Below are 56,213 nucleotides of genomic sequence, written 5' to 3'. Positions count from 1 at the left end.
AAAGACGGCGTTTTATCGAAGATTGTCCTCGGATAGTGTGAAGCGCGTGATAGACGCCTCCTGTCGAACGACGGTGAAAGCCGCACGATCCGAGAATGATTGTGGTCAAGCTCCCAGGCGGCATCGGCGCCGCAAGCTTGGTAAAACTACAGCTATAAGGGGAGTGCGCCTGCACGACTTTCCCATCATGATTGAAACGTTGTCGTATTTTGGTCATGCTTCATCTCGAAATCCTACCGCAATGCAAAAAATCTTCACCTTCCGGCAAAAAAATCGAGTCCGCGCAAAGGGCGTGTCGCGCGTCGCGGCCAAAATATTTAAATTTGCTTTAATACCCTTGGTTCCATAGGTTTTCCGGCATCTAAATCGTTTGTTTCGATCTTTTGCGTGGTTTGGAACCTTGGCGTAGCGACCCAGTCAAACGTCGCTTGACCCTCATTTTTGCTGCAGTGCCATATTCCCTTTCCCAAGAGCGCCCTAGGTTATCGTCTGCGGGCTCTGCTCGACTCTGATTGAAATGGCTGCGAGGGGGGAAGCGGCCCGAAAAAAAGGGTGACAGACATCGTGAACGTGACTGCCAACGTGTCTTCGCGGATAAACCTCATGCGGATTGTGCTCATCTCGGGCATCATATTTGTTCATATTCCATTCGATGCGGATAGTAGCCCGTTCAGCGACGCCTACGGTTTGTTTGACTGGGTTCGGGTTTTTTTGCGCGAGAGTCTGTTTCGTGTCGGCGTTCCCTGCCTCAGCGTTATCTCAGGCTATCTGTTGTTCCGTCATGGAGCAGCGTCATTGGACTACGGCAAGACCATCCGGCGCAAGGCGAAGACGATCCTCCTGCCATTCGCCTTGTGGAACTGCGCTTTCTTTCTGTTCGTCCTAGTCTTGCAGAGTTACGGCATCGGCGACGGCTATCTGCCTGATCTGTCGGGCGCCAACCTGCACACGCTTTCCACGCTTCTGTTCGCGATCGACGGCACGCCGATCAATCTGCCGCTCTATTTCCTGCGTGATCTGTTCGTCTGCATCCTGCTGTCGCCGCTGCTGGCTTTCCTCATCCGCCGCGCGCCGCTGGCAACGCTGGCGTTCCTGTTGCTGCTCGCGGTATTGCCGGTGCCGATCGGTATCGTACTCCGGAATTCCGTTCTCTTCAGCTTCGCCTTCGGCATCTATCTCAGCCTGTATCGCGTCGACGTCACGGTCACGGACCGCTATGCCGGCCTGATCGGTCCCGCCTTCATTGCGCTTGCAGCCCTCCTGGCAACCGCCGCCTACATGACAGGTCCCGGGTTGCCGCTATGGCTCGAGGTCAGTCGCAATCTGATGGTGCTCGTCGGCATTCCGGGCTTCTGGGCACTGTCGGCGATCTTGATACGCAGCCGGATCGGACGAGGATTGGCAGAAACCGGCGGATTGAGCTTCTGGATCTTCTGCGCCCATTACCCGCTGCTGTTCTGTCTCTGGGTCCTGTGGAACCGCGGCGGCAGCGAACTCTATCCGATTTTCTACCTCATGGCAGCGCTTCTTGCTTTGCTGCTGCTGCCCCTGACCAACGGTATGGCGCGTCACGCCCTGCCGTCCTTCTACAATCTGCTGACCGGCAGCCGGACAAGGCCGCAGGCCGAACTCCGTATGGCCGGAAACCGTGCCGCCGAAGACCGGCGGGTGCGTTGCGAGCAAAGGTGATGCTATGATGACATCGACAAACCATGCACGAAAACTGGGCCTCGTTTCCCTCGCTCTCCTGGGTGCCTGCTTCATTCCACAGGCTGCGTCCGCACAGGACGATCAGCCGACGGGCGGCTCTTTCGTCGATAATTTCGAGCGCCTCGACACCAGCCGCTGGTATGTCTCCGACGGCTGGAACAACGGACCGCACCAGAACTGTACCTGGTCGCGAAAGCAGGTTGGTATCAAGGATGGAGTGCTGCAATTGCAGTTCATCCAGTCGAAGACAGGCGAGCGCAATTACGCCTGCGGCGAAATCCAGACGACCAAGCGCTATGGCTACGGCACCTATGAGGCGCGCTACCGCACCGCGACCGGCTCTGGCCTGAACTCGGCCTTCTTCACCTATATCGGCCCGACCGACAAGAAGCCGCATGACGAGATCGATTTCGAAGTGCTCGGCAAGAATGCCGGGCAGGTGCAGGTCAACCAATATATCTCCGCCAAGGGTGGCAATGAGAAATTGGTCCCGGTCGTCGGTGGTGCTGACCAGGGTTTCAACGACTACGCGTTCGTCTGGGAGAAGGACCGCCTGCGTTACTATGTGAACGGCAAGCTCGTTCAGGAGGTGACCGATCCTTCGAAGATACCGACGAACGCGCAGAAAATCTTCTTCAGCCTTTGGGGCACGGACACGCTGAGCGGCTGGATGGGCAAGTTCGCCTATAGCGGCCAGCCGGCAACCATGCAGGTCAAGCGCGTTGCCTTCACCGCGTCAGGAGAAAAATGCCTGTTTCCGGAATCGATCACCTGCAAGCTCGACTGAACCATGCCGTCCGCCAAGCGCATTCTGCGGCCGGTGAAGATGCCATGATGCAACACCAACCATACCAGGCGCCCGGTTTCGACCGGGCGCGAAAGCGGAAATCTTGATGCTGCATATTCTTTATTTCGTCCACGATCTTGCCGATCCTGCCGTGCGCAGGCGGGTCCTGATGCTGCAGGCTGGCGGGGCTCTGGTGACGCTCGCGGGCTTCCGGCGCGACGATAATGCGCTCGCCGCCATCGATGGCATCGAGCCGATCGAGCTCGGTCGCACGCGTGACGCACAGTTTGCGCAACGTATCGCGGCCGTCGCCAAATCGGCATTCAAGCTGCGCCACGCGTTGCGTTCGGTTCCAAGGCCGGATGTCATCATCGGCCGCAACCTTGAAATGCTGGCTCTGGCCAATCGCGCCAAGTCCGTTTTCGGAGGCGACATGCCTGTTGTCTACGAATCCCTGGATATTCACCGGCTCTTGCTTCGAGATGATGTGCTGGGTGGTACGCTCCGTGGTGCCGAGCGTCGTCTCGGCGCGCAAGCAGCGCTGCTCATCACAAGTTCGCCGGCCTTCGTCGAGCGCTATTTCAAGCCGCGTTCCGGCTTGCATCTGCCAATCATGCTGCTCGAAAACAAGGTGTTGGCGCTCGAGGTTGCCGCGGCGAGCAATGTTGCGCCGGCCGCGCGGGTGCCTGCCCGCGGCGAGCCCTGGAAGATCGGTTGGTTCGGTGCGCTTCGTTGCCGCAAGTCGCTGACATTGCTGGATCAATTCTCGCGCCGGATGGAAGGGCGTTTCCAGATCGTGCTGCGCGGCCGGCCGGCCTATTCGGAGTTCGACGATTTCGACGGCATCGTGCACGACGCGCCCTTCATGCATTTCGGCGGCGCCTACAAGAACCCTGAGGATCTTTCCGCGATCTATCACGACGTCCAGTTCTCCTGGGCCATCGATTTCTTCGAAGAGGGTCTGAACTCAAGCTGGCTCCTGCCCAACCGCCTCTATGAGGGTGGTCTCTACGGCGCCGTCCCGATCGCCATGGATGGCACCGAGACGGCAAGGTTCCTGGCCGGCCGGAAGATCGGGCTCACGCTCGACAAAGCCGACGCCGCCCATCTTGCCACCCTTCTGGGCGACTTGGATGAACAACGCTATCTCGCCGCTTTCGACGCCGTGGCAGCCCAGGATCGCAAGCAATGGATGATCGATCGCGCCGACTGTCAGGGGCTGGTGCTCCGACTGGCATCCCTGACGCGTGCCAATGAACAGATCACCGAACTACAGGCCCTCCCGCAACTGAATCGCAATAGAGGTGGATTGCAATGACGACCGTAAGTCCCATGGATATGCGTTGCCTGATCGTTATTCCTTGCCTCAACGAGGAGAAGCATATCGAGCCGCTGATCGGCAAGCTCGGCCGTGCTCTCGATGAGCTCGACGCCAGGATCGTCGTCGCCGATGGCGGCAGCACGGATCGCACGCGTGACATTGTCAGGGAGATCGCCGCCAACGATCCGCGCGTCCTCCTGCTCGACAACCCTAAGCGGCTGCAGAGCGCCGCCATCAATCTCGCCATCGAGACCTTGGGCGACGGCTATGAGTTCTTCATTCGCATCGATGCCCATGGCGATTATCCGGCCGATTATTGCCAGACGCTGGTGCGGGAAGCCGTCGCGACCGGCGCGGATTCCGTCGTCGTCGCCATGCGCACCATGGGCTTCAGCGCGTTTCAGAAGGCAACGGCGGTGGCGCAGAATTCCAAACTCGGCAATGGCGGTTCGAAACATCGCGAAGGAGCCAAGGGGCACTGGGCAGAGCACGGGCACCATGCGCTGATGCGCGTCGCAGCCTTCCGCGCCACCGGCGGCTATGACGAGACCTTCAGCCACAATGAGGATGCCGAGCTCGACTACAGGCTGCACAAGGCCGGTTTCCGCATCTGGCTCACCGACAAGACCGCCATGACCTATTATCCGCGCTCCAGTATCCCGACGCTTTTCCGGCAGTATCTCGGTTATGGGCGCGGCCGTGCCCGTAATATCCTCAAGCATCGCAGCGTGCCGAGCTTGCGCCAGATGCTGCCGCTTGCCGTGGTGCCGATTTTCATCGGTGCTTTCCTGGCGATCATCAACTGGATCGCGGTCATTCCGATCAGTCTTTGGGCTGTCGCCTGCATCGCCTACGGCTTCTGGATCGCGCTCGGCGAGAGGAACCCCTATGGACCGCTTGCCGCCATCTCGGCCATGGTCATGCATTTCGCCTGGTCGATGGGCTTTTGGATGGAAGTCTTCAGCTTTCGCAATCGCAGGGTTGCGGCATGACGCAAACCCACCGTCGCACTACAAAGATTGACGTTGCCGTCTGCACCTACCGCCGTGCCGAGTTGGATCAGACGCTGCTATCGCTTGCTGTGCTTACCATTCCTGCCGGCGTGCAGGTCCGCGTCATCGTTGCCGACAACGATGTGACGCCAAGCGCCCGCGACCGTGTCGATGCCATGCGTTCAGCCATTTCCTTTGAAATCGCCTATGTGCATTGCCCGGCCTCGAACATTTCCATCGCCCGCAATGCCTGCCTCGACCATGCGACCGGCGATTTCGTCGCCTTCATCGATGACGACGAGACGGCCTCGCAGGACTGGCTGGCGGAATTGCTCGCCATAGCCGACACGACCGGCGCCGATGCCGTTCTCGGTCCCGTCAAGGCTGTCTATGCGAATGTCGCGCCTGCCTGGATGCAGCGCGGCGATTTTCATTCGACCTTGCCGGTCTGGGTCGCGGATGAGATCCGCACCGGTTATACCTGCAACGTCCTGTTGCGCCGCAGCGCGCCTTCGCTTGCCGGCCGCCGGTTCAATATCGCGCTCGGCCGCAGCGGCGGCGAGGACACCGAATTCTTTGCCCATATGCACGACGCGGGCGGCCAGATCGCCTTTGCCGAGGATGCCCTGGTCTACGAACCCGTCCCCAGTGGACGCGCAACGGTTTCCTGGCTTGCCAAGCGCCGGTTCCGCATGGGCCAGACGCATGGGCGCATGCTGCTGGAAGCCGCAACCGGCCTGGGCCGCTGGCGCGCGATTGCGCTTGCCGGGACCAAATCCGCCTATTGCTTTGTTGCCGCCGCGCTGCTCGCCGCCTCTCCCGTCAAGCGGCACCGCTATGGCCTGCGCGGCATCATGCACGCCGGCGTCGTCAGCGGCCTCTTAGGAGTTCGTGAAATCGAGCAATACGGAAACCTGGAGAAAGCACCGCAATGACGGATTTCATCCCCGATGTCAGCTTCGTCATCGCTGCCTATAATGCGGAGGACACCCTTGCGCGTGCCATCGACAGCGCCTTGGCCCAAGGTGCTGTCAGCATGGAGGTCATCGTCGTCGATGATTGCTCGACCGACGGCACACGCGAGATTGCCGGCAATCATGCCGATCCGCGCGTTCGCCTCGTTGCCATGGCCCGCAACGGTGGTCCGGCCGCGGCCCGCAATGCCGGCCTCGACGCCGCTCGTGGTCGCTGGGTGGCCGTGCTCGATTCAGACGACGCGTTGCGCCCGGACCGCATGGCGCGCCTGATTGCGCGAGCCGAAAAGGCGGAGGCGCAGATCGTTGTCGACAATCTCGACGTCGTCCGCGAGGATGTCGGCACGATCACTCCCATGTTTCCAGAAGCGGCGCTGGCGCGTCTGCCGGTGCTGACGCTGGCGAAGTTCATTGCCTCGAACATGATTTTCCGGTCCGAACATAATTTCGGCTATATGAAGCCGGTCTTCGAACGCGCCTTTCTCGAGAAGCATCGCCTGCGCTTCGACGAGACGCTTAGGATCGGCGAGGATTACATCTTCCTTGCCTCCGCACTTGCCAGAGGCGGTGTCTGCGCGGTCGAGCCGACGGTCGGCTATCTCTATTACATTCGAGACGGATCGATCTCACGGGTTCTGAAGAGAGAACATGTCGAGGCCATGCTGGCCGCAGATACCAAGTTCTTCGCCGAGCATTCTTTCGGCTCCGCCGCTCTTGCCGCCCAACGGCAGCGGACGCGCAACCTGAAGGATATTCTAGCCTTCCTGATGCTGGTCGACAGCATCAAGGAGCGCGAACTGCCGAGTGTGCTGAAAATCGCGTGCCGCAATCCACGCGCGGTCCGTCACCTGAGCATGCCGATTGCAGTCCGCTTCCGCCGTCTGGCCGCCTTCCTGCGCGGCGGCCGCCAGTCTGCGCCCACCTCTCAACTCTCCTCGCCCCTGCCCAATATGGGCGCAGGCCCTCACTCTAACAAAGGATGATAGAGCCATGGACCCCAAGCATCGTGTGAGAAAAGCAGTCATTCCGGTTGCCGGCAACGGAACCCGGTTCCTGCCTGCCACCAAGGCAATGCCGAAGGAAATGCTGACGATCGTCGATCGTCCGGTCGTGCAATATGCCGTCGATGAGGCTATCGAAGCCGGCATCGAGCACATCGTCTTCGTCACAAGCCGTAACAAATCGGCGATCGAAGATCATTTCGACGACACACCGGAGCTGATTTCCTCGCTGCGGCTGGCCGGCAAGAGCCATCAGGTGAGTGAACTCGAGCGCCTCTTGCCGCGGCCGGGCTCGGTCAGCTTCACCCGCCAGCAGGCTCCGCTCGGCCTTGGTCACGCCGTCTGGTGTGCTCGCGACCTGATCGGCAACGAGCCATTCGCGCTGCTTTTGCCCGATATGCTCTGCTACGGCATGCGCGGCTGCATGGCCGGCCTGATGGATCTCTACAACGAGGTCGGCGGCAATATCGTCGCTGTCGAGGAATGCGCGCCGGAGGAGACCTCGAAATACGGTATCATCGGCAAGGGAGTGGCCGTCCGGCACGGCTTCGCCGTGACCAAGATGGTCGAAAAGCCGCATCCTTCGGAAGCGCCTTCAAACTTTTACCTTAATGGTCGTTATATTCTTCAGCCTGAAATCTTCGATATTCTGGCCCGTCAGGAACGCGGCGCCGGCAATGAAATCCAGCTGACTGACGGCATGCTGCGCCTCTCCGAGACGCAATCCTTCCATGCCCAGGTCTATAACGGACGCACATTCGACTGTGGATCCAAGCATGGCTTCATCGAAGCGAACGTCGCATTTGCGCTCGCTCGCGCCGATATCGGCAGCCTGGTCTATGATTCAATCCGCAACCTGGTCGTCTCGCACGAAGCGCAGATGACCGCCGCTTAAGCCTGTTCACGTTCTGGCCCGTGGTCGACACGACTGCGGGCCAAAGCCATATTCATTCAGGCCTCTCCGACAAGGTGGTCGCCATGTATCAGAAGAACTTCACTTTCCAAAGCGCTCTTCCCCAGGGTGAAGCGCAGGACAGTTTCATTGATCTCGATCGGCTGATGGCGATCGTGACACGTCGCATCCGCACCATCATCTTCGCCATGGCTGCTTTTGTCATTCTGGCCGTTGCCTATCTGCTGATCGCCACGCCCAGCTACACGTCGATGACACAGATATTGCTCGACGAAAGCATGACGAAATATGCGGAGGATCAGCCGCCGGCTGCCAGCAGCCAGCAGGCGGACATGGAGATTGCCAGCGCGGTCGAAATCCTGAAATCGAACGAGATGGCTTTGCGCGTCGTCGACACGGCCGATCTTGCCAATAATAACACCCTGCTCAATCCGCCGCAGTCGCCGGCTGCCCTGCTCAAATCGGGTGTGGGGCTGATTGTCGGCATATTCACGCCGGGGCGTCCGCCGATGACGCCGGAAGAGATGCGGGAGGCGCAGCGCCAAAAGGTCGCCGCCGTATTGCAGGATGGCCTCAAGGTGGAGCGCGTCACGCGAAGTTCGGTCGTCGCCGTGTCCTTCAACTCGACTGACAAGCTGTTGGCCGCAAAGGTCACGCGCGCCTATGCCGACGCCTATCTGACCGACCAGTTGAACGCCAATTTCGACGCGACCGAACGCGCCTCCGTCTGGCTGCAGGAACGCTTGAACGATCTGCGCCAGCGCGCGCAGGAGGCTTCGCTCGAAGTCGAGAAATATAAGGCAGACAACGGCCTGACCTCGACCGGCGGCGAGCTGATGTCGGAACAGCAGATTTCCGATCTCAACAAGCAGCTGATCATTGCCCAGGCCGATACGGCCAGCGCATCGGCGCGCTACAATCAATATAAGTCGATTATCGACCAGGGGCCGGACAATGCGGTCAAGAACGCCACCATCTCGTCCAGCCAGACCGACAACTCGGTCCTGCAGGACCTGAAGACGCGTTACCTCGCTGTCGAAAAGCGAGAGCAGGATGTCACGCAGAATTACGGTGCCGAACATCCTCAGGCCGTTGCGCTGAGGGCTGAGCGACAGGACATCACCCGGCAGATCTATCAGGAGCTTCAGCAGCTCACGGCCAGCTACAAGAACGAGCTCGATGTCGCGCAGTCGCGTTCGGCGTCGCTCCGCGAAAGCATCGAGGGTGTGGTCGGCAAGAATTCGGAAGCCAATAGATCGCTGGTGCATCTCAACGAGCTAAACCAGAAGGCGACGGCGCTGAAGACGCTCTATGAATCCTATCTCGGCCGTTTCGAGGCGGCGTCGCAGCAGCGATCCTTCCCGATCGCCAAGGCGCGCGTCATCTCGCTCGCCGGCGTCCCGACTGCACCGTCGAGCCCGAAGAAGACGCTGGTGATAGCGCTTTCGGTGATCCTCGGCCTGATGGCCGGCGCCGGTCTCGCCGCCTTCCAGGAATTCCGCGATCGCTTTTTCCGCGTCGAAGCCGATGTGCGCTCCGCTCTCGGCTTGAAATTCCTCGGCTACCTGCCGCTGCTCGGCCAGCAGAGCACCGGTAAGAAGAGACGGCGCAAGGGCATTATCGGGTCTGACCCGGCAACCGCTGAAGATGTCGAGCCTGGTGTCGCCTTTGAACGGATCATGCGTGTTTCGGTCGAAGCACCGCGGTCGATCTTCGCCGAGACCCTGCGAAACGCCAAGCTCGCCAGCGACGTCATGCTGCAGGGCCGCCCCGACCGCGTCATCGGCGTCGTATCGGCACTGCCGGGCGAGGGCAAGTCGACGACGGCAGCCAATTTCGCCGCCCTCTTGGCCAGCAGCGGCAAACGTACGCTGCTGATCGATGCCGACTTGCGCAATCCCGGCTTGAGCCGGACGCTGAAATCGCCGCCGCAAGCCGGGCTGATCGAGGCCGTGCTCGGTGAGGTGCCCTGGACGAATGTCGTCAAGGTCGATCCGCGCACCAAGCTTGCCATCCTGCCGGTCGTCGTGCGCGATCACCTGTTGCACACCAGCGAGCTTCTATCGTCGCAGGGCATGCAGCATCTCATGGAACATGCGCGCAAGATGTTCGATTATATCGTCGTCGATCTTGCGCCGCTTGGACCCGTCATCGACGCCAAGGCTTTTGCGCCGCAGGTCGATGCCTTCATACTCGTGACGGAATGGGGTGCGACGCCAACCAACCTGGTGCGCGATGTTCTGGAGCAGGAGCCCCAGATTAACTCTCGCATTCTCGGCGTTATCCTGAATAAGACCGACATGTCGGAACTGCCGCGCTATAGCGATTTCGGCGGAACGGAACGCTACCGACAGAAATATGTAAGCTACTACACCGAAGCACAGCCACCCGCTCAGGTGGACGCGTAACCTTTATGTCCTCTCCATCTTGAGGCGAGTTCTGGCCAGGGCATGTTCACGCCAGATCGTGAAGATGCCTGCCGCCACCACGATGACTGCGCCTGCGATCATCGTGGCACTCAGCCTTTCGCCGAATATGGCGACGCCGATGATGGCGGAGAAGACGAGCTGTAGATAGGTGAGCGGCTGGATCACCACCGCGTCGAGCAGATCATAGGCGCGAATGAGGAAATAGTGGCTCGACACGCCGGTCAGGCAAAGGATGCCCATGAAGACCCAGTCATGTGGTGCAATGGTCGTCCAGAAGAATGGACCGATACAGCTCATCGCAACCGCGCCGACGACGCCAGTATAGAAAAAGCTGGTCATGGCGCTATCCTCGCGGCTGACATAGCGGGTGAGGACGACATAGAACGAGAATAGCAGTGCGCCGCCAAGCGGCACGAGGAAGCGTGTGTCGAAGAGGCCGCTTTCCGGCTTCAGGATCAGCAGAACGCCGACGAAGCCGATGCAGATCGCCAGCCAACGCCGCCAGCCGACCTTTTCGCCGAGGATCGGTATGGACAGCATCGCCACCATCAAGGGTCCTGATGAGAAGATCGCCTGCGAATGGGCAAGGCCGACGATGACGAAGGACGAGATGGCCACGACGATCTGCGCGGCAAGCAACAGGCCGCGGGCAAGCTGCAGCGTTGGCCGCTTGGTTCTGACGGCGGAGCGCAGGCCGCCCGGCGAGCGCGAGGCCATCGCGACGGCAAAGAGCATGAAGGCCCAATAGCGGATCATCGCCACCAGAAGCGGCGGATAGGCGCTGACCAGATGTTTGGAGATGCCGTCCTGTATCGCGAATATGCTGATCGCCAACAGCGTGAAGACATAACCTGCGGTATTGGATTTCATTTCGGTTCGAAGAAGATGTGCGGACCCCGGAGGCGCCGGTCGCCCGACGCAACGGTCACACTAGGCTATCCGCTTTCGCAATCATAGGCATTGCTTTCGTCTTTTGCCCATGCGCCGCAGGCGGGGTCAGCTCTTTTTGTGATCCGCGACAAAGGCAGCGAAACCTTCGATGAATTTGGCGAGGTTTTGCTTCACCTTCTCGTCGACGATCAGGCCTTCGGCATCGAAGACGCTGCCGGCGCGCGACACCATCAGCCGGCCGCCGAACCACGGATCGGCGCCCAATGTGCGCAACACCGTCAGCCAGGCATTTTGGCTGAGGATGGTGCCGAAATTGCCGGGCGAGGCTCCGAGCACGGCGATCGGTTTTGCCCCGAAGACATGGGCGATGTCGCTGGATGGCCGGCTCATCCAGTCGATGGCGTTCTTGAATACGCCGGGAAGCGAGTTGTTGTATTCCGGCGTAAACAGGATCAGCCCATCGGCGGATATGGCGAGCTCCTTCAGCTCCTGCACCTTCTCCGGAATGCCTTCGGCTGCTTCGAGATCGGCATCATAAAGCGGCACGCCATGAATGGTGCGCGCGACGAGCTCGACGCCGGCCGGCGCAAGTTCGACGGCGGCATGGAGCAAAGCCGTATTGAAGGAGCCCTTGCGCAGGCTGCCCGATATGCCGAGTATCTTCATCGCATCCCCCTGTTTATCTCAGGAGGAGACATTTATGGTTCGCGGCTGTTCGTCAAGGGCTGACGGCGAGCTCAGCCCGCTTCATGCGGCAAGCAGGGATTTCAGCTTGACGCTGCTTGCCGCCAAGGCATCGCTGGCCGGGTGAGCGCGGGCGGCGATCAACATCTCGGCAAGGCGGATGTCGCGGGCGACAGCGTTGCCACGGCCGACGCCGCTGGCGGCGAAAAGTCTGCCGCTTGCGTCGAGATGAAAGAGGATGAACGACCCGTCGCCGAGATCGCGCCGCACATGGCTGGCCGCGCCTTCGGCGAGGCCGGCGATCTGCAATGTCAGGTCATACTGGTCGGACCAGAACCACGGCACGGCCGAGATTTCCATCCCTTCGCCGAGCATGTTGGCGGCGGCCAGATTTGCCTGGTCCTGCGCATTGCGCCAGGATTCGAGGCGGACGCGCCGTCCACCATAAAGCGCCAGCGGAAAGGAGCAGCAATCGCCCGCCGCGTAAATATCGGCGGCGGAGGTTTCCAGCCGCTCGTTGACGGCGATGCCATTGTCGATCGCGAGGCCGGCTGTCTCGGCAAGCGCGATATTCGGCGAGGCGCCGATGCCGATCAGCACGAGGTCGGCCGAAATCACTTGGCCATCCGCCAAATGAATGCTGGCCCCTTCCGTTTCCTCCCGCACGGCCTCGATGGCGAGGCCGCAACGAATGTCGACGCCTTCCAGCCGGTGACGCGCGGTGATCACTTCGGCAATCTCCTCCGGCACGCCGCGCTTCAGCACGCGCGGCAAACCTTCGATGACGGTGGCGTTGGCGCCCAGCTTGCGTGCAGTGGCTGCCAGCTCCAGGCCGATAAAGCCGCCGCCGATGATGGCGATGTGTCGGCCGGGATGAAGAGCGGTGCGCAGGGTTAGGGCATCGGCATGGGTGCGCAGCATGCGGATGCGCTGGGCTGTGCCGTCAATGCCTGGAAAGACGCGCGGCGAGGCACCGGTTGCGAGCAGCAGCTTGTCATAACCGAGCGTCTGTCCGTCAGCGAGCCCGACTGTTTTGGAAACGGGCTCGATAGCGGCCACCGTCGTGTCGAGCCGCAGATCGATCGTTCGTTCCTGGTATCGCTCCAGCGCAGCCACGAACTTCGGTTCGATGGTCTCGACAAGGGCCTGCTTCGACAGCGGCGGGCGCTCGTAGGGGGCAAGCGGTTCGGTGCCGATCAGGGTGATGTCGCCGTCGAACCCCTTTTCTCGGAGCGAGAAGGCGGCGCGTGCGCCGCATTCTCCGGCGCCGACGATGACGAAATGCGGCATGGCCTCTTCCTCACAGTCCAATGAAAACGGTGCCGTCTTCGACCTTGACCGGATAGGTCTGCAGATTGACACAGACGGGTGCGCCCTTGGCCTCGCCGGTTCTGTAGTCGAAACGGCCATTGTGCTTGGGACATTCGATGATGTTGTCCATGACCAGACCGTCGGCAAGATGAACCTTTTCATGCGTGCACAGGCCGTCGGTGGCGAAATAATCGTCTTCGTGACTGCGATAGACGGCGAAAGTTCGTCCGTCATGGTCGAAGCGGATGACATCCTCCTCGTCGATCGCGTCGGCGGCGCAGACCTCGATCCAGTTGCTGCTCATGTTTTCCTCCCTTTGCATGTTCGGTGATTATTGCGCGGCCTCGGCGAGCGTGCCGCCATGGAACTCCTCGCGATAGGGCCGCGCCGTCGGCGGCAATTCGCGCTTCAGGAAGTAGTCCTCGTTGCTCAACTGCCGCAGGAAGGCCGGGATCATCTCGCGATAGCCCGACCAGATGGATGGGTTGGCGGCCGGCAGATCATGCCTGATCATCGCATGCAGCTTCGGCAGGGCGTGGTAGGGCACCATCGGGAACATGTGATGTTCGACATGATAGTTCATGTTCCAATAGATGAAGCGGCTCACCGGGTTCATCATGACGGTGCGGCTATTCAACCGATGATCAATGACATTGTCGGCGAGGCCGCCATGCTGCAACAGGCCGGTGAGCACGTGATGCCAGGCACCGTAAAGCCGGGGCAAGCCGACGAGCATCAGCGGCAGGATCGAGCCCATGGCGATCGCCGCTGCGATGGTGGCGACGTAGATTGCCAGCCATATGCGGGCGATCCGGACGGCCTTCGGCTGCTCCATCTCCGGAATGAAGGTCTTTTCTTCGGCGCTGACGATGCCGGCGGCATTGCGCAGCATATCGATCACAGCATGCCAGGCGTCCAGGATTCCGAAGAAATTGAGGATGAGGCGGAGGAGATCCGGCGGCCGCATGACGGCAATCTCCGGGTCGCGGCCGACGATGACCGTATCGGTATGATGGCGGGCATGGCTCCAACGCCAGGTTATCGGATTGCGCATGATCATGAAGCAGGCGATCTGATAGACCGCATCATTCATCCAGCGGGTCTTGAACGCCGTGCCATGGCCGCATTCATGCCAGCGGCTGTCGGAGGCGGAGCCGTAGAGCACACCGTAAGCCAGGAAGAAGGGAATGCAGGCCCACGATCCCCAGAAATAGACGCCCAGGCCGGCAAAAAGCACCATGCTGCCGAGCCAGATGATCGTGTCGCGAATGGCCGGCGCGTCGGAACGCTGCATCAGCGCCTTCATGTCCTTGCGCGTGACATCCGTGTGATACCATTCGGCAGCGGCAAGCCCGGTTTCCACCGCCATTTTGCCGCTGGCGCCAAGCAGGCTGTAGTCCCGTTTCTTTGTCTCGGTCATCGCTATCTCCCGCGGCACGCAACAGCGCGCCGCCCTCATGCCGAAAACGATAGATCGACTTTTCGCTTGCCTCAATGCCGGAATGATGGAATCTATCAAAACATATCAAATTCTGATGTCATAAATGATGGCATATCTCAGGAGCAACCATGCGTCGCCCGACCATTTCAGATCTCGCCAAGGCATCAGGCGTCAGTGTCGCCACGATCGATCGCGTGCTGAACGGACGTCATCGCGTTCGAGAGGAAACGGCAAGACGGGTCTTTGAAGCAGCGCAGGAGATCGGCTATCACGCCATCGGCCTGCTGCGTCAGCGCGTCTTTGAGGATCTGCCGCAGTATCGTTTGGGCTTCGTCTTGCAGAAGCCGGTTCAATCCTTCTATCAGACCTTCGCCAAGGAAATCGTCGTCGCGGCACAGGCGGTCACCACGGCGCGCATAAACGCCCAGGTCGATTTCGTCGCCGCCTCGACGCCGACGGCGATCGTCGAGAAATTGAAGGCGATGGCCGCGCGCAGCCAGGCAATTGCGCTGGTTGCGCCCGATTATCCGGCCGTGACGGCTGCGATCGAAGAGCTGAAGGAAAGGGGTATTCCGGTCTTTTCCCTGCTTTCCGATTTCTCGACCGGCGTCCGTCAAGGCTATATCGGCGTCGACAATCGCAAGGTCGGGCGTACCGCCGCCTGGGTCATCGCCCGCTCGGCCCGTCGTCCAGGCAAGGTCGCCTGCTTCGTCGGCAGCCATCGCTTTCATGGTCATGAACTGCGCGAGATCGGCTTTCGAAGCTATTTCCGCGAAAATGCGCCCGAGTTCGAGGTGCTTGATACGCTGATCAATCTGGATACGCCTGAAATTACCCATGAGGCGACGCTCGATCTTCTCCAGAAGCACCCTGATCTCATTGGCTTTTATGTCTGCGGCGGCGGTATGGAGGGCGCCATTTCAGCGATCCGCGAGGAGCGATTATCTGGCAAGCTGATCGTCGTCGTCAACGAACTGACGCCGGATTCCAAGGCAGCACTCGCCGACGATGTCGTCGCCATGGCGATCGGCACGCCACTGCCCGCGCTCTGCAAGGAGTTGATGAGCCTGATGATCAAATCCGTTGAAAGCGACGAGACGGCTGTGCCTGGACAAAGCTTTCTGCCCTTCGAAATCTTCGTCTCGGAAAACATCTAGCGCGAATGATGGAATTCCATCATTGCGCTGATAATTCTATCAGGAATGATGGCGAAGGCCGATAGATCGCTGGCATGAATCTCGCTAGTCATTCGCTGGCAGGCGCGGCGGATTGGGACGTCTTTTACAGCCGGTCGCCTTGAGGAGGAGTGCCCACCATGAGTTCCATTCGTTTTGCGCTCAATCATATGTGCGCGCCGTCGCTCGGCCTGGAATCGTTCTTTGCCGCGGCAAAGCAGCTCGGCATCGAAAGCGTCGAGATCCGCAATGACTTGGCTGGAAACGCGATCCTGGATGGCACGCCGGCAGCGACCGTGAGAGAGCTTGCGGCGCGCCACGGGCTTGCCATCATCTCAATCAACGCGTTGCAGCGGTTCAACGAATGGACTGAGGAGCGGGCGCGGGAAGCGGCTGAACTGATCGGCTATGCGCGCGATTGCGGCGCCAGGGCATTGGTGCTGGTTCCCGTCAATGACGGCAGCGGTCGCGAGCCGGAGGCGCGCCGCGCCAATCTCCGCAAGGCATTGTCGGCCTTGAAGCCGATGCTGGAAGCCGCCGGCATTGTCGGCCTCGTCGAACCGCTTGGCTTCGAGATTTGCTCCTTGCGCCTGAAGAGCGAAGCGGCTGACGCGATAGAGGAGCTGGGTGCAAAGGCGACCTTCTGCCTGGTTCACGACACCTTCCACCATCATCTGGCAGGAGAGCCAGCGATTTTCCCTGAATTGACCGGATTGGTCCATATTTCCGGCGTCAGCGATCCCGCTGTATCGGTTGCCGACATGCGCGATCCGCATCGGGTTCTCGTCGATGCCAGTGACCGTCTCGACAATGTCGGGCAATTGCGGGCGCTGCTGTCAGCCGGCTATGCCGGTCCTGCCTCCTTCGAAGCCTTTGCTCCGGAGGTGCACGCCCTGAAGGATCCGGTGGCGGCGATCAAGGAAAGCATGGCCTATATCACGGGTCAGCTCTGACGGCCGCAGTTGTCCGCGGGCAACTGGCCTGGTCGCTCAGTCATGCGAATGCCCCTCGGGGTGATGCGTGCCATGTTCTGAAGGGATGAGATGCAGGTTTCCGAAGCGGACGCCGCGTTGGGTGATCACGCTGTCGGCAAAGGTCTTTATCTCGTCGACCTTGCCTTTCAGCACGGAGACCTCAAGGCAATCATGTCCGTCGATATGGACATGAAGCGTCGAAACCGAAAGATCATGGTGGTTGTGCTGCGTCGTCGTCAGGCGGCGTGACAGGTCGCGGGTTTCGTGCTCATAGACATAGGTAAGTGCTGCATAACATTTTGCCTCGCCATCGATGGTCGGCTGCGCGCGCGTGACGGCGTCGCGAACGAGGTCGCGCAGTGTTTCCGAACGGCTGGCATAGCCCCGCTGCGTGCTGATCTTGTCGATTGTCTCGAGAAGATCGTCATCGATCGTGATGGTAATACGCTGCATCTCTTGATCCTCGTTCGCCTGGGATCGACTAGAGGAAATTTCGGCGGAGATTGCAACGGTGTCCCGGCGCTCTCGAGCGCTTCGGTCTTAACGGAGCGAGGGAAGCGCTCTATTGCCGACCACGGAAGCGGCGCTGGTAGGTCGGGTCGTAGAGCGAGCTCTCGCGAAAATCGCTGGCGCCAAGCGATGGGCCGACAAAAATGAGCGCGGTCCGTTCGATCGGCTCTGCCGCCACCTGCGCCTCGATCGTGGCGAGCGTGCCGCGAACGATCCGCTCGTCCGGCCAGGAGGCCTTGACGACGATCGCAACTGGGCAATCGGCACCGTAAAGCGGCGTCAGATCCTCGACGACTTTTGCGAGCGCATGGATCGCCAGATGGATGGCGAGCGTCGCGCCGGTGGCGCCGAATCTTTCCAGAGTCTCATTGTTCGGCATCGGCGAGGCACGACCGGAAACACGGGTGAGAACGAGGCTCTGCGCAACGGCCGGGATGGTCAACTCGCGTCCGAGCGCGGAGGCAGCGGCTGCGAAAGCCGGAACACCGGGGGTCAGCGTATAGTCGATGCCGTGCTGCTCAAGCCGGCGGATCTGTTCGGCGACAGCGCTCCAGACGGAAAGGTCGCCGGAATGCAGGCGGGCGACATCCTCACCGGCGGCGGCAGCTTTCAGATATTCGGCCTCGATCTCGTCGAGCGACAGCGGTGCCGTGTCGACGATACGTGCGCCGGGCGGGCAATATTGCAGCAATTCCGGCGAAACGATCGAGCCGGCATAGAGGCAGACCGGGCATTTGCCGATCAGATCGCGGCCGCGCACCGTGATCAGGTCCGCAGCACCTGGGCCTGCGCCAATGAAATGCACCGTCATTGCTCTACCTCGTCTCTATTCATGGCTTGATCCAGCACCATTGCGTCACCGGCATGGCCGGCCGCCAGCCGGTCATGCCGCCGACGGGCGCTGCACGGGCGATATCGATGCGGGTCAGGGAGCCGCCGCGCCGTGCATGCTCGGCAAGCAGGACGGCTTCCATTTCGGTCGTGACTGCATTGGCGACCAGCCGTGCACCGCGTCTCAACTGGCTGATGGCAGCATCGAGCACGCCCGCATCGCTGCCGCCACCGCCGATGAAAATGGCATCCGGTGTCGGCAATCCCGCAAGGGCACCCGGCGCCTCTCCCTCGATAATGGTCAGACCCGGTACGCCGAAAGCCTCGGCATTGCGGCGGATGCGAGCGACACGCTCGCCCGAGGCCTCGATCGCGATGGCGCGCAGCGAGGGATCGGCAAGCATCCATTCGATGCCGATCGAGCCGGAGCCCGCGCCGATGTCCCACAGCAGTTCGCCGCGCCGTGGCGTCAGCGCCGATAGGGTCATCGCGCGGATTTCCCGCTTGGTGATCTGGCCGTCATGTTCGAAAAGCTCATCTGCGAGACCGGCGCTTACCGGCAGGATGCGGGCGTTCGCGTCGGCCTTGACCTCGATGCCGCAGATATTGAGATCGTTGATATCGACAGGAGCAAAGTCGGCGGCTTTTTGCTGCGAGACCTTCTCATGCGGGCCGCCGAGCGCCTCGAGAACCGTTAGCGTTGACTGACCAAACCCCACCGCAAGCAACAGGGCAGCCAGATCGACCGGGCCTTTGCCATCCGATGTCAGCGCCAGGATCCTGCGACCCGGGTGCAGATGCGGACGGATGAGGTCGATCGGGCGTCCGTGCAGCGAAAGAACGGTGACATCCTGCAAGGGCCAGCCGAGGCGCGAAGCGGCAAGGCTGAAAGACGAGGGTGCCGGAATGACGCTCATTTCAGAGGCGGGAATATGCCGCGAGAGCGTGGCGCCGACGCCATAGAAGAAGGGATCACCCGAGGCGAGAACGACGGTCGGCATGCCGCGGCGTGCGAGCACCGCTTCCACCGACTTCTCGAAGGGGCTCAGCCACGTATGCGCCTCGCCTGTGATCAGCGGCTGCATCAATTCGATATGGCGCGCACCGCCGAAGACGACCGGTGCGGAAGCAATCAGACGCTTGGCTTTGTCGCCAAGGCCGGCTGGACCGTCCTCGCCGATGCCGATAAGAGTGAGCCAGCGTTGAATTGAAGGTGTCTCAGCCATGGGCAAGACCCGCATTCTGATCCTGGGCGGCACGACCGAGGCCCGCTCGCTCGCGGCGGCACTCGCCTCCCGCGCCGATCTCGATGTCGTCCTGTCGCTCGCCGGCCGAACCGCGGATCCGGCTCCACAGCCGGTTCCAGTGCGCAGCGGCGGCTTCGGCGGCGCAGAGGGTCTTGCCCGCTATCTGCGTGACGAAGCCATCGATCTGATGATCGACGCGACCCATCCTTTCGCGGCCCGCATCTCGGCCAATGCCGCACAAGCGGCGGCTCAGAGCGGTGTTCCAGCCTTTGCCCTGCGCCGGCCGGCATGGACGCCTGTCGAAGGAGATGACTGGGTTTCCGTGCAGAGTGTCCCGCAAGCCATCGCGGCACTTGGTGCGACCTCGTTGCGGGTGTTCCTGGCGACCGGACGGCAGGAGGCTCACTATGCCGATACTGCTCCTCAACACCACTATTGGGTCCGTAGCGTCGATCCCGTTGAGCCGCCGCTGACGGCGCCCAATGTCTGCTACATCCATAGCAGGGGGCCGTTTCGCCTGGAGGGCGAGCTGGAGATGCTGCGCAGGCATGGCATCGAGGTGATCATCGCCAAGAACAGTGGCGGCGCGGCGACCTATGCGAAGATTGAGGCGGCGCGGCAGCTCGGCATCAAGGTGATCATGATCCAACGCGCCGAGGCAACCGGCCTGCGGGCCGTTGAAACACTCGAAGCTGGGCTCAATCGGGTCGATCATTTCGCATCTTCCCTGATGAAACGCGGCGTATAGACCAGATCCGCGCGTCCTTTGCGGGCAATGACGCGCGTCTCGGCCGATCCGATGATGACGCAGGTCGCCATATCGGCCTGAGATGCCTCGGCATCGGCAAGCCGCGCCACCGCCATGCGCTCGTCAGGCCGGCCGGCGGCACGTCCGAAAATAACCGGCGTATCAGCAGGCAGTATGGCGCGCAGGATTTCGAAGGCTGCGCCGAGCTGCCACGGCCGTGCCTTGCTGATCGGATTATAGAGCGCGATGACGAACCCGGCTTCTGCGACCGCACGAAGCCGGATTTCGATAATGGGCCAGGGCTTCAGGTTGTCCGACAGCGAAATCGCGCAGAAATCATGGCCGAGCGGGGCGCCGATGCGTGCGGCAACGGCGAGCATGGCGGTAATTCCCGGCACGACGACGAGATCGATGGCACACCACTCCTCCGGCCCATGATCGATCGCTTCGCAGACTGCCGCCGCCATGGCAAAGACGCCGGGGTCGCCGCCCGAGACGACGCAGACATTGGCTCCGGTCGCCGCCCGCTGCAGCGCCGCCTTGGCGCGGTCCAGCTCCTCGCGGTTGTCTGAGGCATGGCGGATCTGGCCGGCGCGCAGCGTCAGGCGATCGAGATAGGGGCCGTAGCCGAAGAATTCGGTGGCGTCCGCGACTGCGGCCAGCGCCTCCGGCGTCGTCTGCGCGGGATTGCCGGGGCCGGTGCCGATGACATAAAGGCGCCCACTCATGGCCTGCTTTCCCAACCCGGAACCAGCACCAGCGAGAAATAGGGAGCTTCGGCGTCGTCGCGGCTTGCGAGCGGCGTCATCGCCCCGTTCGTCATCGTGCCGCGTTCGACATAGATGGCTTCCTCCAGGCGTCCGGTGGCTTCAAGGGCGCGGCGGATCTTCGGCAGGTTGCGGCCGACCTTCATGATCACGGCTGCCTGGGTGTCACCGAGGCGTCGGACCAGTTCGGTCTCCTTCATCGTTCCCGGCAAAACGGAGAGAACGTCGTCTCCCTGCACCATCGGCAGGCCGGCGAGCGACCAGCAGCCGGACATGGCGGTCACGCCGGGGATGACCTCGGTCGGGAAGCGATCGGCAAGGCGGACATGCAGATGCATGTAGGAGCCGTAAAAGAGCGGATCGCCTTCGCTGAGGACGGCAACGGTCTTTCCTTCCTGCAGATGTGACGCCACCATCTCGGCCGAAGCGTCGTAGAAGGCGGTGATCTGCCTGCCATATTCCGGTGTGTCCTTATCGATCTCTGTCGTGACCGGATAGTAGAGCGGCAGCAGCGTTACATCCGCTTTCAGCAGTTCGCCGACGATGGCCTTTCCGTTGCCGCCTCTGCCCTGCTTGGCGAAATAGGCGACGACGTCGGCGCGCTCCAAGGCCCTGACGGCCTTGACGGTCAACAGTTCCGGATCGCCCGGGCCAGTGCCGACGCCGATCAACTGGCCGCTCGAAGGCGCGCTCATAGGCCTGGCCTCGCTAGGGCGTTGAGAGCGGCTGCCGTCATGGCGCTGCCACCGAGCCGGCCCCGCACGATGGCGAAGGGAACGCCGTAGGAATGTTCCGAAAGGGCATCTTTCGATTCGGCTGCCCCGACGAAGCCGACGGGCATGCCGATGATGGCGGCGGGCTTCGGAGCGCCGTCGCGCAGCATCTCCAGCAGATGGAAAAGGGCAGTCGGCGCATTGCCGATGGCAACGACGGCGCCGGCGAGGCGCTCTGTCCAAAGATGCATGGCGGCAGCCGAGCGTGTGTTGCCGATCGACTTTGCGATGTCTGCCGTGCGCGGATCCTGCAGCGTGCAGATCACCTCATTGGCAGCCGGCAGGCGGGCGCGAGTAACGCCACGGGCGACCATTTCGGCATCGCAGAAAATCGGTGCGCCGTCAGACAGCGCCTTGCGTGCTGCAATAACGAAATCAGGCGAAAACAGAAAATGCCGCGCTGCTTCCACTTGTCCGCAGGCATGGATCATGCGGATGGCGACATCGGCCTCCGCCTCGGAAAAGCGCGAGAGATCGGCTTCGCTGCGGATGATCGCGAAGGAGCGTTCGTAAATCGCATCCCCTTCGCGGATATAGTCATAGTCAGGCATTTCTATTCCTGTCGTAAAGCCGTCGCGATTGCGTCCCGGCCGAGCCGTTTAAGACACTGCTGCGCCGATTCGCCAGCAGCTTTGTTGTTCCGCACCAGCCTGCCGAGCTCGGCCAGTCCTGATTTTAGCTTTTCCTTACCGATGTAAGCCACGGGCTCGCTCGATGCTGACCCATTTACGACAATCCCATAGCCTGTTGCAGCTCCAACGATCACAAGCGTCGTCTGGCCCGGATGGGCGCAGCCCTTTCCGCAGCCTGACAAATGCACCTTGAGCGAACCGTCGAGCAGTTCGGGGGCGATATCAACGAGATCCGTTGCCGCTTGCCGGGTGGCATAATGGGCGGATGCGCAAGCACCTGCCCCAGAGCAGGGAATGGCGTAATTTGCCGGGTCGTCGGCGCGGGTTCTAAAACCGCAGCTGGCCGCCACCGTGCGCACATGTTCCATCGCACTCGGCGTAAGCCCCAGCAACAGCAGCGTATGATCCCATGCGGTGCGGATTTCGCTGACGCCTGCCATCTCTGCGACGGCAAGAAAGCGGCGAAGATCTGCTGCATGGATCTGGCCGAAGGATGGGCGCAGCCCGAGCGCATTGCGCGTCTCATCGAGCTGGATGACGCCGACGGGGGAGACAGATGGACCGCGCGCGTCGCCCATCTTGGCTTCATCGAATTGAAATTGCTCACGCAGGACCTCGGCATCAAGGTCACGGCCACGAGCGCGAGGGCCGACGTCTCCAAGGGTTTGCAACAGCGCGATCACGGCTGCGATCGCCTGTTCGTCCGAGAGTGCCGCCGCAATCGGCTTTGCCGTTGCGGCGGTGCCCGCTATCGAAAGGGTCCAAAGGTGCGCGTCATCGGCGGACATTCCTGCGCGCAGTCGAATATCGGCCGAAAGCCCGTCCAGTGTCAGTCGTCCGCCGCCATCGATGATGATGGCGAGTTTGGCCGCCAGCAGCGGCGCTGGTGCAAGCGCATCGATCACCTTTCGCAGGCGGGTGGCGATATCGCGGGCGTCAGCGATCTCGAGAGAATCAAGCCCATTGAGCGGCGGGACCTCTATGGTAACGCCGCTCTCCGGAATGATGCCGGCGCGGTCGATATCGGCAGCGAGCCCGTCCACGCTCTGCGGGCGCATGCCGCGCAGTTGAAAATTGCCGCGCGCCGTGATCTCGATCAATCCGTTGCCATGCATCTCGGCGGCTTCGGCCAGCGCGCGAACTTGCGCAACGGTCAATCCAGGCGTTGTCGGGCGCAGCCGCACGAGCAGGCCGTCGCCCGTCTGCATCGGCGTGCTCAGCGATGGGCAGGCACCACGGACCATGGAGGGCAGGGGCGATGCACCGACAAGCCGATCGATGTTCTCTTGCGAGAAGCACGCTTGCCCTTCCATTCTTTGTCCGTCTGTCACAACCATGAAACTGCCTTTACATAAGGGGACATTTCCTCGCACAATCCCCTTCTGCGAGCAAACGATTTGGCCCGGACGGTGCTTATGCGCGGTCGTCGAAATCCTGCCCCTTGCGCAAGAGATAGATGTCCATGATCCACCCGTGCTCGGCACGGGCTTGCGCGCGCGTCGCGAGAATGCGCTCCGATACGTCGGCGAGCCTGCCGGCGATGATAATCTCGTCCTTCGTGCCGAGATAGGCTCCCCAATAGATATAGGCGTCGGGATCGACGATTTTGCTGAAGGCCTGTTCGCCGTCGAGCATGACGACGGCTGTTTCGGCGATGCCGGGAAAGCTCTCGGCCAGCCGCCGGCCCGTGGTGATCTGCACCGGCTTGCCGACGAGGTTGAGGGGAATACGGTGGCTCGCAGTCAGCGCCTGGATGCTGGTGATGCCGGGAATAATGCTGTAGTCGAGTGGGACCTTGCCGCGCGCCGTGACGCGTTCAATGATGCGCAGCGTGCTGTCGTAGAGGCCGGGATCGCCCCAGACCAGGAAGGCCGCGCTTTCGTCTTCCGCCAGATGCTCGAGAAACAGCCGCTCATAGGTCGCCGAAATCTCCTCGTGCCAGTCATCGACGCTTTGCACATAGCTGCGATCGGCAATCTGGCGCGATGGCACGTCATAGTCGACAAAGCGGATCGTCTTGTTGGTGATGTAACGCTGGCAGATATCCCTGCGCACATCGGCGAGCTCCGTCTTGGCGGCACCCTTGCTGGGAACGAGGATCACATTGGCCGCATTCAGCGCGTTGATCGCCTGCACGGTCAGATGCTCGGGATTTCCCGTGCCGATGCCGACGATATGGATATGCCGCATATGCTTGTCCTCGCTCTCAGCGCTGTTTGCCGGAAGCGCCCGATGATTTCAAGGGGGAGGTCACCCAAGTCGATCGCCCTGTCTGTCGTAGGCGCGAAGGTTCAGCGGTTGACCATATAGGTGCGCGGCGAAGTGCCGAGCATGCGCCGGAACATGGTGGTAAAGGCGGCCACGCTCTCATATCCGGCTTCAAGCGCGACATTGGTGACGGGCTGGCCCTCGGCGAGTTGTGGCAGGCACGCGAAGACGCTCGCCTGCTGACGCCAGGTCGTAAAGCTGATGCCGGTCTCCTTGCGGAACTGTCTTGTGAATGTCCGGCGGCTCATCGCCAGCTTTTCGGCCCAGTCGTCCAATCTGGCGTTCGGTGTCGGGTTTGCGAGATAGTCACGGCAGAGCGCGGTCAGCCGCCGTTCGGACGGGAAGGGGAGGCCTAGCGGCCGCTCCGGCAGTGTCGCGATTTCCTCGACGAGCAGCGACAGAACCAGCTCGGCCTTGCGGTGGCCGACCGGCGCTTCCCTGAGCCGGATGGCTTCGAGCAACAGGCTGCGGGCGAGATCCGTCACCTCCACCACGCGCGGCACCTCATCCGTCGGGATTTCGCCACGTGGCGTCACGTAAACGGACTTCATGCTGACATCGCTCTGGATCTCGATCGAATGTTCCAGACCGGCGGGGATGAACAGAGCATGGCCGGGCGGCACCATCCATCGTCCTCGGGCCGTGACGATCAGCGCAACGCCGGCAAAGACGCAGAGCAATTGCGTGCGGCGATGATGATGCCACGGCACGGTATAGCCCTGCGGTGGTTCCGAACTATGGACGACGACGTCGGCGTTCGCGTCTTCTATCCACCGCAGATGTTGCACGTGGCTGTTGTCGAGCGTTGCCAGCAATTGTTTTGAGAGTTTTTCCATTTTGGCCCAATCGAGAAACTATTGGACCAAAACACGAAAGAAGGTCACCCGCAAGCCGTGTAAAAGGCGGATCAAACAATATGGTCGGCAAGGAGTCGCCGGCGCAGGAAGGAATCCCAATGGTTGCGGCATTTTCGGGTGCGCAAGCCCGATTTGAAAAGACGACGATCTCGATTGTGGTGGCGGTCAGCACCTGCCACCTGTTGAACGACATCATGCAATCGCTGCTGACATCGCTTTATCCGATGTTCCGAGAAAACTACGCGCTCGATTTCGTTCAGATCGGGCTGTTGACGATGATGTTCCAGATCACCGCGTCGCTGCTGCAGCCGGTGGTCGGCATCGTCACGGATAAATGGCCGATGCCCTATTCGCTGCCCGTCGGAATGGTCAGCACATTTTCGGGCCTTTTGCTGCTCGGCTATGCCGGAAGCTTCGGCATGCTGCTGGTTGCCGCCAGCCTCATCGGCTTCGGTTCGGCCGTCTTCCATCCGGAAGCCTCGCGGGTGGCGCGTCTGGCCTCCGGCGGCCGTCATGGTCTGGCCCAGTCGCTGTTCCAGCTCGGCGGCAATGCCGGTTCGGCGATCGGCCCGCTGATTGCCGCCTTCTTCGTCCTTCAGCATGGCCAGAAGAGCGTCGCCTGGCTTTCGGTGCTGGCCGTCATCGGCTTCATCGTGCTCAGCTGGGTCGGCACCTGGTATGTCAATCACCGCCGCCAGCACGCCGCACGTCCAGCACCCAGCCGCACCTTGCCGATCGCGCGCAACAAGGCGATGTGGGCGCTTGCGATCCTGATCCTGCTGACGGCGACGAAGAACGTCTATATGGCGAGCATATCGAGCTATTTCACCTTCTATGTCATCGACAAGTTCCATCTCGATGTTCGTGATGCGCAGCTGATGCTGTTCCTGTTCCTGGGCTCGGTTGCTGCCGGAACGATCATGGGTGGCCCGGTCGGCGATCGTTTCGGCGCGCGCTTCGTGATCTGGTTCTCGATCCTTGGCGTCATTCCCTTCGCGCTGATGATGCCATACGCAAACCTGTTCTGGACCTGTGTCTTGACCGTCATCATCGGCCTGGTGCTGGCCTCGGCCTTCCCTGCGATCGTCGTCTTCGCTCAGGAGCTGATCCCCGGCCGCGTCGGGCTGATCGGCGGCATCTTCTTCGGCTTCGCCTTTGGAGCGGGCGGACTTGGCGCGGCGGCCCTGGGTGATTTTGCCGATACGCATGGCATCCCCTTCGTCTACACGCTTTGCTCCTATCTGCCGCTGCTTGGCCTATTCACGATCTTCCTGCCGCGAATACCGAGGCATTGACGCTGGACGGCAGGGCATCCTGCCTTGCCGCTCTCCATGGAAAATGCGCCATTCTCGTTATGGCGGCATAATTGGCCGGCCGGATGATCGGGGAAGCCCGGTCGCCGGCCGAAATCGTGACAGCCTGGTCGTGTCTCGTTTACGTTTTTACTTCCTGGCTGCGGCAATTTCGTCGCATGCGGTGGATTTTTGTCTTTTGGCGCTGGCCATCCGACGCACCTTCATCTTAAGTTACACTAGTTTCATGCCGGAGGAGGGTGTTGAATGCGCGCTGAAATCGAAGTCGGCCTGGGAGGATATATGGCTGGCGATATCATCGTTTCCAATCGCGAGGGGCTGAAGAACCCATGCCGGCCTCGCGTCTCGTTGCCTTGACGGCCTGATCGAGCGTTTGGGGGCTAACCCCTGCCGCCATCACCCTATTTTTCGTTGAACTGCGCCACATATTCGAAACCACGGCCGCACATCATCCGGTCCGCGTCGACATCAAACCATGTAGGACATGCCATGCATCTTACGACCGCCCAGCGTTTGGACCGCCTCAAGGTACGTACGGCAGAGCTCAGCCATTGGCGCGAACGCGCTACGCTCGCCATCGAGAACTGGAGCTTCGACGGCGAAAGGATTGCGATCGGCCAGGCCTGGCCGCATCGCAAGGGGGTGGTGCATTTCGCGGCACGGGCGAGCGCGCCCGCCGGCTGGCCGTTGGACGAAACGCGCCTGCAGCTCGATCTCGGCGGGGAGAGCCTGATCACGCTGGGCTTCGGGGAGGGACAGGAAGAACGCTTCGGCCTTGATCCCTACCACCAGGAGTTTCCGCTGAAGGGCCGCAATCTCGCGATTTCAACCGATAGCGTTGCCCGCTTCCCCTTTGGCGAGCCGAACCGGCAACCGAAACTGAACCGTGCGCAGCTCGCCTGGCTGGATATGCCGGTGCACCGGTTGCATCTTCTGCTGCGACAGATCGCTGAAGCGGTCGGTGCGCTCGGCGAACACGAGGCTGTGCCGCACATTTTGGATGCAGCCGAAGCGGCGCTCCGCAGCCTCGATTGGCCGTCTGCGACCGAGCCCTATATCTCGCGCACGGCCAATGCCGAGTGGCAACGGAAAATCTGGGAATTGCCGGAGCTCGTCCAGAACCCGGCAGCCCTTTCCGACCGTGAGCGGGAAAGCGTGGCGGAAGCCCATGAGCAATTGCTCGCTCGCCTTCGCACCCTGCAGCAGCGCTACCCGCAAAACGGTGAGTTGCTGCTGACCGGCCATGCCCATATCGATCTCGCCTGGCTCTGGCCCTATGACGAGACGCGCCGCAAGATGCGTCGCACCTTCCACACGGCCCTGTCACTGATGGAGCGTTCGCCCGATTTCCGCTTCAACCAATCGACCGCGCAATACTATGCCCAGATCGAAGCCGACGATCCGGACTTGTTTGCCCGGATCAAGGAGAGGGTTGCCGACGGTTCCTGGGAGGTGATCGGCGGCATGTGGGTCGAGCCCGACACGAACATGCCGACGGGCGAGAGCCTGGTGCGCCAAATCCTCTACGGCCAGCGTTATTTCGAGAAGACCTTCGGCGTGCGCCACACAATATGCTGGCTGCCGGATTGCTTCGGCTTTTCCGGCGCTCTCCCGCAATTGCTGCGCCAGGGCGGCATCGAAAGCTTCTTCACCATCAAGGTCAATTGGAGTGAAACCAACAGGTTCCCCTATGATCTCTTCTGGTGGGAAGGCCTGGATGGCAGCCGTGTCCTGAGCCACGTCTTCAACAATCCGATGGAGGGCTATAACGGCTTCGTGCAGGCGGATTGTTTCCTGCCGACCTGGAAGAATTTTCGCGCCAAGACGCTGCATGACACGTCGCTGCTGGCGGTCGGCTATGGCGATGGTGGCGGTGGCGTGACGCCGGAGATGGTCGAGCGTGAGGAGCAATTACGCGCATTCCCGGCGATCCCGAAGGCGCGTTGGGGCAAGGTCGGGGATTTCTTTACCAGCGCCCATTTGACCGCCAGCGAAAAGCGCCTTCCCACCTGGTCCGGCGAAATGTATCTCGAGCTGCATCGCGCCACGCTGACGAGCCAGAGCGGGGTGAAACGGCTGCATCGCCGGGCCGAACGAGCCTTGATCACGGCCGAGACCCTGGCGTCCATTGCCCATATGGCCGGGGCGGCGGCACCGGTGAGCCTGGAAGCCGACTGGCGCCTGACGCTGAAGAACGAATTCCACGACATCCTGCCGGGATCGAGCATTCGCGAAGTCTATCAGGATGCGGAGCGGGAGCTTTCCGAGGTCATCGACCATGCCAAGACGGTTCAGCGGCAAGCCATGGACGCGATCGCGTCCCTCTTGCCGAGGGGCGATCTCGCGGATGCCCTCGTCGTCGTCAATCCCTCTCTCGATCGTCGGTCGTTCAACGCCGTGCTTGCCGATGGCACCATACTTTCGACGGCCGACAGCATCGAGCCTCTGTCAGCCCGCGTGTTCGACCGTGCCGCATTGAAGCCGGCAACAGGGTTGCGAGCAACGGTGGATCGTCTGGAGAACGAGCATCTTGCCGCTGTCATCGGAGCCGATGGTGCTGTCCAAAGCCTCATTCACAAGGCGAGCGGGCGCGAGGCGCTGGCGGAACCGGCCAACCAGCTCTGGGTCTACCCCGTCGACAAGCCGCGCAACTGGGATGCCTGGGACATCGATGCCGACTATGCCGAGGTCGGCATTCGCCTCGACAAGCCGGAAAGCATCGAGCTTGTCGAAGAAGGGCCGCATCGGGCCTCCATCAAGGTCGTGCATCGCTATCGCGATTCCAGCATCGTGCTGCATTATGTTTTGACGGCCAATTCGCGAAGGCTCGATATTGAAACCAGCGTCGACTGGCATGACCGCCGCGCGCTGCTGCGGTCGCTGAGCCCGGTTGCGATCCGCTCGCGCACGGCGACCTTCGAATGCGCCTATGGCATCGTCAGCAGGCCGACGCATACCAACACCAGCTGGGATGCGGCGATGTTCGAGGCGGCCGCGCATCGCTTCATCGACATGAGCGAGCCAGACTTCGGGGTCGCCCTGCTCAACGATGCGAAATACGGCCATAGCGCCCGCGACAATGTGCTCGGCATCAGCCTGGTGCGCGGACCTATCTATCCGGATCCCCTGGCCGATGAAGGCGAGCAGCGTTTCACCTATGCGCTCATGCCGCATACCGGCGAGTGGCATAGCGGCGGTGTACGCGAGGAAGCCGAAGATCTGAACCAGCCGTTGATTGTTGCGGCTGCCTCGAACCTGGCCGAAGCCTCATTTGCCGCACTCGATCTAACGGGAACTCCGGTCGCGCTTTCGACCGTCAAGCCGGCTGAAGATGGGGACGGACTTGTCCTGCGCGTCTACGAGCCGGCCGGCCGTCGGGGTGGCTTGACCGTCACCGCGGCAAAGGGTTGGCAGATCGGCGAAGCCATCACGCTGATGGAAGAGCCGCAGACACGCGATGCCGGCCCCGATATCCTGCCATTCGAGGTTAGGAGCTGGAGGGTGAGGCGCGGATGATCAGGCTATAGCCACCAACTGCAGCACAGGGCTTGGATCAGGCGTACCGGCTGATGGCAAGGTCCGTCGCGTCGATATCAGGCTTGCGGCCGCTGACGAGGTCGCTGATGACCCGCGCGGAGCCGGAGCTCATGGTCCATCCGAGCGTGCCGTGCCCGGTGTTGAGGAACAGCCCCTTGATATTCGTCGGTCCGATCACCGGCGTCCCGTCCGGGGTCATCGGCCGCAGGCCCGACCAGAAGGAGGCCTTGGCGACATCGCCGCCGGGGAAGAGATCGGTGACGGAATGTTCGAGCGTTCGTCGCCGGGGAAGGCCGAGATCATTGGTGTAACCGGAGATCTCAGCCATGCCGCCGACGCGGATGCGGTCGCCGAGGCGGGTGATGGCGATTTTGTAGGTTTCGTCCATCACGGTCGATTCCGGCGCGCGCGACGCGTCGGTGATCGGGATGGTCAGGGAGTAGCCCTTGACCGGATAGACCGGAAGCTTGATGCCGAGCGGCTTGAGCAGCAGCGGCGAATAGCTGCCGAGTGCGACGACAACAGCATCGGCGTCCAGGCGTCCACCTTCGGTAACGACGCCGCGTGCCTGTCCGCCCTGGATGTCGAGGCCTTTGATCGTCGTGCCGTATTGGAAACGCACGCCGAGTTCCACCGCCTTTGCGGCGAGCGCATTGGTGAACTTGAAGCAGTCGCCGGTCTCGTCCTTCGGCGTCAGCAGACCGCCGACGAGCTTGTCGCGGACATGCCGTAGCGCCGGTTCGACGCGGATGCAGCCGTCGCGGTCGAGAACTTCATAGGGGACGCCGTCGGCGGCCAGGGCCTTGACGTCCTTGGCGGATGCATCGAGCTGTTGCTGCGTCCGGAAGAGCTGCAGCGTGCCCTGCATGCGCTCGTCATAGGCGATACCAGTCTCTTCGCGAACCGCAGCCAACGAGATGCGGCTATAATCGGCAAGGCGCAGCATGCGGCTCTTGTTGATCGCATAGCGTTCCGAGGTGCAGTTCGACAGCATCTTCACGAGCCATGACAGCATGGCGGCATCGACCTTCGGGCGCAGGATGAGCGGCGCATGGTGCATGAACAGCCATTTCAGCGCCTTCATGGGAATGCCGGGAGCCGCCCAGGGCGAGCAATAGCCGAAGGAGACCTCGCCGGCATTGGCAAAGCTTGTCTCCAGCGCCGGCCCCTGCTGCCGGTCGACGACCGTGACCTCGTGGCCCGCCTTGGCGAGCTGATAGGCGGATGTCACGCCGACGATGCCGGCACCCAGAACGACGACTTTCATGATGTCCCCAGTGAATTGAGCGGTAAGGAGGTCAGACGTATTGGCGATGGAAGCGATGGCCGAGACTGGTGAGGATCTCGTAGGAAATCAAGCCGGCATCCCGCGCAAGATCCTCCAAAGTCTGATGATCCCCCAGTACTTCCACCAGGCTTCCGAAGGAGAGCGCGTCTTCCGGCAGGGCGCTGATATCGATTGTCGTGCTGTCCATCGAAACGCGGCCGACGATCGGCAACCGTACACCGTCATAGTAGACCGCGCCTCGATCGCTGAGGCTGCGCGGAAGACCGTCTGCATAGCCGGCGGCAATCGTCGCAAGCCGGGCCTGTGCCTTCGTCACATGCACGCCGCCATAACCGACGCGAGCGCCTGCTGGAACCGTGCGGGTCTGTACCACGGCCACATCAAGCCGGACGACGGGTTCCACCGGATTGGCCACGCCGCCGGTCGCAGCGCCACCGTAAAGGGCGATGCCCGGCCGCGCGAGTACGCCATGAAAGTCGCTGCCAAGGAAGATGCCGCCGGAGTTCGCAAAGGAGATATCGTAGCCGGGGAAGTCCTTGGCAACGCGACGCATCCGCGCAAGCTGGTCGGCATTCTGCTCGCTGTCGCCATCGTCCGCGGAGGCGAGATGGCTCATGATGAACAGAATGTCGATGTCGCTGCATGTCTTAAGGCAGGCAGCAACGGCGCTTCTGTCCTCCATGGGTATGCCGAGCCGCGACATGCCGGTGTCGAACTGGAGGACCGCCGGAAGCTTGCGGTGCAAGGAGCGTGCAACCTCGACCCATTGTCGCAGCTGATCGAGCGAATTGATGACGGGGATAATGCCGCCTTCCGCGCAAGCGATCTCGTTGTCCGGCAACAGGCCGTTCAGCACGAAGATCGATACATCGCGCGGCAATTGCGGCCGCAGCCGCAAAGCTTCGATAAAATGGGCAACGAAGAAATGGCGGCAGCCGTGCCCATAAAGTGCCTTGGAGACCTGGTTTGCGCCAAGCCCGTAGGCATCGGCCTTGACGACAGCCGCCGCTCGTGCGGGCGCGACGATGGAGGAAAGCTTGTCGTAGTTCCTGCGCAGGGCCTTGAGGTCGATCGTGAGGTAACCGCAAGCTCCGCTATCGATCGCCAGTTTTGGCCCACGGGAATCCATTATGCCGCTGTCCATATTCACCCTCGTTTTCCTGAGGTGAGATTATTGATATGATCGTGAAATTGCTCATCGAACAGTGATTGATTATTGTGTAGTTGGGCAGATATTGAAACGATCCGCGAATTTTTGAAAGAATCCACATGGCGGCGCTTGATGCGATCGATCGCAATATTCTTCGCTTGCTTCGCCTCGATGCCCGCCTCAGCAATGCAAGGCTGGCAAGCGAGGTAGGGCTCTCGCCGTCCGCCTGTCTGCGGCGCATCAGATTGATGGAGCAGGCGGGCGTAATTCGGGGCTACACGGCGCTCGTGGATACCTCCCAGGCCGAAACGGCGATCGCCGTCATTATCAACATCACGCTCGAACGGCAGACGGAGGATCATCTCGACCGTTTCGAGGCGGCGGTGCGTAAGCACCCGGAGATCCGCGAATGCTTTCTGATGACGGGTGGATCCGATTACCTCCTGCGCGTGGAGGTCGCCAACCCCGGCGACTTCGAGCGTATCCACAAGGATATTCTCTCGACCTTGCCGGGGGTGCTGAGAATTCATTCGAGCTTCTCGATCCGCAATGTGCTTGCGACGCGATCGAAAGGGCAGCGTTGAGGGGCTCAACACCAACCCGATATGAGAGACTGCCTCAGTCTCGCGCCTGCTCCCAGCTGACGCCGGCGGCGGCGCGAACCTCGCAGATAAGTCCGCTTGGTTCATAGCTAACTTGAACCTCGCCGTTCAACTCGGCCGCCAGAAGACTTTCGATCAATCGGGAGCCGAAGCCTTTGCGCGTGGGCGGTGTGACGGTCGGTCCTCCCGCTTCCTGCCAGCGCAATCTGAGGCGATCGGACCCGTTACCCTCCAGCGACCATACGATGGCCACGCGGCCATCTGGTACGGAGAGTGCTCCATATTTGGCGGCATTCGTCGCCAGCTCATGCAGCGCAAGCGATATGGAAACGACGGCCCGAGGCGCAAGCTGCATCGTTGGGCCGTGGATTTCGAACTTTTCCTTCGGATATGGAGAAAGAGCCTGGCGCACGACCGCCGTCAGTTCAGCTTGCTCCCAATTGCCATGGATCAGCAGGTCATGGGCTCTCGCCATGGAGGTCAACCGCGCGTCGAACGTCTCCACGGACGTTCTGTCGACATCGCTGCGTCCCAATGTCTGGCGCGCTATGGCCATGACCGTCGCCAGCACATTCTTGACGCGATGATTGAGCTCGCCGACAAGAACCGTCTGCAGGCGTTCGGCCTCCTTCTTCGCGCTGATGTCATGGGCGATCTTCGATGCCCCGACAATCCGGCCATAGGTATCGTAGATCGGGGAGACGCTCAGCAGCACATCGACGAGCCGGCCATTCTTGCATCGCCGCTTGGTCTCGTACGGTTCGACTTTCTGCCCGGCGCGGATTTTCGCGAGAATCGCCGGCTCCTCTTCGCGTCGATCGTCGGGGACGACCATCATCACCGATCCGCCGATCGCTTCTTCGGCCGAATGGCCGTAGAGCCTTTCTGCACCGAGGTTCCAGCTTGTGATCACCATGTTGAGATCGGTGCTGAGGATCGCGTCGTCGGAGGAAGCGATGATGGCGGCCAGGCGTCGCTCGACCTCCTGCGCCCGCTTACGCTCGCTGATATCGATGACGACGCTCACAGCTCGCCGGATCCTGCCGGCAGAACTATCGCGCACACCTGAAGCTGAGTTTGTCACCCAGACGAGGCTGCCGTCCTTGCGGACATATCGTTGCTCGATCTCAAAGCTTTCGCCGGTCGCCAACATCGTTTCAAACAGCCGTGCTGTGTCGTGTTGATCGTCCGAATAGGTGATGTCCTGCATCCGCATGCCGAGAAGTTCGCTTTCCGAGTAACCGACTATCTCGCAAAAGCGTCTGTTGACGAGGGAGAAGCAGCCATCGAGGTCATATTGGGCAATCCCGGCCGCCGATTGGGAAATGATTGCGCTAACCCGCTCCTCGCTCTCCCGCAATATCTCCTCGGAGCGCACGCGTTTCGTCGTTTCGTTGACGATGCAAAGGACGCCTTGCACCTTGCGGTCGCTGTCGCGGACAGGCGAGTAGGAGATGTCGAAATAGGCCGTCTCCGGATAGCCGTGACGCTCGATATAGAAGGGCCGATCCTTGGCGACGATTGTCTTGCCGTCTTCGAGGACAGCGCGCAGAAGCGGCTCGAGGTCGCTCCACATTTCAGCCCAGCTTTCGCGTGCCGGGCGGCCCAGCGCCTGCGGATGCTTGTCGCCTATGGTCGGCGCGTAGGCATCATTGTAAAGCGCGACAAAATCCTCGCCCCAGAACATGACGATCTCGGCTTGGGCGGGGAGCATGATATCGACTGCGGATACCAGGCAATGCGGCCAGGCCGACCTTGGGCCCAGACTGGTCTTCTCCCAGTCGAAGCCAAAAATACGCGCTGCCATCTCGCCGGTATTGCCTGCAAGTTCGGGCACGATATTCAGGGTACTATCCTCCCTCTTGAACGATGACAATTCTACTACGGAGCGTCCCGTCTCACTCATGTTCTCCGGGCGGGATTCATAGCATATTCTTTGTGACGAAGTGCAGCGTTAAAATTTACTAATTTCTATGCGTTTTAAGCAACATAGACTGATTTTTCTGAATATTTTTGGCGTCCGCTCCGGGATCGTACGTGCCTCCATGCGCCGCCGAAGTTCTTTGACCGAGTTACTGCTATCGGGGTGCACCTTTCGATAGCGGCATGGACGTTTTCCGGCTGGATTTCCTCAGTTGTCGGGCCTTGCTCGCATTTCAGCCGTGAGCCATTTTTCAAGTGCCAGCGCGTCCGGCCGGCCTGCGATGTGCGGCGCGATCCAGAGCACCATGCGCCGCGGTCCGGGCAGGAAGCCGAACGGCGCCACCAGTCGCCCCGAGGCCAGCTGATCGAGCACCAGCATCTGTGGCACGACCGCAATGCCGAGCCCGCAGGCTGCAGCCTGTATCAGCAGGTAAAAGTGGTCGAAAGCCGAATGGTTGGGGAGATCCAGTTCCGTCTTCTCTGCGGCCGCCTGCCAATCGCGCCATGCCTCCGGCCGGGTCCGTGTCGACAGGATCGTGGCGCCCTCGATATCCTTGGGGCAATGGATGCCGGCCCGGCTCAAATATTCCGGCGAGCAGACCGGGCCGATCGCTTCGCCACCGAGCTCCCGGATGATTGCGTCCTTCGGCGGCTCGATGACGCTGGAGCGGATCGCAAGGCCGATCTTGTCCCGGACGAAGTCGATCTGGTCGTAGTTCATGTTGAACTGCAGAGCGATCTGCGGATGACGCTCATGGAATTGGCCGATGCGCGGAATGATCCATCCCATCATGATCGACGATGAACAGGATAGCGTCAGCGGGCTCGGCCGCACGCGCTCGACACTTGCCTGCATCAGGCCGAAGGCGCTTGCAAGTCCCTCGGCCAGCCGCGATCCTTCCGGCGTCGGCTCCGTTGAATGCGCCCTGCGGGTGACGAGAATGACGCCAAGCGTCTCCTCAAGGCCGCGAATGTGGCGGCTGATCGCACCATGGGTCACGCAGAGCTCGTCGGCGGCGAGCGTCATCGAGCGGTGCCGGGCGGTCGCTTCAAACGCCTTGAGCGCATTCAACGATGGCAGAGGGCCGCTCATTTCAGGATCCCAATTAACCAGTGATGTGATTTTTCTTCACATGACGGAGAGATTAAATCGTTTGCTCGCTACTTGTCCATCCCGTTAGAGATCGAGGCTATTGGAAGGCGCATGCGGTCGGAGGCAATTCCTGGAGGGGAAGTAGGAGTTTCCATTCTGCCGACGACGCAGACGGATCGTCGCGCCGGAAAAAGTCTAGAACGGGGGAGGAGCTTCATTGCAGCCCGACAATCAGGAAATGTCACAGGTCGAGCGTTCGGCCATCGCCAAGGTGTCGAAGCGGTTGGTGCCCTTCATCGCCTTGATGTTCTTCATCAACTTCCTCGATCGCACAGCGATCTCCTTTGCCGGCCCGAATGGCATGACGACCGATCTCGCCTTGACGGCGGCGCAGTTCGGTTTTGCGGCCGGTATCTTCTTCTTCGGCTATATCGTGCTCGAAATCCCGAGCAATCTGGCGCTGCACAAATATGGCGCGCGCCGGTGGCTGGCCCGCATCATGGTCAGCTGGGGCATCGTCGCGCTGCTGTTCACCTGGGTATCGAGCGCGACGGAGCTTTACGTTCTGCGTTTCCTGCTCGGCGTTGCCGAAGCCGGCTTCTTCCCCGGAGCCATCCTGTTTCTGAGCATGTGGGTGCCGGCGAGGCATCGTCGCAAGATCCTAGCGTTGTTTTATCTTGCCCAGCCGTTGACGACGGTGATCGGTGCTCCCTTTGCCGCGATGCTGATCCAGATGCATGGCCTTTTCGGCCTCGAGGGCTGGCGCGTCATGTTCTTCGGTGTCGCGGTGCCTGCCGTCGTCATCGGTATCATCACCTGGTTCTATCTTGCCGACAGGCCGAATGATGCCAAGTGGCTGACCCAGGCAGAGAAGGATTGGCTGAACCGTGAACTTGCCGGTGAAGAAAAGGCCAAGGCCGCGGCGCATGGCAAGATGACGGGTCTGGCGCTGACCGACGGCCGGGTATGGCTGCTGTCGGTCATCTATTTCGGCCTGATCTACGGGCTCTATGCGCTGGCCTTCTTCCTGCCGACGATCATCGGTGGTTTCGAGACGAAGTTCGGCACGAAGTTCGATGTCTTCGACAAGGGCCTGATCACGGCGATCCCCTATCTGCCCGCGGCTGTCGTCCTGTTCTTCTGGAGCCGCGATGCATCGAAGCGCGGCGTTCGGCCGTGGCACATCGGCATCCCGGCCCTGGTGGGAGCGTTCAGCATCCCCGCCGCGCTCTACATGGGGTCACCGGAGGCGACGATCGCGATGATTACGCTGACGGCGTGCGCGATCTTCGCGGCTCTGCCGAACTTCTGGGCCATTCCGTCGCGTTTTCTGGCGGGACCGGCTGCGGCAGCTGGCATCGCTCTCATCAACACGATCGGCAACATCGCCGGGTTTGCGGCACCCTATGTGACCGGCCTCATCAAGGATGCGACCGGCGTCTACGAGTTGCCCATGTTCATTGTGGGGGGTCTGATGCTGTTGTCCGCGTTGCTGGCCTTTTCGTTGAATGGCCGAGTGCGTGAGCCGGAACTTGTGGTTGCAGGCAGCAAGGGCTGAAATCGTCCGAAGCGGTAGCCAACGAATTCGATGGCGGTCATGAATTTGGCCGCCGTCGCTGCCCATCGGCCGATCTTTAAAATATCAGTTTCTCGGGGTGAGATGGATGCCCGCAAGGGTGCATCGCACCGAGCCTCCGGCGCGCTCGATTGTGGGGATATCGAGGGCGATAATCCTGGCATCTGCTTCGATCGTAGCGCGCTGGTCATCGCCGAGCGCGGCCAGCGCCGTCGTCGAAAGTGCCAGAATTCGGCTCTCCTTGCCCTGCAGTTCGATGGCATTGCCTGCGAAACTGTCGATCTGCGCGTTGCTCAAGTGCACAATGTCGCGGCCGGAGCGCTGCAGGCGTGCTACGACTTCGTTACGCCGTCTTGCGTCCGTGATCATGCCGGTTCCGATCACGGCGAAACCTGTCGCTACGCACATCAGCACATTGGTATGATAGATCGACACGCCGTCTCCGTCACGGGCGTCGAACACCATCGGCTCGAAATTGAAATGCGTGCAGAAGCGTTCGAGCGCGATCGGGTCGGTCCGGTCCGAACGCGCGGCATAGGCCACGCGATCGATATGGTCGAGCACCATAGCGCCGGTCCCTTCGAGGAAGATACCGTCCGGCTCAAGCCCGGAATAATCGATGACGTCCTGGACGCGATAGTTTTGCTTCAGCATCTCGATGACGTCGCTGCGCCGTTCGCGACGCCGGCTTGGCACCTTCATAGGGTAGATCGCGATATGGCCACCGGCATGGGTGGAGAACCAGTTGTTGGGAAAGACCGAGTCAGGCGTCTCTCTGCCGCTATCCTCGAATAGATGGACCGTCACCCCATGGCTTTCGAGCGTCTCCGCCGCAAGCGTGATCTCGTCGAAAGCCCTTGATGCGAGTTCGTCGCTCCAATCAGTCGAAAGCTGGAAGCGATTGTCGGCAGCAGTTTCGGTGTTGACGGTGAAATGATGCGGGCGGACCATGACGACGGCAGACGGCGCCTGCGCGGAATAGGCTGCATGGGTCATCGGCCTTCCCTCAACCGGCGCGCTGCAACATGCCGAACAGGTCGCGCGGATCGTCCGGATCGGCGATGATATCAAGCTTCTGGAAGTAGTCCGTGCCCACCAGCTTTTCGCGGACGTAGCGCAGGGCGGAGAAATCCTCGATGGCGAAGCCGACGCTGTCGAACAGGGTGATCTGTGCCTCGCTTCGGCGCCCTTGTGCTCGGCCGCTCACCACTTGCCACAGTTCCGTGACCGGATAATCGGGATCCATCTGCTGGATCTCTCCCTCGATGCGGGTCTGCGGCGGATATTCGACGAAGGTGTCGGCACGCAGCAGAATGTCGCGATGAAGCTCCGTCTTGCCGGGGCAGTCGCCGCCAATCGCGTTGATGTGGACGCCGGCACCGACCATGTTGTCTGTCAGGATCGTGGCGAACTGCTTGTCGGCCGTACAGGTCGTGATGATGTCGGCTCCTTCGATGGCCGCCTGCGCCGATGCGCAGGGAACCAATCGCAAGCCCATGTTAGCGAGATTGCGCATGGTCTTTTCCGTTGCCTTCGGATCGATGTCATAGAGACGGACCTCTTCGATCCCGAGAACCGCCTTCATCGCCAGCGCCTGGAATTCCGCTTGCGCGCCGTTGCCGATCAGCGCCAGGCAGCGAGCCTTTGCCGGCGCGAGATGGCGTGCGGCCATGGCCGAGGTGGCGGCGGTGCGCAGCGCGGTCAGCAGCGTCATTTCAGTGAGCAGCACGGGGTACCCGGTCGACACCTCAGCCAGCAGACCGAAGGCGGTCACGGTCTGAAGCCCTTGCGCCATGTTCTTCGGGTGCCCGTTGACATATTTGAAGCTGTAGACAGCGCCATCCGAGGTCGGCATCAGCTCGATGACCCCGTCAAGGGAATGGGAGGCCACGCGTGGCGTCTTGTCGAAAAGATCCCAGCGACGAAAATCCGCCTCGACGGCCTCGGTCAGCCCGATCAGCATGGTTTCGATGCCGACATGGTGTACGAGCCGCATCATGTTTTCGACGCTGACGAAGGGGATGAAGGCTTTTTCCGACGGAAGCAGTGCGGGCATTCTGGTGTCCTCGATCAGATTATTCCCTATAGGGTAACAAGCGGGCCGATTGACTGAAATCGCAAAACTGTGCCAGTTCTGGTATGTTATTATACAAATTGTATAGCACTTATTGTGAAAATGACAGAGTCCGGATTTTGCAATGGCCCCTGCCAAATATATTCCCGATGATCTCGATCGGCGCATCATCGCTCATCTGCGCGCGGACGGTCGTGCTTCGCTCTCCAAGTTGTCGGATGTTCTGGGTGTCGCTCGCGGCACGGTGCAGAACCGATTGGATCGGCTGATCGAAACCGGCACGCTGCTGGGCTTCACCATTCGGGTGCGGGAGGATTATGACGAGCAGACGGTACATGCCGTCATGATGATCGAAGTGGTGGGAAAATCGACGACGCAGGTCATACGCAAGCTGCGCGGTCTGCCAGAAATCTATTCGCTTCACACAACGAACGGCAATTGGGATCTCGTCGCCAATATTAGGGCAACCAGCCTGTCGGATTTCGATCGGGTGTTGCGCGAGGTGCGCATGATCGATGGCGTTGCGAACAGCGAAACCAGTCTGCTGCTCAGCAGCCTTTGAGGGTTTGCTTTACCCGCGCGGCCGATCGCGATGGCCTGGCATGCGTTCGCCCGGCTTACGGGCGCCGGGCGCGGAGTATGCGCTTCCAGATCGTGCCGCCCAGATATCGGTTGAACACGATGAAATAGGCAAAGATGAGGGCGAAAAGCAGGAGGGCCGGCGGACCGTTGAGCTTAAAACCGTCCTCCGTCCTCCCGCCGAAGATCGAGGCAATGATGTAGCCGAAAACAAAAAAGGCAGTCAGAAAGTCAAAGATGGCGGCAATTACGATGCGCCACGTGGCTGGCTGCTTCACGGCTTCTGTGTCAGGCATTATCGGATTTCCTCGTGTCTTTGAAAGATAGCGGCGAGAGCGCGTCGACAATCACCGAGCCGAGCATGAATCTTCGTTTGCAGGAGCGCTTTGTCAATGAGGGAGGAGGCTGAACGTCGTGGATACGGAGCCGGTTTCAGGATCCATTATTGGGTTCTTTTCGGCAAGGGCAACCCGGTTGATGGCAACATTCAGATAGGCTGAGCAACGACCCATCGCGCGCTGTACGGGGCAGCTTGAAAACGCGTTGCTTGTTGTTATGATTTCGTATGGAACTTACTCTGTTAGCCTACGCTCTTGGCTGGATCGTCCTTGGTCTGGTCGCGTTTACGACGGTCGTCCCGGTCGGGGCGAAGCATCCGTTCATGGCAATGGCAAATATCGACAGCGTGATCCCGTTTGGCCTGCTCGGACTTCTGTTCGTCATGGCTTACCCTGAGGATCGCCGCGTCGTTGCTCTCTTATGCATAGTGACCGCAGCGGCAAGCGAGTCGCTGGCATTGGTCCTGCCCGGACGGCATTTGCGGATCGAGCGCGCGCTCCTGAAAGTGCTTGCGACGGTTTCAGGCCTGCTGGTGGGCGCGTTGCTCGTGCAGTTCACGCACCTGGTTTCCTAGCGCTGCCGCAAAGAACCACCGCTGTTCCATATACAACTAACGATCCGAAGTCTTGCCGTTGTAACTTTCCAATCGGTATCGGTTTCCGGGATAAACGAGACGCGCCACGGAGACGACGCCGCGCGCCGACCATGTCCGACGTCTGATGGTCAGGCAGGGCTCGGTCTTCAGGATCGTCAGCAGTTTGCATTCCCAGGCCTGCGGCATGACCGCTTCGACCACATGTTCCGAGCCGCTGAGCGGGGCGACGTCCGAAAGATAGGCATTCGGTGTCATTCCCGTAAAGTTCTGTTGCAGATAGTCGGGCGCGGCCTCCGGATGGACATGGCGGTCCTCGATCTGCACGGGCACGCCATTCTCGCTGTGAACGATCAGCGAATGGAAAACGGGCGATCCGATAGCCAGCCCCAATGCGTCGGCAACCTCAGGTGATGCTGCCTCCTGCGCCAGTACGATCACCGTTGCCTCATGGGAATGACCGCGCTCGGCGATCTCCTCGGCAATGTTGCGCACCTCGAACAAGGCGGATGCGCCCTTGCGTTCGGCAACGAAGGAGCCGACGCCCTGAATGCGGACCAGTTCGCCCTCATTGGCGAGTTCGCGCAGCGCGCGATTGGCCGTCATCTTGCTGACGCCAAGTTCGGTGACCAGCTCGTTTTCGGAGGGAACGCGATATTTGGGAGGCCACTCGCCGCTATGGATGCGATCGAGTATCATCTGCTTGACCCCAGCATAGAGAGGCGCGGCGTCGTTTTCCGCCAGTTCGCGTTTCATCTCGCCGGAATGTTTCATTGCCTATTCCCTTTGCACGGACTGAATCTGCCTCAAAAACAACTTTCCCACTTGCATATCATAAATTATCTCATATGGTACCCTATACAACCTCGCAATCAATCCTAAAAATTAAATAGGAGAGGCGAGCAAGCCGGCGCAGATCGGTAGGAAGTGCCGCAAGGCCCGTTTCAACCTCAGAGGAGCTCTACACTATGAAATTCAGTGCAATTCTCTTGTCTGGCGCCATGGCCGCCGCCGCTTTCGGTGCGCCGGCTGTCGCCAAGGACTGGAAGACGGCGACGATCACTCTGGAAGGTGCCTATGCACCCTGGAACATGACGAACGCCGACGGATCGCTCGGCGGCTTCGAGCCGGAACTCGCCAAGGTCCTGTGCGAGCGGGCCAAGATCGACTGCAAACTCGTCGCCTCCGATTGGGACGGCATGATCCCGGCGCTGAATGCCGGCAAGTTCGACGTGATCATGGACGCGCTCTCGATCACCGATGAGCGCAAGCAGGTCATCGGCTTCACCGTTCCTTACGCTGCAACGCCGGCCGCTTTCGCGACCGCCAAGGACAGCCCGCTTGCCAATGCTGCAGGCACCGGCACCACCATCAAGATGACGCCCGGCCAGACCGGCGTCAAAGAAATCGATGCGTTGAAGGCAGCCTTCAAGGGCAAGACCATCGGCATCCAGGCAGCAACGGTTTATGCCAAGTTCGTCTATGACAACTTCGGCTCGATCGCCACGATCCGTGAATACAAGACCGGCGCCGACCGCGATCTCGATCTGCAGAACGGCCGTATCGATCTCGGTTTCGACGATGCTGTCTATTTCAGCAATGCCTTCGCCAGCGCAAACGACACGCTGGCTTTCACCGGCCCGGAAGTCGCCGGCTCCATCTGGGGCGAGGGTGAGGGTCTCGGCATCCGCCAGGCCGACACCGATCTGCGCGACAAGTTCAATGAAGCGATCAAGTCCGCACTTGCCGATGGCACCATCAAGAACCTGTCGATGAAATGGTTCAAGGTCGACGTCAGCCCGGAATAAACACAACGACCTTCGGGTCGTTGCCATCGGTCTCCGGCTTTGCGGCTGGAGACCGTATGATATCCTGACGCCTGAAACTGCCACGGACGGGGAATGGACGCTATGGCAAGCTTGCAATTGCTGGGCTTCGGCTCGAACGGGTGGGGCGCTCTGCTCCTCGTTGCTACTTTGGTGACGCTTGCCGTCACGGCGACGGCGCTGGCGATCGGGGCGGTGTTGGGCGCAATCGTCGCGTCCGCAAAGCTCTCCGGCAATCTGCTCTTGAAAACGCTCGGCAATGTCTACACGACAGTCTTTCGCGGCGTGCCGGAACTGCTGATCATCTATCTCATCTATTTCGGCGGCTCTTCAGCGGTCACCTCGGTCGGCAAATGGCTCGGCTATGAGGGTTTTCTCGGCCTGCCCTCCTTTGCAGCGGGGGCGCTTGCCGTCGGCATCATTTCCGGAGCCTATCAGGCCGAGGTTTTCCGCGGCGCCTATCTTGCCATTTCCAAGGGTGAGCTGGAGGCGGCGTCGGCGATCGGCATGCACAGCGGCCTGCGCCTGCGCCGTGTCATCATCCCGCAGGTCGTGCGTTTCGCCATCCCCGGCCTCGGCAATGTCTGGCAGCTCAGCCTCAAGGATTCCGCCTTGATCTCCGTTACCGGCCTTGCCGAGCTGATGCGTACCAGCCAGGTCGCTGCCGGATCCACCCGCCAGTATTTCCTGTTTTTCATCGTCGGCGGCGCGCTCTACCTGATCCTGACCAGCCTGTCGGATCGCGTCTTCAACAGGGCGGAACGACGCGCCAATCGCAGCATGCCGGCCGCGACCATCGGCCAGGCTTGAGGAGCGGCACATGGATTTCACCTTCCTCTCGAGCACCATGATCACCCTGTTGCAGGCAGTACCGATGACGTTGCTGCTGTTCTCTCTGTCGATCGTGTCAGGCGGTGTTCTGGCGCTCGTCATCGTCGCCATGCGTGTGAGCGGCAATCCGATCCTGATGGGTTTTGCCAAGGGCTACATCTTCGTCTTCCGCGGCTCGCCATTGCTGATCCAGATGTTCCTCATTTTCTACGGCCTGGCGCAGTTTTCCTTCATCCGTTATTCGTTTCTCTGGCCGTTTCTGCGCGAGCCCGTGGTCTGTGCGATCCTTTCGCTCGCGCTGTGCACCGCCGGCTATACGGCCGAGATATTTCGCGGCGGCATCCGGGCCGTTTCGCCGAAGGAGATCGAGGCGGCGCGCTCGATCGGCATGTCTCGCCTCCTTCTCGTGCGCCGCATCATCGCGCCGATCGCCTTCCGACACGCGCTGCCGGCCTATTCGACCGAAATCGTCCTGATGATGAAGTCGACCGCGCTCGCCAGCCTGGTCACGGTCTGGGAGGTGACAGGCGTTGCGCAACGGCTGATCTCGCACACCTATCGCACGATGGAAGTCTTTCTCTGCGCGGCGATCATTTACCTGGTGCTGAATTTCATCATTCTGCAGGGCATGGCCCTGTTGGAATATTCGCTGTCCCGCCATCACCGAGCTATCCCGCCGGCGTTGAAGGCCTAAAAACTTCATTGGAGCAGGCAAATCATGCCAGGTGTCACCCGACTTTCAGTCCGCAACATCCGCAAGAGCTTCGGCACCCATGAAGTTTTGCGTGGCATATCTCTCGATGCCCAGGACGGCGACGTCATTTCGCTGCTCGGCGCCTCCGGCTCGGGCAAGTCGACTTTCCTTCGCTGCATCAACCTGCTTGAGATCGCCACCGACGGCGAGATCTGGGTGGACGGCGAGCAGATCCGCATGATCCACAAGAACGGATACAGCCGCCCGGCAAGCCACAAGCAGGTGGATCACATCCGCTCCGAGCTTGGCATGGTTTTCCAGAGCTTCAATCTCTGGTCCCACATGACGATCCTGCAGAACGTGATCGAGGGACCAGTTCACGTCTTGAAGCGCCCGCGCGCCGAGTGCATCGCCGAAGCCGAAGCGCTTCTCGAGAAAGTCGGCATCGCCGACAAGCGCCATGCCTATCCCGCGCATCTATCCGGTGGTCAGCAGCAGCGTGCCGCGATCGCTCGCGCCCTTGCCATGAAGCCCAAGGTCATGCTGTTCGACGAGCCGACGTCGGCGCTCGATCCCGAACTCGTCGGGGAAGTGCTGCGCGTCATGCGCGCGCTTGCCGAGGAGGGCATGACCATGCTGGTCGTCACTCACGAGATGAGCTTTGCCCGCAACGTCTCCAACCGCGTCGTCTTCATGAAAGAAGGGCTCGTCGAAAGCAGCGGCGCTCCGGACGAGATGTTCGGCGGCGGCGCGTCGCCGGCCTTCCGTCAGTTCATCGGCCATTTCGGAACCGGACAATGACTGTCACCATCGACAAGTCTTTGCGTTGGCGTGATGTCGCGCGCGTCGGTGGCGGCGAACCGCTGCCCCTATCGGAGGCCGCCTGGGAGCGTGTCGCGCAGGCAAGCCGCATCGTCGAGCGCATCGTCGAGACGGGCGTGCGTGCTTATGGCGTCAATACCGGCGTCGGCGCCTTGTCCGACACGGTCGTCGACCGCGCCTCGCAGAGCCGGCTTTCGCGCAATATCATCATGAGCCATGCCTGCGGCGTCGGACCTCTGCTGCCGGTCCGCGAGGTCCGCTCCATCATCGCGGCGCAGATCGCCAATTTCGCGCATGGTCATTCCGGCGTGCGGCCCGAGATCGTCAGCCATCTTGCAGCATTTCTCGAGCGGGACTGCATTCCCGAGGTCCCCTCCAAAGGCTCTGCCGGCTATCTGACCCACAACGCCCATACCGCCCTCGTGCTGATCGGCGAAGGCCGCGCAGTCGTGAAGGGGAAGTCGATGACCGGAGCGCAGGCGCTTGCCGCGATCGGTCTGAGCCCATTGGTGCTTGGCGCCAAGGAGGGGCTGAGCCTTGTCAATGGCTCGGCCTGCGCCACGGGATTGTCGGCGCTTGCCGTTTGCCGAGCCGAGCGCCTGCTTGATTGGGCCGATGCGATCGCCGCATTGACGCTGGAGGCGGCCGGCTGCCAGATCGCGGCTTTCGACGAGGCGGTGCTGGCACTTCGCCCATCGGCGGGCATTGCCAAGGTCGGCCGCAGGCTGCGCAGCCGCTTGCACGGCAGCGGTCTCGTCGCCGCAGCCTTCGGGAGGCGAACGCAGGATGCCTTGAGCTTGAGAGCCGTTCCGCATGCGCATGGCGCGGCCTGGGATGTCTTCGAACAGACCGCCCGCATCGTCGATCAGGAATTGGCTTCGGTTACGGACAATCCGGCTGTTTCGGGCACGCCGGAGCAACCCGTCGTCTCCTCCGAGGCGCATGCCGTCGCACCGGCCCTCGGTCAGGCGGCCGACAGTCTGGCGATCGCGATTGCGCAGATTGCCGCCATGAGCGAGCGGCGGATGGATCGCCTCGTCAATCCGCTGGTCAGCGGCCTGCCGCCCTTCCTCGCAAGCGATGCCGGCAGCCATTCCGGCTTCATGATCGCCCAGTATACGGCTGCGGCCCTGAGCAACGACAACCGGCGGCTGGCCGCCCCCGCATCGCTCGACGGCGGCCTCACCTCCGGCCAGCAGGAGGATTTTCTTGCGCATCCGACGGCTGCTGCCAGCAAGCTGCTCACCATCCTCGACAATGCCGAATATATCCTGGCGATCGAACTCATGGCGGCGGCGCAGGCGCATGATTTCCTCGTTTCCGAGGGTACAAGAGCGCCGGGAACGGATCGCCTCTACACTGTGGTCCGTTCGCGCGTTCCTCTCTATGGCGACGATCGGCCGCTAAATGCTGACATGGAGAGCTTGCGGGATCTGATCGCTCAGACCGCACCGCCCGCTGACAGTGAAACTGGAGCATAGAATGTCCGTGGAATTCGACGTCGCCGTCATCGGTCTTGGCGCGATGGGGAGCGCGGCATTGTCGTCTGCCGCTGCGCGTGGCGCAAAGGCGATCGGCATAGAAGCGCATTTTCCGGCGCATGCGCTCAGTTCCTCCCATGGCGACAGCCGGCTGATCCGCCTCGGCTACTTCGAGGATCCGTCCTATGTCCCCTTGCTAAAACGCGCCTATGAAAACTGGCGCTCGCTGGCGGCACGGCTGCGCGCCGAAATATTGACTGTTACCGGCGTCCTGCAGATCGGAGCGCCCGAGAGCAAGATCGTCAGCGGCACGCGCGCTTCCTGCGAGATGCATGGACTGCCTCATGAACTGCTCGACAAGGGTGCCATGAAACGCCGTTTCCCGGCCTTCGAGCTTGAGGATGGTGAAGTCGGCCTGCTCGACCCGCAGGGCGGCTATGTCAGACCCGAGGCCGCGATCATGGGCTATCTGAAGCTTGCGGCCGAAGACGGAGCGGCGCTACATTTCGGCGAGCGGGTCGTTGCCATTGAGCCTGACGATGCAGGCGTGACGATTGTTTCCACGACAGGACGATATCGCGCTCGCAAGGTGATCGTCGCGACCGGCGCATGGATTGCCGAACTTGTGCCGCAACTGAGGCCCCATGCCCAGCCGATCCGCCAAGTGGTCGCCTGGTATCAGCCCAGGGACGGCTTCGTCGCCGAGCCGCAGCGCATGCCCTGCTTTCTGCGGGACGAGGGCGCCAACGGTTCCTTCTTCGGTTTTCCGGCGATCGGCATCGATGGCGTCAAGGTTGGCCGCCATGCGCATTTCAGGGAACCTATCGATCCCGAGGCGCCCAATCCGGCTGTCAACGACACCGATACGGCGCTGCTTGACGGCTTCGTCGCCAAGCGTCTGCCGGATGCAGCATCATTTCGGGTGCGGGCGACGACCTGCCGCTACACCATGCTGCCGAGCGAAGACTTTCTGATCGACACGCTGCCGGGGCAGCCGAACGTGGTGGTTTCCTCGGCCTGCTCCGGTCACGGCTTCAAGTTTACAAGCATTGTCGGCGAGATTCTCGCCGATCTGGCGCTTCAGGGCGCAAGCGCATTGCCGACGGACTTGTTCTCTTTCGAGAAGCATTTTGGCGGCCGCATGATATAAGCGGCCATCCCGAGGATTCCAGAGCGGTTACGCGTTTCACGGGATCGCCTGACCGCTCTATGCTATTGTTTTTACGCAATTCCGGGCGGAAAACCGCTACGCACTTTTCCTGGAATTGCTCTCGCCGATCGTCATCCGCCGCAGGACGTCCGATCTGAAATAGAAGTGCTGAACGAGCGCGCCGAATATGTGCAGGACGACGACGATCCAAAGCAACATTTTCATAAGTCCGCCGTGGACGGAGCCTGCCGTGTCGACGCCGAGATAGTAAGCCGCAATCCCCGACACCGGCATCGCGAAGATCAGGACATAGAGCAACACATGCGTCACGTGCGCGATGTGATGCAGGAATGCCGGCTGACCATTCGGCTTTTCGGGAGCATCGGAGGAGAAGCGCACAGCCAGCCGAACGATCGCGAGCAACAGGACCGCGATGCCGGCATAGGCGTGGATATTGGCGCTGGCGATGTCGCCAGGCGAGGGCGTCTGGCCACGATGGACCAGGTGACGCCATGCATTCATGCCGTCGGGAAACAGCAGATTGAAAAAAACGAGTAGGGCAACAAGCCAATGGAGCAGGCGCTGCGGAACGGAATAAGCGGATCGGGCAGGCATCAGATTCCCTTAGATTGGAATTACCCTACGACTAGAGCATGATTATAACAGGAACCTGAACGCGATCTACCTGACCCGCGGTTGCCATCCGCGACGCCCGCATCGGTATCAACTCAAGACGGCACGAGGTTCGAGAAACGATTCCAGGCCGTATGAGCCGGATTCGCGGCCCATGCCGGATTGCTTGAAGCCGCCAAAGGGTGCGAGCGGTTCATGCGGTGCACCGTTGATGACGACGCGGCCCGCCTCGATCGCGCTCATTTCCGATGAGCTTGATGACCATGGTGGCGGCCGCCGCGGTTGGCGGGGCTCGCCTATATCAGCGAAGCAGTCACCGCCGCTCATGTCACGACAGGCAAATTGATCACCGTTCTGGAGGATTGGAGCCCGCCCTATCCGGGGCACAGCCCCTATTTCGCCCAGCGGCGCCAGATGCCGGCAAGGCTTCGTGTCCTGATAGATCTCATTCGTGAGCGGAATCTCTCTCGTGGGTCGCGGTTGGAAGATTAAATTTCAGACATATATCTCGATATATCTTGAGTGCGGATATATAGAAATATATCCCTATCGCCTGAAACATCATCACGACGATCCCTCTGAGGATGAGCGCGAGTTCCTCAAGCGTCGCAGACACAAGCATCACCATAGTAGACGGGCGGCAAGCAGCTGTTTTGACTGCGGCGAGCGACTGCTGCTCACGCGATCGTTGCCGCTTTGGATGAGGCGGCCTGCACCATGGCGCGCTGTTAGAACACGTCGGCGACCGCTGGCGAAGAATCAACTCACGCAGGAGTTTGTCATGGACAAGAAGATCAAAGCCGTTCTCGAGAGCTACCACGTCCTTATTCGCGAAGAGCAAAGCAAGCCGAGAGAGATGCCGCCGGGCGGGCGAGATGGCGGTCAAGATCGCCGGCTGAGGGCCGTTGGACCGGAGACCGGCCGCTTTCTCAACATAGTCGCGAAAAGCCTGAAAGCTCCTACCATTCTGGAGCTCGGCACCTCCTTCGGCTATTCCGGCATTTGGCTCGCCGACGCTGCGCGCGCAAGCGGCGGAAGGCTTATCTCAATGGAATTCCACGCCTACAAGACCGAGTTCGCCAAGCAAATGGCTGACAAGGCAGGCCTGTCGGAACATATCGATTTCCAGATCGGCGACGCGGTCGAGATGATCAAGGCATTGCCTTCGGGCGTCGACTTCGTCCTCGTCGACTTGTGGAAGGATCTCTACGTCCCCTGCCTGGAAGCTTTCTATCCCAAGCTCAATCCCGGCGCGATCATCGTTGCCGACAACATGCTGATGCCGGGCAACGAAGACGTAAAACGCTATGGCGAGGCCGTTCGCGCCAAGCCGGGAATAACCTCCGTGCTCCTGCCTGTCGGTTCAGGGATCGAAGTCAGCCGATACGATCCAGTATAAAGAGCGGGCGGCGGCCCCGTTCATGAGGCGGCCGCCGGTTTGGCTTTACTTGCTTGCGTCCTTGGCCGCCTTTTCGATGACGGCGGCGACTTTCTCAGGTTGGGAGGCAAAGACGGCGTGGCTCGCCTTGATTTCGGTCACCTCGCTGCCCGCCCGCTTTGCCATGTCCCGCTCAAGCTCGGGATTGATGGAGCGATCGTCGCTTGCCACGATCGACCAGCTCTTCTTCGATCGCCAGGCCGGATCATCAACCTTTGCAGTAAAGGCTGCCTTGGCGGCAAACACCTGCGATTTCGCCATGAAGTCGGCTTCATCCTTGGGAAGGTCCGCGGCGAAATCGGCAGCGAAAGTTGCCGGGTCGAGATAGAGATATTGGCCGTCCTTCGTCTCGCGGATATTCATGCTGCCCGCCGGCTTGGAGCTCGCGAGACCGATCAGGCTCTCGCCCTTTTCAGGCTGAAATGCTGCGACATAGACGAGCCCCGCGACATCGGGCCGGTTCCCCGCCTCGGTGATGACCATGCCGCCATAGCTGTGGCCGACGAGCAGGCTGGGCCCGTTCTGCAGATCGAGCACGCGGTTCGTTGCCGCAACGTCGTCGGCAAGTGAAGTTATGGGCTCCTGAACGATCGAGACGTTGAAGCCGTGCTTTTCGAGGATCTCGGTGGTCTTGCGCCAGCCGGATCCATCGGCGAGCGCGCCGTGGACGATGACGATGTTCTTGATCTCGGCAGCCTGGGCTGCAAACGCCATGGTGCTTGCGGCGAGGCCAAGTGCGACGACGGAAAGAAAGCGGTTGTTCATGGGTAGGACTCCTGTCGGTAAAGGTTGATGCGGGGTTGGGGAGGGTTCATCCGAAGGTGAAGGCGTAGGCCTGGACCCCCGGATCGAGGAAGCGGATTTCGAAGTTGCGTGCCATGACGTCGCCGGACTGGCGAACGAGCTGGTAGAGTTTGGTTCCTGTAACGGTCCCGTTTCCGGCAGCATCGATATCCGAGCCGTGGTCAGCACCCGGCGCCTTTCCATCGACGGTCACCTGGAAGCGGATCGGTTTGCCGTCCGCCGCCGGCCCGAGAACGAGATGCAGATCGCGGGCGCTGAAGCGGTAGCTTATGCCGCCGCCTGCCTTGTCGAGCGATGCCTGCTCGGGGCCGACTGTCCATGTGCCTGCCAATCCCCATTGGTTGAGGCCCGGATTGGCAATCGAATAGTCGGCGGCGGTATCGGCCTTCAGGTTCTCGGGGGAGACGAAACCCGTCGCCTGCCTGTAGCCGACATAGGTTTCGCCGGAGCGGATGTCGCCGAGATCGGGGCTGGCCTCTGCACCCTTTGCATCCGGTACGACAGGGGCGCTCTGCGCCATGTCGCTGCCTGCCTCGCGCAGAAGATCCTGGATCGCCTGCTCGGTCTGGGGATAGTTGCCCTCGCCAAAATGCTGGTAGCGGATCTGTCCCTTGGCATCGATCAGGTAATGGGCAGGCCAGTAGTTGTTCTCGAAGGCACGCCAGATGCGATAGTCGTTGTCGATAGCGACCGGGTAGCCGATCTTGAAGTCGGCGATCGCCTTCTTGACGTTATCGACATTCTTCTCGAAGGCGAATTCGGGAGCATGGACGCCGATGACGACGAGGCCATGGTCCTTATATTTTTCCGCCCAGGCACGAACATAGGGGATGGTACGGATGCAGTTGATGCAGGAATAGGTCCAGAAGTCGACGAGCACGACCTTGCCGCTAAGCTCAGCAGTGGTCAGCGGCGGCGAGTTCAGCCAAGTCACGGCGCCGTCGAGCGAGGGGGCCGGTCCTTCAATCGGAAGATTGCTGTGGAACGGTCGCGCCGCATCGCCGACTTCGATATTGCTGGCCATCTCGGTCGGCGCGCTATCTGTGGACTTCGCATGCAGCCGCTCCAGCAAGGCCTGCTCAAACGAGCCGGTGCTTGCATAGGACAGCCGGGCGAGAAGGCCGGTGTCGAGGCCGAGAGCGATGGCTGCGACCCCTGCCAGGACGGCCGCGCCGGCCAATTGGCGGATGCGCTCGCTGATCCCGAGCGAGTGCTTCATACGGGCAAAGATCTTGCCGCCGGCGAAGAGGGCGACGGCGAGCGAAGTTGCCGCACCGGCACCATAGGCAAGCAGAAGGAATGTCGTCTGCAGGTTGGCGCCCTTCAGGGCAGCTCCGGTGAGCACAAGCCCGAGGATCGGCCCGGCACAGGGGGCCCATAGCAGCCCCGTCGCAATACCCAGCACGAAGGAGCTCCGGACGCTCGATGTGGCGCCGCCTTTGCCTACGGCGTTCAGAAGATTGTTGCCGAGGTCGACAACCGGCCGGGAAAGCAGGCTCGACACGCGCGGCGACAGCAGGCTGAGGCCGAAGAGTGCAAGCAGCAAGATCGCGACAAGGCGACCATATTCATTGGCGCGAATGGCCCAACTACCGCCGACGGCGGCAAGCGTTGCGACCAGGGCAAAGGTGATCGCCATGCCCGCAAGCATCGGCAGCGTGCTCTTGGCGAAGGGCTGCCCGGCACGGGCGAAGACGAAGGGGAGAATAGGCAGGATGCACGGACTGAGGATCGTCAGCGCGCCACCGAGATAGGCAATGATGAGGAGCGTCATCGTCTTTGTTCCTTTAGAACGGATTGACCGGCTGCGGACGGCGACGTGCCGTGCTCAGCAGTGACGCTATCTGCGGCTGGCGACGTATCTCGAGTGTGTCTGATTGGAGGGGAGAATGTACCGAAACGTCGATGTCTTCGGCTTCGATACACTGCGATACAAACGAAACGATGCCAGCGCAGCAAGCCCCTTCTCCCCGCTGGGGAGAAGGGGTCGCGCCGCAACGACTTCATTTCATAAGCGATTACCCCGCGGCCAGGGGCGGCCGATTGTATCAGACTGTATCTGCGCCGCCGGAAGCTACATGGGCATTCAAAATCGGGCGGCTAACGACACACCGGCGATACATGCGGCCGGCTTTCTTGCCCTCAACATCCATTCCACAGGAGAGACTGATGTACGAGGAAATCAACCATAATCGCCGCCGCTTTTTTGGCGTCGCCGCAGTCGCCGTTGCTGCCGCCGAATTCGGCCTCCCGACCATCGCCGCCGCGCAGCAGCCGAAGGCTTCTGTTGCCGTACCCGCCGTCAAGGCCGGCACTCACACGTCCTTCGGTGCGCTGAAGCAGATCGATGCGGGCGTACTCGATATCGGCTATGCCGAGGCCGGCCCGGCAAATGGTCCGGTCGTATTGCTGCTCCATGGCTGGCCTTACGATATCTATAGCTTCGTCGATGTCGCGCCGGTGCTGGCCGACGCCGGCTATCGTGTCATCATCCCCTATCTGCGTGGCTATGGCAGCACCAGGTTCCTTTCGAGCCAGACCCCGCGCAACGGCCAGCAGGCTGCTCTTGCTGCCGACATGATCGCGCTTCTCGATGCTTTGAAGATCGAAAAGGTCGTCGTTGCCGGTTATGACTGGGGCGCTCGCACCGCCGACATCATGGCGGCACTCTGGCCCGAGCGTTGCAAGGCGCTGGTGTCGGTCAGCGGCTATCTGATCGGCAGCCAGGAGATCAACCGCAAGCCCCTGCCGCCGAAGGCCGAGCTTGCCTGGTGGTATCAGTTCTATTTCGCCACCGAGCGCGGCCGCCTCGGCTACCAGGAAAACCGGCACGAATTCGCAAAGCTGATCTGGCGCACCGCTTCGCCGCAATGGGCCTTCGACGATGCGACCTACGACCGGTCGGCTGCGGCTTTCGACAATCCCGACCATGTCGAGGTCGTCATCCATAATTACCGCTGGCGCCTTGGCCTCGTCGAAGGCGAGGCGAAGTACGATGCCTATGAAAAGACACTGGCCGCCGGACCTGTGATCTCGATCCCGACCATCACCATGGAAGGCGATGCGAACGGCGCACCTCACCCGGAACCGTCAGCTTATCGGGCCAAGTTCTCGGGCAAGTACGAGCACCGCACGATCACCGGCGGCATTGGGCACAATCTTCCCCAGGAAGCGCCGCAGGCGTTTGCGCAGGCTGTGATAGATGTTGATCGTTTCTAGTTCGGCGATAGTGTGCGGGGAGGCGCTGGCATATGCCGGCGCCTCGAAGAATGTTCGTAGGCTGACACTTACGATAGTGATTGAGTGAGAAGACAAATGGAGCATATCGACCACATCCTGATCGTCGATGACGACCGTGAAATCCGCGAGCTGGTGTCGAGCTATCTGACGAAGAACGGCTTGAGGACGACGACAGCGGCCGATGGCCGCCAGATGCGCAGTTTTCTCGAGGCCAATTCGGTCGATCTGATCGTGCTCGATGTCATGATGCCGGGTGACGATGGCTTGGTGCTTTGCCGTGAGCTTCGCTCGGGAAAGCATAAGGCGACGCCTGTTCTGATGCTGACGGCGCGCAGCGACGAGATGGACCGGATCCTCGGGCTCGAAATGGGCGCCGACGATTACCTGCCCAAGCCGTTCGCCGCCCGCGAGCTTCTCGCCCGCATCAAGGCCGTGCTCAGGCGCACGCGAATGCTGCCACCCAACCTGCAGATCAGCGAAGCCGGGCAATTGCTCGCCTTCGGCGACTGGCGGCTCGATACAGTCGGCCGCCACCTTCTCGATCGGGACGGAACGGAAATCGCCTTGAGCGGCGCCGAATACCGCCTGCTTCGCGTCTTCATCGATCACCCGCAGCGGGTGCTCAATCGCGACCAGCTGCTGAACCTCACCCAGGGCCGGGATGCCGATCTGTTCGATCGGTCGATAGATCTGCTCGTCAGCCGGCTTCGCCAGCGTTTGGGCGACGATGCGCGCGAACCGACCTACATCAAGACGGTCCGCAGCGAGGGGTATGTCTTCTCCGTTCCGGTCGAGATCGCGGAGCTGCGCCCATGAGCACGGCGGCCCTGTTGGGCCGGAGCCTATCGTGGCCCAGCACCCTGCGCTCGCGCATTTCAATGATTCTGCTGGTCGGACTTGCGATCGCTTACGGGCTTTCCTTCAGCGTGCTCTATCTCGAGCGCTACATGTCGGCAAAGGCCGTCATGCTCGGTACGCTGGAGAGCGATGTCGCGACGTCGATCGCGGTGCTTGACCGTTTGCCGGCCGACGAGAGGGCCGGCTTCGTCGATTGGCTCAGCCGCGGCAATTACCATTTCGAGCTGGGGCCGGGGCTACCGGGCGTGCCGGATACCTCGGGTCATGGCGCAGAAATTGCCGCCAAGATCGAGGATGCCGTCGGCCACCGTTTTCCGATTCACATCGAATCGATACCTGGCCCGATCGCACGCCTGCAGGCGCATCTGAATTTGAGCGACGGCAGCCCTTTGACGATCGACGTCACGCCGAAGGGCATCATGCCGATCGCTTCCTGGCTGCCTTACGTCTTCGTGGTGCAGATGCTGGTCATCGTGCTGTGTACGTGGTTTGCCGTTCGTCTGGCGATCCGCCCGCTCGCCGAGCTCGCTGCAGCCGCCGACGCGCTCGATCCCAATAAGAAGGGAGAGGCATTGAACGATCGGGGGCCAAGCGAGGTCGCCCATGCCGCCAAGGCCTTCAATGCGATGCGGGATCGAATCGCGCATTATCTTGAAGAGCGCGTGCAGATTCTTGCGGCGATCTCCCACGATCTGCAGACGCCGATCACCCGCATGCGCCTGCGCGCTGACATCGCCGACGAATCGCCCGAGAAAACGAAGCTGCTGCAGGATCTCGGCGAAATCGAGCGGCTGGTGCAGGATGGCATCGCCTATGCGCGCAGCGCCCACGGCAACGGCGAGAAGAGCTCCCGCATCGATCTCGCCTCCTTCATCGAAAGCATTTGTTATGACTATCAGGATACCGGCAAATCGGTCGAGATTCTCGGCCTGATTCAGGGAACAGTGGCGACAAAACCGCATGCCCTTCGCCGCATCCTCACCAACTTCATCGACAATGCCCTGAAGTTCGCCGGGGCAGCGGAAATTTCCGTGGAACGCAGGGATACAGGCGACGTCGTCATAACGGTCCTCGATCGCGGCCCGGGCATTCCGCCAGACCAGATAGAATCGGCCATGCAGCCGTTCTTCCGGC

52 protein-coding genes and 1 pseudogene (1 of these 53 running past the window's edge) are annotated in these 56,213 nt (G+C 61.1%); 27 read left to right on the top strand and 26 right to left on the bottom strand.

Annotation, left to right across the window (positions count from 1 at the left end; translation table 11 throughout):
* Positions 1-603: 603 nt before the first annotated feature.
* The 8 genes from GA0061101_RS11195 to GA0061101_RS11160 all read left to right on the top strand — a co-directional run bounded on the left by GA0061101_RS11195 (position 604) and on the right by GA0061101_RS11160 (position 10,106).
* The gene (locus GA0061101_RS11195) at positions 604-1,689 is read left to right on the top strand and encodes an acyltransferase family protein (RefSeq protein WP_202032808.1); all 1,086 of its coding nucleotides are present in this window, start codon (positions 604-606) and stop codon (positions 1,687-1,689) included.
* Between the two features lie 4 nt (positions 1,690-1,693).
* Positions 1,694-2,497: an endo-1,3-1,4-beta-glycanase ExoK gene (gene exoK / locus GA0061101_RS11190; RefSeq protein ID WP_037192749.1), complete on the top strand. Its 804-nt coding sequence runs from the start codon at positions 1,694-1,696 to the stop codon at positions 2,495-2,497.
* A 106-nt stretch (positions 2,498-2,603) separates the two neighbouring features.
* Entirely contained in the window at positions 2,604-3,815 is a 1,212-nt protein-coding gene (locus GA0061101_RS11185; protein ID WP_037192747.1) for a hypothetical protein, read from the top strand.
* Complete coding sequence (locus tag GA0061101_RS11180; protein ID WP_092573586.1) at positions 3,812-4,810, top strand: glycosyltransferase family 2 protein; 999 nt, start codon at positions 3,812-3,814, stop codon at positions 4,808-4,810. Before GA0061101_RS11185 ends, GA0061101_RS11180 begins: the two co-directional genes overlap by 4 nt.
* Positions 4,807-5,745: a glycosyltransferase family 2 protein gene (locus tag GA0061101_RS11175; protein ID WP_037192743.1), complete on the top strand. Its 939-nt coding sequence runs from the start codon at positions 4,807-4,809 to the stop codon at positions 5,743-5,745. The genes GA0061101_RS11180 and GA0061101_RS11175 overlap by 4 nt, the downstream gene beginning before the upstream one ends.
* The gene (locus GA0061101_RS11170) at positions 5,742-6,767 is read left to right on the top strand and encodes a glycosyltransferase family 2 protein (RefSeq protein WP_037192741.1); all 1,026 of its coding nucleotides are present in this window, start codon (positions 5,742-5,744) and stop codon (positions 6,765-6,767) included. The genes GA0061101_RS11175 and GA0061101_RS11170 overlap by 4 nt, the downstream gene beginning before the upstream one ends.
* Before the next feature lie 7 nt (positions 6,768-6,774).
* Complete coding sequence (locus tag GA0061101_RS11165; RefSeq protein WP_037192739.1) at positions 6,775-7,680, top strand: UTP--glucose-1-phosphate uridylyltransferase; 906 nt, start codon at positions 6,775-6,777, stop codon at positions 7,678-7,680.
* Positions 7,681-7,763: 83 nt separating this feature from the next.
* The gene (locus tag GA0061101_RS11160; RefSeq protein WP_037193277.1) at positions 7,764-10,106 is read left to right on the top strand and encodes a polysaccharide biosynthesis tyrosine autokinase; all 2,343 of its coding nucleotides are present in this window, start codon (positions 7,764-7,766) and stop codon (positions 10,104-10,106) included.
* A gap of 3 nt (positions 10,107-10,109) precedes the next feature.
* Here GA0061101_RS11160 and GA0061101_RS11155 read toward each other — a convergent pair whose 3' ends face one another.
* The 5 genes from GA0061101_RS11155 to GA0061101_RS11135 all read right to left on the bottom strand — a co-directional run bounded on the left by GA0061101_RS11155 (position 10,110) and on the right by GA0061101_RS11135 (position 14,433).
* Positions 10,110-10,997 carry a DMT family transporter gene (locus tag GA0061101_RS11155; protein WP_037192737.1) on the bottom strand — a complete coding sequence of 296 codons (888 nt, stop codon included), beginning with the start codon at positions 10,995-10,997 and terminating at the stop codon, positions 10,110-10,112.
* 126 nt (positions 10,998-11,123) lie between these two features.
* Complete coding sequence (locus GA0061101_RS11150) at positions 11,124-11,684, bottom strand: NADPH-dependent FMN reductase (protein WP_037192735.1); 561 nt, start codon at positions 11,682-11,684, stop codon at positions 11,124-11,126.
* Positions 11,685-11,765: 81 nt separating this feature from the next.
* Positions 11,766-12,992, bottom strand: a complete 1,227-nt coding sequence (locus tag GA0061101_RS11145; RefSeq protein ID WP_037192733.1) for an NAD(P)/FAD-dependent oxidoreductase — start codon at positions 12,990-12,992, stop codon at positions 11,766-11,768.
* Between the two features lie 10 nt (positions 12,993-13,002).
* Positions 13,003-13,317, bottom strand: coding sequence for a MocE family 2Fe-2S type ferredoxin (locus tag GA0061101_RS11140; RefSeq protein ID WP_037192731.1), 315 nt, complete (start codon positions 13,315-13,317; stop codon positions 13,003-13,005).
* Positions 13,318-13,344: 27 nt separating this feature from the next.
* Entirely contained in the window at positions 13,345-14,433 is a 1,089-nt protein-coding gene (locus GA0061101_RS11135) for a fatty acid desaturase family protein (protein WP_037192729.1), read from the bottom strand.
* A 149-nt stretch (positions 14,434-14,582) separates the two neighbouring features.
* On the opposite strand from GA0061101_RS11135, the gene GA0061101_RS11130 reads away from it, so the two are divergent.
* Positions 14,583-15,611: a LacI family DNA-binding transcriptional regulator gene (locus GA0061101_RS11130; RefSeq protein WP_037192727.1), complete on the top strand. Its 1,029-nt coding sequence runs from the start codon at positions 14,583-14,585 to the stop codon at positions 15,609-15,611.
* A 158-nt stretch (positions 15,612-15,769) separates the two neighbouring features.
* The gene (locus tag GA0061101_RS11125) at positions 15,770-16,582 is read left to right on the top strand and encodes a TIM barrel protein (RefSeq protein ID WP_037192725.1); all 813 of its coding nucleotides are present in this window, start codon (positions 15,770-15,772) and stop codon (positions 16,580-16,582) included.
* A gap of 36 nt (positions 16,583-16,618) precedes the next feature.
* Here GA0061101_RS11125 and nikR read toward each other — a convergent pair whose 3' ends face one another.
* The 3 genes from nikR to GA0061101_RS11110 form a co-directional block, all read right to left on the bottom strand.
* Positions 16,619-17,056 (bottom strand): nickel-responsive transcriptional regulator NikR, encoded by a 438-nt coding sequence (gene nikR / locus GA0061101_RS11120; protein WP_037192723.1) that lies wholly within the window; start codon positions 17,054-17,056, stop codon positions 16,619-16,621.
* 109 nt (positions 17,057-17,165) lie between these two features.
* A complete protein-coding gene (gene cobM, locus GA0061101_RS11115; RefSeq protein WP_037192720.1) occupies positions 17,166-17,924 on the bottom strand; it encodes a precorrin-4 C(11)-methyltransferase in 759 nt (252 codons plus the stop codon).
* Positions 17,925-17,943: 19 nt separating this feature from the next.
* Entirely contained in the window at positions 17,944-19,185 is a 1,242-nt protein-coding gene (locus tag GA0061101_RS11110) for a bifunctional cobalt-precorrin-7 (C(5))-methyltransferase/cobalt-precorrin-6B (C(15))-methyltransferase (RefSeq protein ID WP_037192718.1), read from the bottom strand.
* Between GA0061101_RS11110 and GA0061101_RS11105 the strand changes: the two genes are divergently transcribed.
* Positions 19,169-19,939: a cobalt-precorrin-6A reductase gene (locus GA0061101_RS11105; RefSeq protein ID WP_037192716.1), complete on the top strand. Its 771-nt coding sequence runs from the start codon at positions 19,169-19,171 to the stop codon at positions 19,937-19,939. The two genes, GA0061101_RS11110 and GA0061101_RS11105, sit on opposite strands and share 17 nt — an antisense overlap.
* Here the strand turns inward: GA0061101_RS11105 and GA0061101_RS11100 are convergent.
* The 6 genes from GA0061101_RS11100 to GA0061101_RS11075 form a co-directional block, all read right to left on the bottom strand.
* Positions 19,903-20,667, bottom strand: coding sequence for a precorrin-3B C(17)-methyltransferase (locus tag GA0061101_RS11100; protein WP_037192715.1), 765 nt, complete (start codon positions 20,665-20,667; stop codon positions 19,903-19,905). The genes GA0061101_RS11105 and GA0061101_RS11100 overlap by 37 nt on opposite strands.
* Positions 20,664-21,401, bottom strand: a complete 738-nt coding sequence (locus tag GA0061101_RS11095) for a precorrin-2 C(20)-methyltransferase (protein ID WP_037192713.1) — start codon at positions 21,399-21,401, stop codon at positions 20,664-20,666. Before GA0061101_RS11095 ends, GA0061101_RS11100 begins: the two co-directional genes overlap by 4 nt.
* Entirely contained in the window at positions 21,398-22,030 is a 633-nt protein-coding gene (locus GA0061101_RS11090) for a precorrin-8X methylmutase (protein ID WP_037192711.1), read from the bottom strand. Before GA0061101_RS11090 ends, GA0061101_RS11095 begins: the two co-directional genes overlap by 4 nt.
* A gap of 2 nt (positions 22,031-22,032) precedes the next feature.
* Positions 22,033-23,424, bottom strand: a complete 1,392-nt coding sequence (gene cobG, locus GA0061101_RS11085) for a precorrin-3B synthase (protein ID WP_244655265.1) — start codon at positions 23,422-23,424, stop codon at positions 22,033-22,035.
* Positions 23,425-23,524: 100 nt separating this feature from the next.
* Positions 23,525-24,301: a precorrin-6A synthase (deacetylating) gene (gene cobF, locus GA0061101_RS11080; protein WP_037192709.1), complete on the bottom strand. Its 777-nt coding sequence runs from the start codon at positions 24,299-24,301 to the stop codon at positions 23,525-23,527.
* Between the two features lie 101 nt (positions 24,302-24,402).
* Positions 24,403-25,215: an AraC family transcriptional regulator gene (locus GA0061101_RS11075; protein WP_037192706.1), complete on the bottom strand. Its 813-nt coding sequence runs from the start codon at positions 25,213-25,215 to the stop codon at positions 24,403-24,405.
* Positions 25,216-25,334: 119 nt separating this feature from the next.
* Here GA0061101_RS11075 and GA0061101_RS11070 point away from each other — a divergent pair, with 119 nt between their 5' ends.
* Positions 25,335-26,531 carry an MFS transporter gene (locus GA0061101_RS11070; protein WP_037193261.1) on the top strand — a complete coding sequence of 399 codons (1,197 nt, stop codon included), beginning with the start codon at positions 25,335-25,337 and terminating at the stop codon, positions 26,529-26,531.
* Positions 26,532-27,038: 507 nt separating this feature from the next.
* Entirely contained in the window at positions 27,039-30,065 is a 3,027-nt protein-coding gene (locus GA0061101_RS11065; protein WP_037192704.1) for an alpha-mannosidase, read from the top strand.
* Between the two features lie 37 nt (positions 30,066-30,102).
* Here the strand turns inward: GA0061101_RS11065 and GA0061101_RS11060 are convergent, their stop codons facing one another.
* Positions 30,103-31,353 (bottom strand): D-amino acid dehydrogenase, encoded by a 1,251-nt coding sequence (locus GA0061101_RS11060; protein WP_037192702.1) that lies wholly within the window; start codon positions 31,351-31,353, stop codon positions 30,103-30,105.
* Positions 31,354-31,384: 31 nt separating this feature from the next.
* A complete protein-coding gene (alr, locus tag GA0061101_RS11055; protein WP_037192700.1) occupies positions 31,385-32,518 on the bottom strand; it encodes an alanine racemase in 1,134 nt (377 codons plus the stop codon).
* Between the two features lie 125 nt (positions 32,519-32,643).
* Between alr and GA0061101_RS11050 the strand changes: the two genes are divergently transcribed.
* The gene (locus GA0061101_RS11050; protein ID WP_037192698.1) at positions 32,644-33,108 is read left to right on the top strand and encodes an Lrp/AsnC family transcriptional regulator; all 465 of its coding nucleotides are present in this window, start codon (positions 32,644-32,646) and stop codon (positions 33,106-33,108) included.
* A gap of 34 nt (positions 33,109-33,142) precedes the next feature.
* Here GA0061101_RS11050 and GA0061101_RS11045 read toward each other — a convergent pair whose 3' ends face one another.
* Both GA0061101_RS11045 and GA0061101_RS11040 read right to left on the bottom strand, forming a co-directional pair.
* On the bottom strand, positions 33,143-34,933 hold the full coding sequence (locus tag GA0061101_RS11045; protein WP_037193258.1) for a PAS domain-containing sensor histidine kinase: 1,791 nt from the start codon (positions 34,931-34,933) through the stop codon (positions 33,143-33,145).
* A 324-nt stretch (positions 34,934-35,257) separates the two neighbouring features.
* Positions 35,258-36,142: a LysR substrate-binding domain-containing protein gene (locus tag GA0061101_RS11040; protein ID WP_037192696.1), complete on the bottom strand. Its 885-nt coding sequence runs from the start codon at positions 36,140-36,142 to the stop codon at positions 35,258-35,260.
* A 238-nt stretch (positions 36,143-36,380) separates the two neighbouring features.
* Between GA0061101_RS11040 and GA0061101_RS11035 the strand changes: the two genes are divergently transcribed.
* Positions 36,381-37,700 (top strand): MFS transporter, encoded by a 1,320-nt coding sequence (locus GA0061101_RS11035; RefSeq protein ID WP_092573632.1) that lies wholly within the window; start codon positions 36,381-36,383, stop codon positions 37,698-37,700.
* Between the two features lie 84 nt (positions 37,701-37,784).
* Here GA0061101_RS11035 and ctlX read toward each other — a convergent pair whose 3' ends face one another.
* The gene (gene ctlX / locus GA0061101_RS11030; protein WP_037192695.1) at positions 37,785-38,714 is read right to left on the bottom strand and encodes a citrulline utilization hydrolase CtlX; all 930 of its coding nucleotides are present in this window, start codon (positions 38,712-38,714) and stop codon (positions 37,785-37,787) included.
* A 10-nt stretch (positions 38,715-38,724) separates the two neighbouring features.
* Positions 38,725-39,774: an ornithine cyclodeaminase gene (locus tag GA0061101_RS11025; protein WP_037192693.1), complete on the bottom strand. Its 1,050-nt coding sequence runs from the start codon at positions 39,772-39,774 to the stop codon at positions 38,725-38,727.
* A gap of 142 nt (positions 39,775-39,916) precedes the next feature.
* On the opposite strand from GA0061101_RS11025, the gene GA0061101_RS11020 reads away from it, so the two are divergent.
* The gene (locus GA0061101_RS11020; RefSeq protein ID WP_037192690.1) at positions 39,917-40,354 is read left to right on the top strand and encodes an Lrp/AsnC family transcriptional regulator; all 438 of its coding nucleotides are present in this window, start codon (positions 39,917-39,919) and stop codon (positions 40,352-40,354) included.
* Between the two features lie 55 nt (positions 40,355-40,409).
* Here the strand turns inward: GA0061101_RS11020 and GA0061101_RS11015 are convergent, their stop codons facing one another.
* Positions 40,410-40,667 (bottom strand): hypothetical protein, encoded by a 258-nt coding sequence (locus GA0061101_RS11015; protein WP_037192688.1) that lies wholly within the window; start codon positions 40,665-40,667, stop codon positions 40,410-40,412.
* A 269-nt stretch (positions 40,668-40,936) separates the two neighbouring features.
* On the opposite strand from GA0061101_RS11015, the gene GA0061101_RS11010 reads away from it, so the two are divergent.
* Entirely contained in the window at positions 40,937-41,284 is a 348-nt protein-coding gene (locus GA0061101_RS11010; protein WP_037192685.1) for a hypothetical protein, read from the top strand.
* Between the two features lie 36 nt (positions 41,285-41,320).
* On the opposite strand, the gene hutC is transcribed toward GA0061101_RS11010, so the two are convergent.
* Positions 41,321-42,076 (bottom strand): histidine utilization transcriptional repressor HutC, encoded by a 756-nt coding sequence (hutC, locus tag GA0061101_RS11005; protein WP_037192682.1) that lies wholly within the window; start codon positions 42,074-42,076, stop codon positions 41,321-41,323.
* Between the two features lie 194 nt (positions 42,077-42,270).
* On the opposite strand from hutC, the gene GA0061101_RS11000 reads away from it, so the two are divergent.
* From GA0061101_RS11000 to solA, 6 genes are all read left to right on the top strand, one after another.
* Entirely contained in the window at positions 42,271-43,110 is an 840-nt protein-coding gene (locus GA0061101_RS11000; RefSeq protein ID WP_037192679.1) for a transporter substrate-binding domain-containing protein, read from the top strand.
* Positions 43,111-43,212: 102 nt separating this feature from the next.
* Complete coding sequence (locus tag GA0061101_RS10995) at positions 43,213-43,938, top strand: ABC transporter permease (protein ID WP_037192677.1); 726 nt, start codon at positions 43,213-43,215, stop codon at positions 43,936-43,938.
* Positions 43,939-43,948: 10 nt separating this feature from the next.
* Positions 43,949-44,653, top strand: coding sequence for an ABC transporter permease (locus GA0061101_RS10990; protein WP_037192674.1), 705 nt, complete (start codon positions 43,949-43,951; stop codon positions 44,651-44,653).
* A 24-nt stretch (positions 44,654-44,677) separates the two neighbouring features.
* Positions 44,678-45,454 (top strand): ABC transporter ATP-binding protein, encoded by a 777-nt coding sequence (locus GA0061101_RS10985; protein ID WP_037192671.1) that lies wholly within the window; start codon positions 44,678-44,680, stop codon positions 45,452-45,454.
* Positions 45,451-46,956, top strand: a complete 1,506-nt coding sequence (locus GA0061101_RS10980; protein WP_037192668.1) for an HAL/PAL/TAL family ammonia-lyase — start codon at positions 45,451-45,453, stop codon at positions 46,954-46,956. The genes GA0061101_RS10985 and GA0061101_RS10980 overlap by 4 nt, the downstream gene beginning before the upstream one ends.
* 1 nt (position 46,957) lies before the next feature.
* Positions 46,958-48,106 carry an N-methyl-L-tryptophan oxidase gene (gene solA, locus GA0061101_RS10975; protein ID WP_037192664.1) on the top strand — a complete coding sequence of 383 codons (1,149 nt, stop codon included), beginning with the start codon at positions 46,958-46,960 and terminating at the stop codon, positions 48,104-48,106.
* A gap of 96 nt (positions 48,107-48,202) precedes the next feature.
* On the opposite strand, the gene GA0061101_RS10970 is transcribed toward solA, so the two are convergent.
* Positions 48,203-48,721, bottom strand: coding sequence for a cytochrome b (locus tag GA0061101_RS10970; protein ID WP_037192662.1), 519 nt, complete (start codon positions 48,719-48,721; stop codon positions 48,203-48,205).
* Between the two features lie 108 nt (positions 48,722-48,829).
* Positions 48,830-48,973 (bottom strand): annotated as a pseudogene (locus GA0061101_RS38585) (aldehyde dehydrogenase family protein); the annotation flags it as partial.
* A 547-nt stretch (positions 48,974-49,520) separates the two neighbouring features.
* Here GA0061101_RS38585 and GA0061101_RS10960 point away from each other — a divergent pair.
* Positions 49,521-50,138: an O-methyltransferase gene (locus tag GA0061101_RS10960; RefSeq protein ID WP_092573584.1), complete on the top strand. Its 618-nt coding sequence runs from the start codon at positions 49,521-49,523 to the stop codon at positions 50,136-50,138.
* Between the two features lie 45 nt (positions 50,139-50,183).
* Here GA0061101_RS10960 and GA0061101_RS10955 read toward each other — a convergent pair whose 3' ends face one another.
* The gene (locus tag GA0061101_RS10955) at positions 50,184-50,942 is read right to left on the bottom strand and encodes an alpha/beta fold hydrolase (RefSeq protein WP_037192654.1); all 759 of its coding nucleotides are present in this window, start codon (positions 50,940-50,942) and stop codon (positions 50,184-50,186) included.
* 46 nt (positions 50,943-50,988) lie between these two features.
* Entirely contained in the window at positions 50,989-52,755 is a 1,767-nt protein-coding gene (locus GA0061101_RS10950) for a cytochrome c biogenesis protein DipZ (protein WP_037192651.1), read from the bottom strand.
* Between the two features lie 395 nt (positions 52,756-53,150).
* Here GA0061101_RS10950 and GA0061101_RS10945 point away from each other — a divergent pair, with 395 nt between their 5' ends.
* The 3 genes from GA0061101_RS10945 to GA0061101_RS10935 all read left to right on the top strand — a co-directional run.
* A complete protein-coding gene (locus tag GA0061101_RS10945) occupies positions 53,151-54,200 on the top strand; it encodes an alpha/beta fold hydrolase (protein ID WP_037192649.1) in 1,050 nt (349 codons plus the stop codon).
* Between the two features lie 96 nt (positions 54,201-54,296).
* Positions 54,297-55,037, top strand: coding sequence for a response regulator (locus GA0061101_RS10940; protein WP_037192647.1), 741 nt, complete (start codon positions 54,297-54,299; stop codon positions 55,035-55,037).
* A protein-coding gene (locus GA0061101_RS10935; protein WP_037192645.1) for a sensor histidine kinase crosses the window boundary here: on the top strand, positions 55,034-56,213 show its 5' portion. Its footprint extends 143 nt past the window's final position; only the first 1,180 of its 1,323 coding nucleotides appear in the window; it begins with the start codon at positions 55,034-55,036; the stop codon falls past the right edge of the window. The genes GA0061101_RS10940 and GA0061101_RS10935 overlap by 4 nt, the downstream gene beginning before the upstream one ends.

The sequence above is a fragment of the Martinezella lusitana genome, assembly GCF_900094565.1.
Lineage (GTDB): Bacteria > Pseudomonadota > Alphaproteobacteria > Rhizobiales > Rhizobiaceae > Rhizobium > Rhizobium lusitanum.
Note: the sequence above shows the minus strand (reverse complement) of the source record. Positions and strands in the feature narration are given on the sequence as shown.

Bases quoted from the DNA above. Each gene is read 5' to 3' on its own strand.
- GA0061101_RS11140 (WP_037192731.1), bottom strand. From the start codon at position 13,317: ATGAGCAGCAACTGGATCGAGGTCTGCGCCGCCGACGCGATCGACGAG.
- cobG (WP_244655265.1), bottom strand. From the start codon at position 23,424: ATGGAAGGGCAAGCGTGCTTCTCGCAAGAGAACATCGATCGGCTTGTC.
- GA0061101_RS10940 (WP_037192647.1), top strand. From the start codon at position 54,297: ATGGAGCATATCGACCACATCCTGATCGTCGATGACGACCGTGAAATC.
- GA0061101_RS10985 (WP_037192671.1), top strand. From the start codon at position 44,678: ATGCCAGGTGTCACCCGACTTTCAGTCCGCAACATCCGCAAGAGCTTC.
- GA0061101_RS11020 (WP_037192690.1), top strand. From the start codon at position 39,917: ATGGCCCCTGCCAAATATATTCCCGATGATCTCGATCGGCGCATCATC.
- GA0061101_RS10950 (WP_037192651.1), bottom strand. From the start codon at position 52,755: ATGACGCTCCTCATCATTGCCTATCTCGGTGGCGCGCTGACGATCCTC.
- GA0061101_RS11130 (WP_037192727.1), top strand. From the start codon at position 14,583: ATGCGTCGCCCGACCATTTCAGATCTCGCCAAGGCATCAGGCGTCAGT.
- GA0061101_RS11090 (WP_037192711.1), bottom strand. From the start codon at position 22,030: ATGCCTGACTATGACTATATCCGCGAAGGGGATGCGATTTACGAACGC.
- ctlX (WP_037192695.1), bottom strand. From the start codon at position 38,714: ATGACCCATGCAGCCTATTCCGCGCAGGCGCCGTCTGCCGTCGTCATG.
- GA0061101_RS11025 (WP_037192693.1), bottom strand. From the start codon at position 39,774: ATGCCCGCACTGCTTCCGTCGGAAAAAGCCTTCATCCCCTTCGTCAGC.
- GA0061101_RS10980 (WP_037192668.1), top strand. From the start codon at position 45,451: ATGACTGTCACCATCGACAAGTCTTTGCGTTGGCGTGATGTCGCGCGC.
- GA0061101_RS11070 (WP_037193261.1), top strand. From the start codon at position 25,335: ATGGTTGCGGCATTTTCGGGTGCGCAAGCCCGATTTGAAAAGACGACG.
- GA0061101_RS10995 (WP_037192677.1), top strand. From the start codon at position 43,213: ATGGCAAGCTTGCAATTGCTGGGCTTCGGCTCGAACGGGTGGGGCGCT.
- GA0061101_RS11135 (WP_037192729.1), bottom strand. From the start codon at position 14,433: ATGACCGAGACAAAGAAACGGGACTACAGCCTGCTTGGCGCCAGCGGC.
- GA0061101_RS11010 (WP_037192685.1), top strand. From the start codon at position 40,937: ATGGAACTTACTCTGTTAGCCTACGCTCTTGGCTGGATCGTCCTTGGT.
- GA0061101_RS11145 (WP_037192733.1), bottom strand. From the start codon at position 12,992: ATGCCGCATTTCGTCATCGTCGGCGCCGGAGAATGCGGCGCACGCGCC.
- GA0061101_RS11015 (WP_037192688.1), bottom strand. From the start codon at position 40,667: ATGCCTGACACAGAAGCCGTGAAGCAGCCAGCCACGTGGCGCATCGTA.
- hutC (WP_037192682.1), bottom strand. From the start codon at position 42,076: ATGAAACATTCCGGCGAGATGAAACGCGAACTGGCGGAAAACGACGCC.
- GA0061101_RS11100 (WP_037192715.1), bottom strand. From the start codon at position 20,667: ATGAGTGGGCGCCTTTATGTCATCGGCACCGGCCCCGGCAATCCCGCG.
- GA0061101_RS11160 (WP_037193277.1), top strand. From the start codon at position 7,764: ATGTATCAGAAGAACTTCACTTTCCAAAGCGCTCTTCCCCAGGGTGAA.
- GA0061101_RS11110 (WP_037192718.1), bottom strand. From the start codon at position 19,185: ATGCGGGTCTTGCCCATGGCTGAGACACCTTCAATTCAACGCTGGCTC.
- alr (WP_037192700.1), bottom strand. From the start codon at position 32,518: ATGGACAGCGGCATAATGGATTCCCGTGGGCCAAAACTGGCGATCGAT.
- GA0061101_RS11165 (WP_037192739.1), top strand. From the start codon at position 6,775: ATGGACCCCAAGCATCGTGTGAGAAAAGCAGTCATTCCGGTTGCCGGC.
- exoK (WP_037192749.1), top strand. From the start codon at position 1,694: ATGATGACATCGACAAACCATGCACGAAAACTGGGCCTCGTTTCCCTC.
- GA0061101_RS11065 (WP_037192704.1), top strand. From the start codon at position 27,039: ATGCATCTTACGACCGCCCAGCGTTTGGACCGCCTCAAGGTACGTACG.
- nikR (WP_037192723.1), bottom strand. From the start codon at position 17,056: ATGCAGCGTATTACCATCACGATCGATGACGATCTTCTCGAGACAATC.
- GA0061101_RS11185 (WP_037192747.1), top strand. From the start codon at position 2,604: ATGCTGCATATTCTTTATTTCGTCCACGATCTTGCCGATCCTGCCGTG.
- GA0061101_RS11150 (WP_037192735.1), bottom strand. From the start codon at position 11,684: ATGAAGATACTCGGCATATCGGGCAGCCTGCGCAAGGGCTCCTTCAAT.
- GA0061101_RS11040 (WP_037192696.1), bottom strand. From the start codon at position 36,142: ATGAGCGGCCCTCTGCCATCGTTGAATGCGCTCAAGGCGTTTGAAGCG.
- GA0061101_RS11195 (WP_202032808.1), top strand. From the start codon at position 604: ATGCGGATTGTGCTCATCTCGGGCATCATATTTGTTCATATTCCATTC.
- cobF (WP_037192709.1), bottom strand. From the start codon at position 24,301: ATGCGGCATATCCATATCGTCGGCATCGGCACGGGAAATCCCGAGCAT.
- GA0061101_RS11050 (WP_037192698.1), top strand. From the start codon at position 32,644: ATGGCGGCGCTTGATGCGATCGATCGCAATATTCTTCGCTTGCTTCGC.
- GA0061101_RS10990 (WP_037192674.1), top strand. From the start codon at position 43,949: ATGGATTTCACCTTCCTCTCGAGCACCATGATCACCCTGTTGCAGGCA.
- GA0061101_RS11000 (WP_037192679.1), top strand. From the start codon at position 42,271: ATGAAATTCAGTGCAATTCTCTTGTCTGGCGCCATGGCCGCCGCCGCT.
- GA0061101_RS11175 (WP_037192743.1), top strand. From the start codon at position 4,807: ATGACGCAAACCCACCGTCGCACTACAAAGATTGACGTTGCCGTCTGC.
- GA0061101_RS11170 (WP_037192741.1), top strand. From the start codon at position 5,742: ATGACGGATTTCATCCCCGATGTCAGCTTCGTCATCGCTGCCTATAAT.
- GA0061101_RS11045 (WP_037193258.1), bottom strand. From the start codon at position 34,933: ATGGCAGCGCGTATTTTTGGCTTCGACTGGGAGAAGACCAGTCTGGGC.
- GA0061101_RS11035 (WP_092573632.1), top strand. From the start codon at position 36,381: ATGTCACAGGTCGAGCGTTCGGCCATCGCCAAGGTGTCGAAGCGGTTG.
- GA0061101_RS11155 (WP_037192737.1), bottom strand. From the start codon at position 10,997: ATGAAATCCAATACCGCAGGTTATGTCTTCACGCTGTTGGCGATCAGC.
- GA0061101_RS11060 (WP_037192702.1), bottom strand. From the start codon at position 31,353: ATGAAAGTCGTCGTTCTGGGTGCCGGCATCGTCGGCGTGACATCCGCC.
- GA0061101_RS11095 (WP_037192713.1), bottom strand. From the start codon at position 21,401: ATGAGCGCGCCTTCGAGCGGCCAGTTGATCGGCGTCGGCACTGGCCCG.
- GA0061101_RS11180 (WP_092573586.1), top strand. From the start codon at position 3,812: ATGACGACCGTAAGTCCCATGGATATGCGTTGCCTGATCGTTATTCCT.
- GA0061101_RS11075 (WP_037192706.1), bottom strand. From the start codon at position 25,215: ATGGAAAAACTCTCAAAACAATTGCTGGCAACGCTCGACAACAGCCAC.
- solA (WP_037192664.1), top strand. From the start codon at position 46,958: ATGTCCGTGGAATTCGACGTCGCCGTCATCGGTCTTGGCGCGATGGGG.
- cobM (WP_037192720.1), bottom strand. From the start codon at position 17,924: ATGACGGTGCATTTCATTGGCGCAGGCCCAGGTGCTGCGGACCTGATC.
- GA0061101_RS10970 (WP_037192662.1), bottom strand. From the start codon at position 48,721: ATGCCTGCCCGATCCGCTTATTCCGTTCCGCAGCGCCTGCTCCATTGG.
- GA0061101_RS10955 (WP_037192654.1), bottom strand. From the start codon at position 50,942: ATGAACAACCGCTTTCTTTCCGTCGTCGCACTTGGCCTCGCCGCAAGC.
- GA0061101_RS10945 (WP_037192649.1), top strand. From the start codon at position 53,151: ATGTACGAGGAAATCAACCATAATCGCCGCCGCTTTTTTGGCGTCGCC.
- GA0061101_RS11105 (WP_037192716.1), top strand. From the start codon at position 19,169: ATGGGCAAGACCCGCATTCTGATCCTGGGCGGCACGACCGAGGCCCGC.
- GA0061101_RS10960 (WP_092573584.1), top strand. From the start codon at position 49,521: ATGGACAAGAAGATCAAAGCCGTTCTCGAGAGCTACCACGTCCTTATT.
- GA0061101_RS11125 (WP_037192725.1), top strand. From the start codon at position 15,770: ATGAGTTCCATTCGTTTTGCGCTCAATCATATGTGCGCGCCGTCGCTC.